This is a genomic window from Nocardia sp. NPDC005998, from assembly GCF_040614395.1.
Taxonomy (GTDB): Bacteria; Actinomycetota; Actinomycetes; order Mycobacteriales; family Mycobacteriaceae; genus Nocardia.
Window position 1 is genome coordinate 127,950 of sequence record NZ_JBEXUI010000011.1, and the last position, 57,671, is coordinate 185,620.

Consider the following 57,671-nt stretch of genomic DNA (forward strand, 5'->3'; position numbering starts at 1 on the left):
GTACACCGGAGGCCGATGACGTCAAGGTCTTCCACGAGCCCGACGAGCGCTACTGGGTGAGCATCGGCGCGACCCGCTCGGAGAAATACCTGATGATCTGGGTCGGCTCCAAGATCACCACCGAGGGTCTGGTACTCGAATCCGATAATCCGGAGGGGGAATTCCGGGTCATTCTGCCGCGACGCGAGGGTGTCGAATACTCCGCCGAACATGCGGTGGTCGGCGGCGAGGACCGCTTCCTGATCCTGCACAACGATGTGGTGGACGGGGTGAAGGCGGAGAACTTCGTGCTTGCCGAGGCCCCGGTAGCGGATCCGTCGAATATGACGCTGCTGATCGGCCACCGCGACGATGTGCGGCTCGAGGATATCGACCCGTTCGCCAGCCATCTGGTGCTGAGCTACCGGCGCGAAGCCCTGCCCCGAGTCGCCATTTGGCCGCTGACCGAATCCGGCTATGGCGAGCGGCGCGAACTCGAATTCGATCTGGAACTGTTCGCGGTCGGTCCTGGCGCCAACCCGGAGTGGGAGCAGCCGACGCTGCGCATCGGCCTCACCTCGTTCATCACGCCCATGCGGGTCTTCGACTATGTGCCAGCGACCGGTGAGCTGCTGCTGCGCAAGGAGCAGCCGGTGCTCGGCGGCTTCGACGCGAACGACTATGAGCAGCACCGGGATTGGGCGGTCGCCGCGGACGGCACCCGGATCCCGATCTCGCTGGTGCGCAGGAAGAACCTCCCCGAGGGGCCGAAACCGCTACTGCTGTACGGATATGGCTCCTACGAAGCCAGTATGGATCCGTCCTTCTCGGTGTCGCGGCTGTCGCTGCTCGATCGCGGCATGGTCTTCGCGGTCGCGCATGTGCGCGGTGGCGGGGAGATGGGACGGCTCTGGTACGAGCACGGCAAGACACTCACCAAAAAGAACACCTTCACCGATTTCGTCTCCTGCGCAAGGCATCTCATCGATACCGGCGCCGCCGCGCCGGACCGGCTGGTCGCCGACGGCGGCAGTGCGGGCGGTCTGCTGATGGGCGCGGTGGCGAATCTGGCGCCCGAACTGTTCAAGGGCATTGTGGCCAATGTGCCCTTCGTCGACCCGCTGACCTCGATCCTGGACCCATCGCTGCCGCTCACCGTCATCGAATGGGACGAGTGGGGTAACCCGTTGGCGGACAAGGATGTCTACGACTACATGAAGTCCTACGCCCCCTACGAGAACATCGAGGCCAAGGACTATCCGGCGATTCTGGCCATTACCAGCATCAACGACACCCGCGTCCTCTATGTCGAACCCGCCAAATGGGTCGCCAAATTGCGCGCGACCAAGACCGGCGACGCACCACTGCTGCTCAAGACCGAAATGAGTGCGGGCCACGGCGGCGTCAGCGGTCGCTATGAGAAGTGGAAGGAAGTCGCGTTCGAATACGCCTGGGTCCTGGACACCCTCGGCCTCGCGGAGGCGTAGCGGCAGGTGCGCGGTCGGTACGCCCGGCCGCGCTACCCTGCGGTTTCGGGTACCAATAGTTCGCCGAGCAGCGCCGTGAGCTGGCGCCGCTCGGCGGCGGTCAGTGCGGTGAAGGTCTCATCGAGGTGGGCCGGAATCGCCGCCTCCGCTTCGCTCAGCCGTTCGCGGCCCGCATCGGTGATGGTCACCGCGTAGGAGCGCCGGTCGCGCGGATTGCGTTCGCGCTGTAGGTAACCCGACTTCTCCCGGTCATCGCAGACGCTGACCATGACACTGCGATCGATCCGCAATTCCGCGCTGAGCGTCTGCTGCGAGCAGGCGCCGACGGCATCGAGCATCTTCAGCACCAATTGCTGACCGACGCCCAGCCTCTGCGCCCCGGCGTGGATTTCGGCGGCTCGGGCCACCGCGGTCGACGCGCGGCACAGTGCGATATCAGGCCGTTCGGTGGCGAGCGCGTGCTCATCGTTGGGATCGCGAGCCCCGAAGGTGCCCTCATCGGGTTCCCAGTTCTGCACCGGGGCATCGTCGAACGCTGCCCCACCTGGTCGACAAGCCGCTGTGCTCGCTGCCCGGCCTGGCCCAGATCCCTCGCCTTGCTGTAAGAGTTCGGCAGTTTCGGTGTACTCGACCTCCTTGGAGAATCCGGTCCGACCCTAGCGGCCGACACAGGCTCTCTACTGCGAGCGACAGCAGGAAATCGCGCTGCCCTTTGCCAGTTCGACGAAATATCGCACCGAACTGTGAAAGTGGGGGCGTCGCCTCACATTCCGAAGGGCTGCGTTGTCGTACTGCCGAGACCAACACCAACGACTGCAAGAGAGACCTCTTCGATGAATGTGTTCTTGTGGATCGCGCAGGCGATCCTGGCCGCCCTGTTTGCCATGTCCGGGCTGGCGAAAGTCCTGCAGCCGAAGGACAAGCTGGCCGAACAGTATCTGTGGATGCAGGACTACTCTCAGGTGACTGTGTGGTTCATCGGTGTGGTGGAGGTGCTCGGCCCAATTGGGCTGATCGCACCTGCCGCGACCGGAATCGCACCGGTCTTGACACCGATCGCAGCGGTCGGGCTGGCGGTCATTGCGGTCCTGGCCGTGGGCGTCCACATCCGCCGCAAGGAGCCGGCCGGACTGCCGATGACCACCTTCCTGTTCGTGCTCGCCGCGCTCGTGGCCTGGGGTCGATTCGGCCCCTATAGTTGGTGACGCCCCAAGGGACGCCTGGTCTCGAGTAGTTCGAGACCGACAAGGGAGAGCACTGGTGTGGCGGGGGTCACGCGACGCTGGTGTGGCGGAGTGTTCGTCGGCGGGTCATCCGCCCTGCACGCCGAGTACACCTGCGGCTGGCACCGTGGGGTCATGAACGCTGAGCTGATCGTGTCGATCTCCGGGATCCGGGACACCACGCGGGACGCGGCAATCGAATTCGCGGCCGAGATGGACCGCCGCGATGTGCGCCTCTCGCTGCTGGTGGCGCCCCGGCTCAAGGGCGGGTACCGGTTGGTCGAGGATGCGGCGACGCAGTCCTGGCTGCGCGGGCGCCGGGCCCGCGGCGATGCGATCGTGCTGCACGGCTATGACCAGGCGGCCACCAAACGCCGCAGAGCCGAATTCGCCGCGCTGCCGCGGCACGAGGCGCGGCTGCGGCTCACCGCCGCGGATCGGGTGCTGGAACAGGTGGAACTGCGCACCCGGCTCTTCGCCGCCCCGCGCTGGGACGCCTCCGCCGGCGCGATCGAGGCGCTGCCGGAGGTCGGCTTCCGGCTCGCGCTCGGTCTGACCTCGATCCTGGATCTCGAACGGAATGTGGCGCAGAAGGCGCGCGTCTACGGCATCGGCGAGGGCTTCCGCGCCGAGCCGTGGTGGTGTCGCGCACTGGTGCTGGGCGCGGCCAGGACCGCGCGCCGCGGTGGTGTGCTGCGGCTGGCCGTTTCCGCCGCGCAACTGAGCCGCTCCGGTCCGCGTCAGGCCGTGCTCGATGCCGTGGATCTCGCGCTGTTCCACGGCGCGACCAGCGAGGTGTACCGCTGGGAGCCGTTCACCGCCGCCAGGGCGGCTTGATCGGCACAAGCCGTGTGGGGGGTGTGGTTGGCACCGCCGCACGAGGGGCGCCGCCGCCCGCAATGGCGTGACCGGGCGGCGGCGCGCGGCCCGATATGGGGCCACGCGTACCGGGTCAGCGGCTTTGCGGTTCGGTCGTGGTGGTCACGACTTCGGTTCTGCCGCAGCGTCTTCGATGGGATGTACGGTCGGTACGGCTGGGGTGGCGTTGTGGGTGAATCCGCCTGCCTCGGCGCGGGTGAGCGAGGTCGTCAGCGGATGCTTCGCCAATTGTTCGAGGCAGCGCACAATGTCCGCGAGCAGCAGATCCGCCATATCGTGGCTGAATCCGTGCCGGATCACCGCACGCATGACGGTTTCGTCCTGGCGGTCGGGGGATAGCGGGTACGCGGCGATCAGCCAGCCGCGGGTGCGGAGCCGATCGGAGAGGTCGTAGAGGTTGCAACCGGGGTCCCCGCGCAGCCGCCACGACACCGCGGTGATGCCATGATGCGGATTGCCGCCGTGGATTATCTCGAACTGCCCCAGCCGCGTCAGGCCGTCGGCGAGGTACTGGGCGACGTGGTAGATCGCCGACTGCAGCCGGGTGTAGCCGGTGCGCCCGAGGCGGATGAAGTGGTAGTACTGCGCGACCACCTGTCCGCCGGGACGGGAGAAGTTGAGATTGAAGGTGGGCATGCTGCCGCCGAGGTAGTCCACATCGAAGATCAGTTCCGCGGGCAGATCGGCGGCCTCGCGCCAGATCGCCCAGCCGGTGCCGAGCGGGGCCAGGCCGGTCTTGTGGCCGGAGGCATTGATCGACTTGACCCGCGGCAGGCGGAAATCCCAGATCAGATCGGGTGCGGTGAACGGTGCGAGGAAGCCGCCGCTGGCGGCGTCGACATGGATCGGAATATCCAGGCCGCTGACCGCCTGTAGCTGGTCGAGGGCCTTGCTGATCCCCGCGACATCTTCGAACAGTCCGGTAAAGGTCTGGCCGAAGGTCGGCACCACCATGATGGTCCGGTCGTCACAGTGCGCGGCCACATCGTCGGGATGCATGGTGAGCCGATCGCCGCGCAGCGGGATCTGGCGGATCTCCACATCGAAGTAGCGCGCGAATTTCTCCCAGCACACCTGCACCGGACCGCAGACGAAATTCGGCGTGCCGGTGCCGCCGCGCTTGTGCCAGCGGAACTTCGCGGCCAGGCCGCCGAGCATCGCGGCCTCACTGGATCCGGTGGTGGAGGTGCCGAGCGTGGTCGACGGATCGGGACAGTGCCACAGATCGGCCACCATCCGCACGCAGCGCCGCTCCAACTCCGCCGTCTGCGGGTACTCGTCCTTGTCGACGATGTTCTTGTCGACGGATTCGGCCATCAGCAGCAGCGCCTTGGGTTCGATCCAGGTAGTGCAGAAGGTCGCCAGGTTCATCCGGGAGACGCCGTCGAGCATGAGTTCGTCGTGCACGATCTCATAGGCGACGTCGGGGAGTAGCTCGGGACCCGGGAATCTGCTTTTGGGTGCGGTCCGGTCCAATGCAGGCATCGCGAATAGGTCGTCGGATTCCGGTTTAGCCGCCATCTTGCCTCCAGCGCACTCGCAGCAATTACCATCAAACGACTGCTACCAGTTCCATGGCGCTCGAAACTGGCTGTGTCACTTACGCATTCATCGAGACCATATTCAAGCTAGTTATTTGAACCTCGGCATTTGAACTATCAGCATGTCACAGAGCAAGTGATGTCCGCTGCGAAATCCAACATCGGCGACGGGGGCGCCGAGACGCCCTTCGTCATCCGGAGAAATTGAACGTTTTTGCTCGTGCTCGGGCGCGGGGACTCCGAGATGTGGAGCCAGCTTCGGGCAATCTGCGCAATCCACCGGAGTTGACGCTGAACCATTACGCGAGGCGGTGCTCGATTGATAGCTCCGGTGAGCAATTGGCGCAGGCGGGTCCGCCCGCCATGCGGCACGTCTGCGCGCACGGTTCTCGATTTGCTGGCAATTCCCGGGCACACCATCGCGTTGACGACCACGTGCGGCACCTATGACGCGGCGCGGGAATGCGCGTATCGGATCGGGTCGGCGTGTAAGAGTGGTGTCGGCGGTGGCATTTCGGCCGTCGTCCCGGATCGGTGCGGGGTTGCCCGGGGCCTGGCTGGCCGCGGCGGGCAATTCGGTTCGGGTGCGGGTTGCATCGAGAACTCCGCAGGCATGAGCGGATTCTCGGTGTTCTGAATGGTTTCGAACGACGATACGACCAAGTGAGGCGCTGGCATGACTTCCGACGATCCCCGTACCGCCGCCCTGCGCGCGCGGGTGGCCGCCCTGATGCCGCAGGCGAAAATCGATCTCACCCAACTGGTTTCGTTCAAATCGGTGGCCGATTCGCGGCAGTTTCCTGCCGAGGAATGCGACCGGACCGCGCAGTGGGTGGCCGATGTGTTCGCCGCGGCCGGACTGACAAAGGTGGGTCTGCACGAAACACCCGACGGCAGTAAGGCGGTTATCGCCTCGCGTCCCGCGCCCGAAGGCGCGCCGACGGTATTGCTGTACTGCCACTATGACGTTCAGCCGCCATTGGATGACGGTGCCTGGCGCACCCCGCCGTGGGAGCTGACCGAGAAGGACGGTCGCTGGTACGGGCGTGGCAGCGCGGACTGCAAGGGCAATATCGTGATGCACCTGACCGCGCTGCGCGCGCTCGGTGCGGATCTGCCGCTGGGCGTGACGCTGGTCGCCGAGGGCTCCGAGGAACAGGGCACCGGCGGACTGGAACGATTCGTCGAGGCCAATCCCGAGCTCCTGCGCGCCGATGCGATCCTGGTCTGCGACAGCGGGAATTTCGCCGTCGGGGTGCCGACCTTCACCGAGACATTGCGCGGCAGCGTCAATGTCATCGTCACCGTCGAAACCCTCGCGGGGGCGATGCATTCGGGCATGTTCGGCGGTCCCGCTCCGGATGCGCTCGCCGCCCTCATCCACCTGCTCGCATCGCTGCACGACGAGCACGGCAACACTACGGTCGCCGGTCTGCCCAATGATCAGCGCTGGCCGGGCGTGCAGTACCCGGAGAACCAATTCCGTACCGACGCTGGCGTACTCGGCGGCGTCGAACTCACCGGTGACGGCACCGTCGCCGATATGCTCTGGGCGCGTCCGGCTTTGACGGTGCTCGGCATCGATGCGCCGAACGTGGTCGGCTCATCGGCGGCCGTCCAGCCCGCCGCCCGCGCCCGCCTCAACCTGCGCATTCCCCCGGGCACCGATCCGAACCAGGCACTGAAACTGCTGACTGCACATCTGCACGCACATACCCCGTGGCGGGCCCAGCTCACCGTGGAGACCGAATCGATCGGCGCACCGTTCCGATCCGCGAGCGGCGGCCCCGCGCGCACCGCGATGGACGCCGCACTGAGCGCGTCCTACGGCAGGGCAACAACCACCCAGGGCCAGGGCGGCTCGATCCCCCTGTGCAACGTCTTCGCCGACACCTACCCCAACGCGGAGATCATGCTCCTCGGCGTCGAAGAACCGAAATGCCTCATCCACGCCCCCAACGAAAGCGTCGACCCCACCGAAATCGAACACATCGCCCTAGCCGAAGCCCTCTTCCTCACAACCTACGCCGAACAACACCCCTAACCCCCCGAGCTGGTCACTCGATCACCATGCACTCATGCGGGCACCTTCTCGACGTTTACCCGCATGAGCGTATGGTCATCAGATCGTCGGCCGCGGCGCGGAGGTCGGTGCCGGAGCCCGCCTCGACGGCGCGGTCCTGTTCGACGGCGCCCGCATCGAAGCCGGTGCCACCGATCCAGCTCTGGGGCTAGAGGTCCTTTTGGGTTTCGGGCGGGATGACAGTGAATTGTGTTTCGGTGGGGCGCATTTCGGATAGGCGGGTGAAGTAGATGGGTTGGGCGTCGGGGTGGATGATGCCGAAGTGGATGGGGAAGGCGGTGCGGGGGCTGACGGCGCGTAGGTAGTCGACGGCTTCGCTGATGCGCATCCATGGGGCGGAGGCGGGGATGGCGAGGACGCCGACCGGGACGGGGGGTACCCACAGGGAGTCGCCGGGGTGGACGAGTTGTGCGGGATCGTCCGGGGTGCCGAGTTGGAAGACGGTGTTATCGATGACCGGGATTTCCGGGTGGATCACGGCATGTCTGCCACCGCCTCCGGTGATCTGGAGGTCGCCGAGGGTGATCACGTTGCCCGCGTGTACCGGTTCCCATGGTTCTTCGCGCAGTTGTGCGGTCTGTGGATCGCTGAACAGGCGCGCGTTCGGATTGTTGTCGAGTAGCGCCTGGATCCGGTTCGGATCGATATGGTCGGGGTGCTGATGGGTCACCGCGATGGCGTCCAGGCCGGTAATGCCCTCGAAGCCGTGCGAGAAGGTACCCGGATCGAACAGCACCTTCTTGCCGTGCAACTCGACGAGGACGCAGGAGTGGCCGAAGTGGGCTATGCGCATGGGGCCATGCTATTTGACGCGACCCCGGCCGTAGCTCGGACAGCCTGGACAACTACGCTGCTCAGATAACCCCAACACCACCTGAGGAGCAACGCGTGGCACGAGTCGTGGTCGAGGTGATGCCGAAGGCCGAGATCCTGGATCCACAGGGGCAGGCCATCGCCGGTGCACTCCCGCGCCTGGGATTCGCCGGAGTGTCGGATGTGCGGCAGGGCAAGCGATTCGAACTCGATGTCGACGACAGTGTCAGCGACGCGGAGCTCGAACAGATCGCTGAGGCGCTGCTCGCCAACACCGTGATCGAGGACTGGAAGGTCGTGCGGGTCTCGGCATGAGCGAGCGTAGCGAGCGAACAATAGGCACAGCCGAGCGAATCAGGAACAAAGCCGCCCTTGCGGGCATGACGGAACCGAGCGTCAGCGAGGCGCAGTCATGACCGCTCGCATCGGAGTCATTACGTTTCCTGGCACGCTCGACGATGTCGACGCCGCCAGGGCAGTCAAACTGGCGGGCGCCGAGGCGGTCAGCCTGTGGCATGCCGATGCCGACCTGAAGCAGGTCGACGCGGTGGTCGTGCCCGGCGGCTTCTCCTATGGCGACTACCTGCGCGCCGGTGCCATCGCCCGGTTCGCGCCGGTGATGGGCGAGGTCGTCAAGGCCGCGGGCAAGGGTCTGCCGGTGCTCGGCATCTGCAATGGATTCCAGGTGCTGTGCGAAGCCGGTCTGCTGCCCGGCGCACTGACTCGCAATGAGGGCCTGCACTTCGTCTGCCGCGATGAATGGCTGCGCGTCGAATCCGCGAATACCGCGTGGACCTCGCGTTTCGAGCCCGGCGCCCAGATCCTCATCCCGATCAAGAACGCCGAGGGGCGCTACCAGGCCTCCGACCAGGTGCTCGACGAACTCGAGGGCGAGGGGCGGGTGGTATTCCGCTACGCCGGTGACAATCCGAACGGCTCGCAGCGCGATATCGCTGGCATCGCCTCGGCCGACGGCCGGATCGTCGGGTTGATGCCGCATCCGGAGCACGCCACCGAAGCGCTGACCGGTCCGAGCGATGACGGCCTCGGTCTGTTCCTTTCGGTGCTCGATACCCTGGTCGCCGCCTCTTAGATCCGACGCGAGCCGTCGGACGGTTCGGCGTGCTCGCCGCCCCGAACGGCGGCATCGCGTACCGATTCGATGTGAGTGACGGTCGGGCGGCTGGTGGCTGCGCGGCCGAGACTCGCACCTGCGCTCCGGCCGGTCGGCCGCGAACGATCGCTCGAAATGCTGCTCCGTGGTGGTTACCGCGTCAGGTGATCCGGGCGATGATGTCGAAATCGACGCCGTCGGCTACTGCGATATAGCCGTGCTGTTGGGCCTGGTTCCCGAGGAATCTCCTGGTGCCACCGGGTGTTTCGAGCAGTACGCCCGCATCGAGCGCCGCGTGCACCGCTGGCACATGTAGTGATCCGACCGTCTCGGCGATGGCGCGCAGCGTGTGGATCGCCTCGTAGCTCATATTGCTGAAGCTGGTCAGTGCGGGCGCGAAGGCGCCGTGTAGTCGGCGGTAGCGGGCCAGCCGGTCGCGTCCGTCGCTGGTGTGTGGGTCGACGAAGAAGCTCGATGCCACATAGAAGTTGTGATTGGCGTCGGGGCCGCCCGCCAGCAGTACGTTCTCGTCGGCGGCCGGGCTGATGCGCAGCAGCGTATCGGCACGCCCGGTCGCGGCGAACTGCCTATTGAAGCGGGAAACGTCCGCGCCGACCATCAGAATGATGACGGCATCGGCTTCGTCCAGCGCGGGATGGCGCAGGAAGTCGCCGAAATCCGGTGCGCCGAGCGGCACGAACCGCTCCAGCACGATGGCACTCGGATCGGGCAGACTGCGGCGCACCGCCTTTGCCGATTCGCGCGGCCAGATGTAGTCGTTGCCGATGATCGCCCAGCGCCGCACGCCGTATTCGCGCGCCAGCCAGTGCACCGCGGGCAGGGTCTGACCTGCCGGATGTTCCCCGAGCATCAGCACCCCGGGGCGCTCATTGGTGAGGCCCTCATGTCCGGTCGCGAACAGATACGGCACCCGGCTGGCATTGGCGCGTGCCACCGCCAGCCGCACCGCGGAGGTATGCCAGCCGGTGATCGCATGCACCATTCCGGTGGCTAGCAGCGCCGAAACCTCGTCGGCGACTTCGCGCGGATTCCGGCCGCCATCGATATTCGTAGTACGAATTTCGCGGCCGAGAAATCCTGCGCCAGTATTGATCTCATCGACGGCCAGGGAAATCGCGGCATCGCATGACGCGGCGACGATACCGCCCGGTCCCTGCATCGGAACTATGTTCAGTATCTCGATCGTGCCGTCTGGGCCCTCGCCGAACGCTGACATTCGGTACTCTTCTTCTGGTTCGAGCGAAATTCATGGCAGGCAGGAAATAATGACGACCATTGTAAGCGGATATTCCACGCTGCATGGTGCGCTGCGTGCCGCGGAACGGCGTTGGCTGGACCACCTCGACGCCGCCCTGTGTGCCAGGCAACTCACGGCCGATCAGTGGTCGATGCTGTCGAATCTGTCCACCGAGTTCGGGGTCACCATGAGTGAGCTCGCGGCCAGGTCACAGCTACCGCCGTCGTCGGCGACCAGACATGCCGACGCCCTCGCCGAACGCGGTCTGATCTTCCGGGTCGCCGCCGAGGACGACCGCCGCCGCATCCTAATCGGCCTGAGTCGGCTCGGTTCGGATCTGGTCGATTCGGTGCGGGCCGAAGAGATGCGCGCCGAGCAGCAGCTGCGCTCGCGTATCGGTGCGCGCCGTTATGCCGAGCTGATGCGTTTACTCGAACTCGTTTCCGCCGAGTAGTTCTCGGAGTAAGGTCAGCCTTAATCGTCGGATGAATAATCCGGTGAAACGTTCCGAGCGCTCGGTTCCGTATGTATGTTCGAGCGGAATGTCGTTCCTTCGGTTGAGTTCTGGAATTAGTCCGATGCGATCCTCGAACTCGGCACCGGATGCGGGCCGCATTGTGCTGCCCTGGATATTCGACCATGGGAGTAGTACTCCACCGCGACAGTGATCCCGTGTGTCACGGCCAGGGTCTTCGCCGGGGCATGCGGCAGCATGAGGTTGGGGCCCTGTTGTCGGGGGACGATTGGAACGAGGAGCATCCACCGCATCACACGCCGTGCCGATCGAAGATCGTGCGGCTCTATCGCGCTCGCGGCTGACACGCGACCGTGCGACCCGGGCAGGGGCGCCTATGTCCGCAACGGCCCCAAGGGAATTCAGCCCTTGCCGATCGTCGGCGAGGACGAAAGGTATGGCGCGATTGCGTGTGAACGGGCGGAGCTCGTTGTGCGGCTGCAGAATCAGCGCGCTCGAGCGGCGGTGCAGCACGGCGACGGCGACCGCGCGGGATTCGCTACGAGGCGTAGGAGCGGATCCGGGACGGGAATCGAGTCGATCGGTTCCGGGGTTCTCCTCGGCGTCTGCTTAGGATCGCAGGCATGCCCGTTTCCGCTACCGCTGCCACGGCCGCCGGTCTGTGTACCTTCATCGATGACTCGCCCTCGCCCTTCCATGTCTGTCGGACGGTCGCGCGGGAGCTGGAGGCGCATGGCTTCACCCCGCTCGCGGAATCGGAGCCGTGGCCAACGGACGGGCCGAGCCGACACTACGTCGTGCGCGGCGGTTCGCTGGTCGCCTGGGCGACGGCCGATGCGTCCGGGGTGACGCCGTTCCGGGTGGTCGGCGCGCATACCGACAGCCCGAATCTGCGGGTGAAGCAGCATCCGGATCTGGCATCGGTCGGCTGGCAGCTGGTCGGGTTGGAACCCTATGGCGGCGCCTGGCTGAACTCATGGCTGGACCGCGAGCTCGGCATCTCGGGGCGGCTCAGCGTGCGCGATGGAAATGCGGTGCGCGACAGCCTGGTTCGCATCGATGAACCGATCCTGCGGGTGCCGCAGCTCGCGATCCACCTCTCCGAGGATCGTCGCGGCGTCACCCTGGATCCGCAGCGCCACGTCAACGCGATCTGGGGTATCGGCGCGCAGCCGCGCTCGTTCCTGGAATTCGTCGCCGAACGCGCGCAGGTCGATCCCGCCGACGTGCTCGGCTGGGAGCTGATGACCCATGACCTGGCGCCGAGCCGTCTGGTCGGACGTGACGGCGATCTGGTGAGCGCACCGCGCCTGGACAATCAGGGCACCTGCTACGCGGGTCTGCACGCCTTCCTCGCGGCGATCGCGGAACCCGGCGCGGCCATTCCGGTGCTGGCGATGTTCGACCACGAGGAGGTCGGCAGCCAATCCGATCGGGGCGCGCAGTCCGATCTGCTGCCGACGGTGCTGGAGCGCATTGTGCTCTCGCGTGGCGGCGGTCGCGCCGAATTTCTGGCCGCCCTGGCCGGATCCGTCTGTGCCTCCGGCGATATGGCGCATGCCACGCACCCCAACTACCCGGACCGGCACGAGCCCGCGCACCGCATCGAGGTCAATGGTGGTCCGGTGCTCAAGGTCAACCAGAACCTGCGCTACGCCACCGACGCGACCGGCGCTGGCGCATTCGCATTGGCCTGCGCACAGGCGAATGTGCCCCTGCAGCGCTACGTGCACCGCGCCGATCTGCCGTGCGGTTCGACGATCGGTCCGATGACCGCGGCCCGCACCGGCATGCCGACCGTCGATGTCGGGGCACCCCAGCTGGCAATGCATTCGGCGCGGGAACTGATGGGCGCAGCGGATGTTGCGGCCTATGCCGCCGCCCTTGCCGCCTTCCTGACCCCCGCGCCGGTCGGCCGGTAGTTCATTCGGCCTACCAGCTGCCGGAAGTCGTTCGATGCAAGCATGCGCGAAGCCGACAATGGCTGCCGCGAAGGTGACAGTGTTCGATGGCCCGCCCCGATTGGTCGTACGGCGCGGGTGCCGCCGCTAGGCGTCGACCGTCTCCCGGCTGTCCGCGGTGCTCGGGTGGTATTTCGCGACCGCGATGATGAACACCATGAGCGTCGCCCAGACGTAACTGCTGCCGATGATCTGCTGCCACCAGGCCCAGCCGAGTTCGAGGTCCTTCGAATGCGGTAGCAGCCATTGCGGGCCGATCAGGAACAGCAGGGTGAAGGCGGCGACGGTGCCGATGAACCACCGGTTGCGGGTGCCGCGGGCGATGGCGTCGGCGGCGACGAGCAGGGCGGGGGCGATCCACACCCAGTGATGCGACCAGGAGACCGGCGAGACCAGCAGCACCGCGGCCGCGTTGACCATCAGTGCGGCCACCTGCTGGTCGGCGCGGATCAGCCGGTGCATCCACACCGCCGCGAGGGCGATCGCGATCAGCGACACCGTGATCCAGATGAGCGTCGCCAGCGAATCGGAGACGCCCAGGCGGAAGGCCATCCCCTTGATGGACTGATTGCCCGCGAAGTAGGGCGGGCCGATGCGGCCGGTATCGAACAGCGTGTGGAACCAGTATTCGGCCGAATCACTGGGGAATAGCAGGAATCCGAGTCCGATCGCCGCGACCGCGGACACGATCAGCGTGCCCGCCGCCTTCCAATCCCGGCGCAGCAGGAAGTACAGCAGATATCCGGCCGGGATCAATTTCACCGACACCGCGATCCCGATCAGCATGCCGCGCGGCCAGATCGGTTTGCGGACAAGGCAATCCATGGTGATCGCGGCCATCAGCACCAGATTGATCTGACCGAAGCCGAAGGTCGCCCGAGTCGGTTCGAACATCTGCGTCACCGCGACCGCGCCGATGACAAGCGCCAGCATGGTCTGCCGCTCGAGGGTCGGGCGCAGGCGCGTGAGCACCAGCCACAGCGTGATGCCGAGGCTGAGCACCGAGGTGGCGGTCACCAGCACCTCGGCCAGCACCAGCGGCATCAGCGCGAGCGGTGCGAAGAACAGGGCGGCCAGCGGGGGATAGGTGAACGGCAGTCCGATCCCCTCGACCGGCGGCATCGGACCGTACAACTCGCCATCGTCGAGCCAGACCCGAGCACCGTTGCGATAGACCTGCAGATCGATGTACCCGCTCCACCAGTGCACCAGTAGCGAGACGGCGGCCGAGATGACGAACAGGCCCACGGCGATCAGCAGCCAGCGCACCTGCGGGTTCGACATCGATAGACGCGGCGAGCGGTCCGAGCCGGATTCGAGTCGGATGTTCGGCGTGGTGACGGGCTGCTCCGCCGGATCCGCAACCCCCGATCGATCGTTCACGGCCAAAGCGTAGCGGTCGCGACGTCGCGCAATGCGTGGCGACCCTAGGCATTCGTGCCGATCTACAGCATGTTCCGCATCACATTCGGTGCCCTCGAATTCGGTTCGGGCGCGCGCAAAACCCGGCGATCCGGGCGACGTGTCGATGCGACCGGCTGCCCACGAAGTGCCACAGCTAAACTTCAAGGCGAATCCCCAGCTTCGCGCTCCGGCCCGAAAGGACCCTGGTACTCCGTGACTCCGCAGGTCGACACCGTCAGCGCAGCCGCAGCGACTCCCGATGCCCCGCAGCCGTACAAGGAGCTCGGTCTCAAGGACGACGAGTACGCGCGGATCAAGGAAATCCTCGGCCGTCGGCCCACCGACGCCGAACTGGCCATGTACTCGGTGATGTGGAGCGAACACTGCTCCTACAAGTCCTCGAAGGTGCATCTGCGCTACTTCGGTGAGACCACCACCGAGGAGATGAAATCCTCGATGCTGGCCGGCATCGGTGAGAACGCGGGTGTCGTCGATGTCGGCGACGGCTGGGCGGTCACCTTCAAGGTGGAAAGCCACAACCACCCCTCCTACGTGGAGCCGTATCAGGGCGCGGCCACCGGTGTCGGCGGCATCGTGCGCGACATCATGGCCATGGGCGCGCGGCCCATCGCGGTCATGGATCAGCTGCGCTTCGGTGCGGCGGAGGCGCCCGATACCCGACGCGTTGTCGACGGCGTGGTGCGCGGTGTCGGCGGCTACGGGAACTCGCTCGGGCTGCCGAATGTGGGCGGCGAGACCGTCTTCGACGCCTCATATCAGGGCAATCCACTGGTTAACGCGCTGTGCGCGGGCGTGATGCGGGTCGAGGATCTGCATCTGGCCTTCGCCTCGGGTACCGGCAACAAGATCATTCTGTTCGGTGCGCGCACCGGTCTCGACGGCATCGGCGGTGTTTCGGTGCTGGCCTCGGACACCTTCTCCGGTGACGAATCCGGTACCGGCCGCAAGAAACTGCCGAGTGTGCAGGTCGGCGACCCGTTCGCCGAGAAGGTGCTCATCGAGTGCTGTCTCGAGCTGTACGCAGCCAAGCTGGTGGTCGGCATCCAGGACCTCGGCGGTGCCGGATTGTCCTGCGCCACTTCCGAACTCGCGGCCGCTGGCGACGGCGGCATGCATATCGATCTGACCAAGGTGCCGGTGCGCGCCAAGGGGATGACCCCGGCCGAGGTGCTCTCCAGCGAATCGCAGGAACGCATGTGCGCGGTCGTCACGCCGGAGAACGTGGACGCATTCATGGCCGTCTGCCACAAGTGGGATGTGCTGGCCACGGTCATCGGTGAGGTCACCGATGGCGACCGGCTGGTGATCAGTTGGCACGGCGAGACCGTCGTCGATGTGCCGCCGCGCACCGTCGCGCACCAGGGCCCGGTGTACGAGCGCCCGGTACAGCGGCCGGACTTCCAGGACGCGCTGATCACCGACACCCCGGACACCCTGCCCCGGCCGAAGACCCCGGAGGAATTGCGCGGCACCGTGCTGCAGATGATCGCCAGCCCGCAGCTGTGCAGCCGCCGCTGGATCACCGAACAGTACGACCGCTACGTCCGCGGCAACACCGTGCTCGCCGAACACGCCGATGCCGGTGTCATCCGCATCGATGAGAAGACCGGCCGCGGTATCGCACTGGCCACCGACGCATCGGGCCGCTACACCAAGCTGGATCCGTACACCGGCGCACAGCTCGCGCTGGCCGAGGCCTACCGCAATGTGGCCACCACCGGTGCCACGCCGAAGGCCGTCACCAACTGCCTCAACTTCGGCTCCCCCGAGGATCCGGGCGTGATGTGGCAGTTCCAGCAGGCCGTGCGCGGCCTCGCGGACGGCTGTGTGGCCCTTGGCATTCCGGTCACCGGCGGCAATGTCAGCTTCTACAACCAGACCGGTCAGGACGCAATCCTGCCGACCCCGGTGGTCGGCGTGCTCGGCGTCATCGACGATGTGCACCGGCGCATTCCGACCGGCCTCGGCCTCGAGCCGGGCGAGACGCTGATCCTGCTCGGCGAGACCGCCGACGAATTCGGCGGCTCGATCTGGTCGCAGGTCGCCCACGACCACCTCGGCGGTGTGCCGCCCAAGGTCGACTTCGCCCGCGAACAGCTGCTCGCCGAGGTGCTGACCGCTGGGTCGCGCGACGGCATGATCAGTGCGGCGCACGACCTTTCGGAGGGCGGCCTGATCCAGACCGTGGTCGAGGCCGCGCTCGCGGGTGAAACCGGTTGCCGCATCCTGCTGCCGGAGGGTTCGGATCCGTTCGTGCAGTTGTTCTCCGAATCGGCGGGCCGGGTGCTCGTCGCCGTGCCGCGCTCGGAGGAGACCCGCTTCACCAAGATGTGCACCGCGCGCGAATTGCCGTGGGTGCGTATCGGTGTGGTCGATCAGGGTTCGGATGCCGTTGAGGTGCAGGGGCAGTTCTCGATCACCCTGGACGAATTGCGCGAGGCGCACGAGGGCACGCTGCCGAAGCTGTTCGGAGCCAGTGCCGTTTGAGCGCGCCGGAGGCTGGTGAGGTCTCGGTAGCCCTACGCGACGGCGTCGGCAGGATTGTCGGCGCCGTCGAGCGCTTTTTCCACCCGAACTACGTCGGGATCATCGTGGCCACGGTGTTCTTCGGCTGGTCGCTGACACCCTCTCTGCTGCCGCGTGATTGGCTGTTCGAGGGGCTGGTCAGCGGTATCAACGCGGCCATCGGCTATGGCGTTGGCTGTTTGTTCGAGTGGGTGTATCGCAAATGGATACGCAAGCCCTTGCGTCGCAAGCTCGCTCAGCTGCCCACATCCGTCACGCGACAGTGGGCGCGGCGGCCGAAGTGGCTCTCGGGTGCGGTCAAGACCACGATCGTGCTGGCCTGCCTCGGCGTCGGGGTGTTTCTGCTGGTCGAGTCGGCCCGGTGGCAGCGCGAAATCACCGCGCTCATGGCCATGGAACCGATCACGACCTCCAGCTTTCTGCGCACCGGTGCGTTGAGTGCAGTGGTCGGTGCGATAGCCATCGGCGTATTTCGCGCCCTGCGCAGGATCGTCCGTGCGATCGCGTTCGAATTGATCCGGCGCGCTCACTTTCCGCGCCAGCTGGCCGTACCGACCGGCGTGCTCATTGTGGTCGTCGCGGCGGTGCTGCTGTTCAACGGCGTACTCACCAAGGTCTTTTTCGATGTGGCGAATTCGGCCTTCAGCGTGCGCAACGGGCACACCTCGCCGAATGCCGTACAGCCGCAACTGCCCGAGCGTTCCGGCAGTCCGAATTCGTTGGCGGCCTGGGACACCCTCGGCTCCGAGGGCCGCTGGTTCGTCTCGTTCGTGCCGACCGCCGCGGAGATCAGCCAGGTCACCGGAAAGCCAGCGCGCGAGCCGATTCGGGTCTACGCCGGTCTGGAGTCGGCCGACGGTCCGCAGGCGCAGGCCGAGTTGGTTGCGGCGGAATTGGAGCGCACCGGCGCGTTCGAGCGCAAGGTGCTGGTGGTGGTGACGACGACGGGCACCGGCTGGGTCGATTCGACCAGTGCCGAATCCATCGAGCTCATGTACGGCGGCGATACCGCGATCGCCGCGACCCAGTATTCGTATCTGCCCAGTGTGCTGTCGTTCCTGTCGGATAAGGACAAGGCCACCCGGATGGGAAAGCTGGTCTTCGACAAGATCTATGAGCACTGGTCGGCGCGGCCGGAAGGGGAACGGCCGAAATTGCTCGTCTATGGCGAAAGCCTGGGCTCACAGGGCTCCGAGGGCGCGTTCGCCGGCCTGGCCGATATTCGCTCGCGCACCGATGGCGTGCTGTGGGTGGGGCCGCCGAATTCCAACCGGCTGTGGAGCGAAGTCACCGCCCGGCGCGATCCCGGCACCCCGGAGATCCTGCCGACCTATGCCGACGGACTGGTGGTGCGCTTCGCCGACGGCCGCGGGGACCTGTGGAAGCCTGGGGATACCTGGCTGCCGCCCCGGATCGCCTATCTGCAGCACGCCTCCGATCCGGTGGTCTGGTGGTCGCCGGATCTGCTTTTCGCCGAACCGGATTGGCTGCGCGAGCCGCGCGGTCCCGATGTGTCGTCGCGGATGGCGTGGTATCCGATCGTCACGTTCTGGCAGGTCGCCGCGGATCTGCCCAATGCGCAGCGGGTCAGCGACGGACATGGACACAACTACGGCAATCTGGTGCTCGACGGGTGGGCCGCGATCGCGCAGCCACCGGATTGGTCGGCCGATGTGGTGGATCGGATCCGGGACTATCTGGCGATCTCCGCGGCCCGCGAGCGCCAACTGAAATAGCTTTCCACCTGGGCCGATGGGTGCTCCGCAGGCTACGCACCCGGTGGGCTCGAACCCCTCGTCGCCGGGCTCGCCCGGGTGCATGTCCTCAGCCGACGGATTTGAACGGATCGTGTTCCGCAATCAGTTTCTCCATCCGCGCCTCGTCCAAGCGGCGGCTGATGGTCGCCGCCTCCTGTTGGTCGCGAACCACCTTCGCCAGCGTGAAGGTGCTCGACACCAGGAACAGCACGGACATGCCGAGGAAGCCGCGCTGCGCGATATCCAATGGGAGATAGCAGATGCCGACACCGGTGCCGAAGAAGCTGACGCCGAACGCGATCACGGCTTGCGCGAGAAAGGTCGAGGTGGTTTTCGGCTGGGCATTGGGAGTGCTCATGGGTACCGAGTCTGCGGATTCGGCGTGCGATGCAACCGCGTACAACTACTCGAGCGGGGTGGGTAGTTGCCGGAGATCGCGGTAAGTGTCACTGCCGCAGGATGATTCGCGGATCGAATCGGTCTGTGGCGCAAGAGCGGGGCGACCGACGGCACTGTGATCTGTGGCCAGTGATACCGGGTTGCGCTCCGGCAACGTTCCCCGCTGACCGAAATGTACCCGCATACTGTTCCTGTGAAGATCGCTACGGACCCGTTGCCGCCCGTGCCCGATCCCGACCGCCACGATCTGGGCATCGCGCCGTCTCGCTGACCGATGCTCGAATCCGACACCACCCTGGCGAAGCTGCGTGCGCGCGGCATCGTGGTGGTGCGGCGGGCCGAGGACATTATCGATCTCAACTATGTCGGACTGGTCTTCGCGACCATCTTCTTCGCGCTGTCGGTGACACCGTCGCTGGTACCGCGCGACTGGCTGTTCCAGGGTCTGATCAGCGGCATCAATGCCGCGCTCGGTTACGGCCTCGGCTGTGTGCTGGAGTGGCTGTTCCGCATCTGGGCCCGGCCGCGGCTGGCCGAGCTGCTGCGCGGTCGGATCGCGCCGCCGCCGACCTGGGTGCGCTATGCGGTGAAATCCGCCATCCTGTTCACCGCCGCCGTCACCGCGGCGTTCATGCTGGTGCAGTCGGCCCGCTGGCAGCGCGAGATCACCGCGCTGATGGGTATGGAGGGCACCACCACCCCGGCCTATCTGCGCACCGGATTGCTCAGCATCGCGGTGGGTGCCGGGGTGGTCGCGGCCTATCGGACGTTGCGCGAGATCATCCGGTTCCTGGCCTGCCAGCTCAATCGCTGGGTGCGGGTGCCGCGCGAGCTGGCGCCATCGGCCGGATTTCTGGTTCTGGTGATCCTGACCGTCACCGTGTTCAACGGTGTGGCCTCGCGTGCCTTCTTCGCGGTGGCGAACTCGGCGTTCAGTGTGCAGAACGATCACACCTCGCCCAATGCGATCCAGCCGGTGCAGCCCGAGCGGTCGGGCAGTCCGGCATCGCTGGCGAAATGGGATTCGCTCGGATTCGAGGGTCGCTGGTTCGTCTCGCACGGTCCCTCCGCCGCCAGGATCACCTCGATCACCGGTAGGCCCGCGCGCGAGCCGATCCGGGCCTACGTGGGGCTGGAGTCGGCGCAGAGCGGTGCGGCGCGGGCCGAACTGGCGGTCTCCGAACTGGAGCGCACGGGTGCCTTCGACCGGAAGGTGCTGGTGGTGGTCACCACCACCGGTACCGGCTGGGTGAATTCCATGGCGGCCGGTGCCATCGAGTACATGTACGGCGGCGATACCGCCATCGTGGCCTCGCAGTATTCGTATCTTCCCAGTGTGCTGTCGTTTCTCGCCGACCGCGGCAAGGCGACGGATGCGGGTAAGCAGCTGTTCGACGCGGTGTACGAGCATTGGTCGGCGCGGCCGGAGAAAGCGCGGCCGAAGTTGCTCGTCTACGGCGAGAGTCTCGGTTCGCAGGGGTCGGAGGCGGCCTTCGACGGACTCGCCGATCTGCGGTCGAAGGTCGACGGTGCGCTGTGGGTCGGGCCGCCGAATTCGAATCGACTGTGGGAGCAGTTCGTTTCACGCCGCGATCCCGGTTCGCGGGAGGTCGAGCCGCTCTACGCCGACGGTCTGGTGGTCCGATTCGCCTCCGACAGGGCCGATCTGGCGCGGCCATCGACCGAATGGCGCGCCCCGCGCATCGCCTATCTGCAACACGCATCCGATCCGATCGTCTGGTGGTCCTCGGATCTGATCTTCTCCCAACCGGATTGGCTCTCCGAATCACGCGGCTCGGATGTCTCCTCCCAGATGCGCTGGTGGCCGTTCGTCACCTTCTGGCAGGTGACCTGCGATCTGTCCAATGCCCAGGGCGTCACGGACGGGCACGGGCATCGGTACGGCAGTCTGGTGCTCGATGGCTGGATCGCCGTTGCCGCACCGCCGGATTGGACCGTGGAACTGTCCGACAAGATCCGGACGCAGCTAGAGGCTGCCGAGGACTACGAGCGCGAGATCAAATGACGCTATTCGGCCGGATCGCGAAAATCGCTGTTGCCGCGGGCATTCCGTTGGCATGGAGCAATTGGGTGCTGCCGCGGCTGAACCTGGAGCTGCGCGGCCGCACCGCCGCCAATGCCGGATTCGCGACCGGCTACGCACTGGTGTTCGGCGGCCGACCGAACTGGTTGTCCGCGCGTGGCCTCGGCTACGGACTCGCCTCGGCGGGTGTGGTCGCCGCCGGTTACGGTGCGGCCGTTGCCATTCCGGCGGTTCGCGAGCGCCTCGGCGGATTCGCCGACCGCGCCCCGGACATCCCGCTCGATGAGTGGGTCGCGGTACACATCCCGATCGGAACCGTCTACAGCGAGGAACTCATCTTTCGCGCGACACTGAATCCGTTGCTGGACAATGTATTCGGGTCGTGTGGTGGTGCATTGGTCGGAGCAGCCACCTTCGGCCTCTGGCACGTCCGGCCCGCCCGCGCCGCGGGCGACAACGTTGCCGCAACGATTGCCGCAACCGCAGCTGGTGGCCTCGTGTTCGACTTGCTGCGCCGCCGAACGGACAGTGCCATCGCCCCCGCGCTGCTGCACTTCGCCCTGAACGTCGGTGGTGCACTCGCGCCGCACCTCGCCGCGGCTCGTTCGCCGAGTAGCTGACAGACGGCAGCCGAGCACGCTGCCGCCGCACCGCTCCGGCGCCAGCCGCTGTCACGTAGGGCTGGTCAGTAAGCGTGCGACGGACAACCCTGCCGCACATCACACCGATTCGCCGCCGACGGAAATGCGCGACAGCCCGCCGCATCGGCGCCGTCGGAGCCCCGCAGTAGTCTCGGCGTCGTGGCAGGACGAGCAAAGGTGGATCCAGCGGAACTGCGAGCGGCGGTCGAGGCGGTCAGCGCCTGGCTGCGCGACGATTCGACGCCAGCACCCGCCAGATCCGAACTGGCCGCCGCGGTCCGCACCACCGCCCGCACCCTTGCCGCCTCCGCACCCGGCCATTCCGTGGAGGTCCGTGTCCCACCTTTTGTGGCGGTCCAATGCATCGAGGGACCGCGGCACACCAGGGGCACTCCGCCGAATGTCGTCGAGACCGACCCGCGCACCTGGCTCCTGCTTGCCACCGGCCTGCTCGACTTCGACGCCGCGGTGGCAGCGGGCACGGTCGACGCCTCCGGCAGCCGAGCCGCCGAAGTCGCCCATTGGCTCCCCATCGCCCGCTTCACCGCCGAATAACGATCGTGATCCGGTAGCCGCGAGAACCGTACCGCCCGTTATGAACTGGTGGTCGGAAGTTCAGGCCCTCGACAACCATGCGGACGAGGATTGGCTCTGGCGGACGCACAGCTAACCGCTCGGCTAAATGGGGGCCACCATGGACAACGCGATCACCGATCACGGCGACCAATCGCACAAGTACACGATGCGCATCAGCCGCTTGACGATCGATAAGCTCGGCATTCGGCTCTACGACCGTGTCTCCGCGGTACTCGCCGAACTCATCGCCAACTCCTACGACGCCGATGCCACCAGGGTCGAAGTTGCGTTGCCGTGGGGTGTCACGCTCGCGGGCACCATCCACTCCGCCGACCATGAGCCGTATCGAATTATGGTGCGCGACAACGGACATGGCATGACATCCGCGGAGATCAACGCCCACTATCTGATGGTCGGCTCGGATCGGCGAGTGCGCGTCGGCAGCGATCTGTCGCGGCGGCTGGAACGACCGGTCATGGGTCGCAAGGGCATCGGAAAACTCGCGCCATTCGGCATCTGCCGAACCATCGAGGTGGTGTCGGTGGGCGGTACGGATGTCGAGCGCACCGAAAAGGGTTGGCCGGTAGCGAATATCGTAATGAACCTCGACGAAATGCTCTCCGATACCGAACGCGACTACCATCCGCGTCCCGGACCGCGGGACGGCGCATTCAGCACCGAGCGGGGCACCACGGTCATCCTGCGCGACTTTCTGCGCAAGCGGGTCGGCTCGGGTCCCGAATTGAGTCGGCAACTGGCCGCACGCTTCGGCTTGGAGCGCGCCGACTGGCAGGTGGAGGTGCACAACAGCATTGCCGAACGCGGCGCGGCGCAGAAGTTCGTGCTGCGTGATCTGCCCGTCGATGTGATGGAGGAGACCAGGATCGATGTCGCGAAAAGGCCGGTGTGGATCGGCGACCGCTTCCTGCCGGTAACCGGTTGGGCGGCCTACTCCAAACACCCGTATCGCGATGAGGCCATGGCCGGTGTGCGGATCTACGCGCGCGGCAAACTGGTCGCACAGACCCGCGACTTCGGCATTCCGGCGGGTTTTACCGGGGAATTCAAATTGCGTTCCTACCTGGTCGGCGCGGTGCATGTGAACTGGCTGGACGATGAGGAGGACCTGGTCCGCTCGGACCGCCAGGACATTATCTGGAATTCCGAACGCGGTGAGGCACTTTCGGTCTGGGGCCGCAATCTCGTGCGCGAACTCGGGCGGCTGGGGGAAAGTTCGGTCAAGCGCCGAGTGTGGGAGGAATTCGTCGAGAAGTCCGGCATTCAGGCAACCCTGCAGTCGATCGCGCCGCAGGACCGGATGTTTCGCGAGTCGGTGATGGATGCCGCCCGGATCCTGGTGAACAACAAGGATCGTGCCGCGCTGGAGGATCCGAGCCATATCGACAGCATTGTCCGGCTCGCCCTCTCGCTCGGCCCGCAGCGCAGCCTGCTGGAAACGCTGAAGGAGGTTGCCGAGGACACCGATAACCGACTCGATGTCGTTGTCGCCCTGTTCGAGACCGCGCGGGTGGCCGAGGTGTATTCCCTGGGCCAGATCGCCTCCGAGCGGGTGGCCGTGGTCGATCGACTGCAGAGCCTCGTCGATGACCGCCGGTCACTGGAGCGACCCTTTCAGGAGTTGATCGAGCGGGCGCCCTGGCTGCTGGCACCCGAGTGGACACCGCTGGGGATGAACGAATCGCTGAAGCGGGTCCGTGCCAGCTTCGAACGGTGGTACAAGCAGAAATTCGGCGCGGTCCTGGTCACCACCGCAATCGGCAGCGAGAAGCGGGAGCCGGATTTCGTACTTCTGCACGATGCGGGCGAGCTGTGGATCGTCGAGATCAAGCGGATGGATTACCACCTCACCGATGAGGAATACAACCGCGCGATCAACTATCTCTACGCGCTCGACACCTTCCTCGATGAAAATCCGCGCATCGGTGAGCAATTCCCGCGCCGTCGACTCACCTTCATTGTCGACCATATCGATAAGCTTCGGCCCGCCTCGCTGTCCTCGCTGCTCAGCGACCACCGCGTCGATCGGCGAACCTGGCGCGAACTACTCGACTCCACGCTGCGCGCGCACCGCGACTTCCTGGATCGCGTCTACGCCATGCGTCTTGGCGAACAATCCGAATCCGAGGATGCGGGTGCAAGTGCTGGCTAGCGCGAACAGGTCAGACAACCAGGTGGCGCGGTCGAGTGAGGCGGTCGAGTAGGGCGGCTTTGATGGCCGGGCGGGAACCGAAGACCAAGGTGAAGGTCGCCTCGCGCAGGGAGCGTTCGGCGCGATTGCCGCCCGTGACCGCCGCGCTGCCGGTGGCGGTGACCAGGGCGGTGGCGGTGCGTACCGCGAGTTCGGAGGCGCGGGCGCGGGCCAGGTAGACATCCGACTGTCCGGTGAGCGCATCGTCGAGTTCGGTTCGGATGCGGGCGGATTCGGCGGCCAGCGCGGTGGTGTCGACGCCGAGGCGGGCGAGTTCGCCGAGGCAGCGCCGCACGACACCGAGGGCGAGTGCGCCATTGCGCCATGCGGCCAGGATGAAGGTGGCGTGGAAGTTGCGCAGCGGAATTCGGTTCTCCACCGCGGAATCGGGAACCAGCACACCGTCGAAGGTCAGCGAAACGGTCTTGCTCGCATCGGCGGCGACGAGCGGGAGCGGGGTGGCGTGCAATGCGGGTCCCGGTTCGGCGGGTACCAGCACGCTGATCAGCGAACCCGCATCGTCCGCATCGCGCGCCATTACGCCGAGGACGTCCACCAGGCCCCACCCGGTGACAAAGGCCGCGGTGCCGTTGAGCAGATAGCCGCCGTCGACGCGCCGGGCGATCAATCCCGGTTCATCGTTGGCGCCAGCGTAACTCACCCCCGAGCGCACCCGCCCGCGCCGCAAATCCTCGGTAAGTCGTTCCCGCAGTTCGAGATTCGGTGAGTTGGCGACCCGGCGCGCGACCCCGAGATGCTGCGCCCAGACGAAGGTGGTCGCCAGGCATCCGGCCACCAGGACCTCGCCGGCCGTGGTGAAGGTGGCGATATCCATATCGTCGGCCATGGTCGCGCCGTAGAACCCGTATTCGGCGAGTAGGTCGAAATGTGTGCGCGGAATCTCTCCGCTGCGGTCGACGGCGTCGGCCTGTGGTGCGAATACCTCATCGGCCAGATACTGCGCGTGTTCGATCCACGAATTCACAACACCATCTTCGTGCATCCCACCGATTGGCGTAATCCGGCCTCAGCGGCGGGCCGGATCGCGCCGATGCAGGCCCTTGTAGTCGTAGTACCGCGTGATGAAGGTGCCGAGCACCAGCCCGATCGTGAGCCCGATCACCGACATCCACACCCCGCGCGACAGCCCCGCCGAGAAGTTCGCGTCGAAGTAGAGAATGGCGCGCACACCCACGAAGACCTGGTGCATCGGCTCGAATTTCGCCAGCCAGCCCAGATATTTGGGTGTCGCTTCGATCGGCACGGTGCCGCCGGAGGAGGGCAGGCCGAGGATGATGAACAGGATCAGATTGACCAGCAGTCCGGCCGAACCGAGCGCTGCCAGCACCGACAGCCCGGTGATCCCGACCGCGATGATGGCCAGCGCGCTGTAGAGGAACAGGGTGAGCGGATGGTCGATCGGCATATCGAGCAGCCGTGCCACACCGAGGAAGACCCCCGCGACGATATTCGCGGTGATCACCATCACACCCCACTTGATCAGCAGCGTATTGAACCGGGAGATCGGGGTGGCCGGAAAATGCACGTACCACGGTCCGTATTCGGTGGGCACGAAACCGAGTGCGGCATCGATCATGGTGTGGATGGTCATCGAACCGACCAGCCCGGCGAGCAGGAGCAGTAGCGCGTAGAAGAACGCGGTGAGCCCCTGTCCGGTGCCCGAGGGCAGCGGACGGAACGGCGCGATGATGATCTGCACCGGATCTGCGAGCGCCACCCGGGTCGCACCGGTCAACTCGGGTGCGGGCGCGCCGCCGGGCGGCGGTGTCAGCTGCGCGCGGACCTGTTCGGTCAGCTGCTTGCCCACCTGTTCGTTCACCTGGGTCAGCGCCTGCGTACCGATGGTGGTGACGATCTGGGTGACGAATGCGCCACTGCGCGGATTGGTCTGCAGGGTGAGCGCCGGACGCTGGATATCACCGGGCACCACGCTGCCGACGCCGAGAATGCCGAGGCGTTTGCTGAAATCGCTTGGGATCAGGATGGTTCCGTACACCGCGCCCGACTGCATCTTCAGCTGAGCCTCGTTGATGCCGAGCACCTGCAGATCGACCTTGTCCGCCGGGATGCCCTGGCGCAGCGCGTCGGTGATCTGGTTGCCGAAGTTGACCTGCTGCTCCCGACCCGGCGCGCCGATGGTGTCGCCGACATCCTGATTCACCAGTGCGATCGGAAAGTCGTGCAGGTTCTTCTCCGGATCGACGACATAGTCCAGATACATCGTGGCGAGCAGCGCCATGAACAGGGTCAGTACCGCGATCGGGGCCAGCCACATGCGCGCGGTGAAGCGCCGGTCCGACGCAGCGGTTCCCCTACCGTCCGTAGTCGTCACGGCTGGCACGGTAACACCGGGTAGGACCGAAAAACGGCAGCGTCGCTCGGCGATTGCTCTGCGGACGTGGTGGCGGTGACCGCCGCGCAGGATGCACCCGTAGAATGGCCAGTGCGCACAGCCCGCCCGAACAGGGAGCAAACGGTGACCAACGCCGAAATGCCGGTCGAAACAACCCCCGATCAGGTCGAGAACGAACCACGCGAAGAGTGTGGAGTGTTCGGAGTCTGGGCGCCGAGCGAGGATGTGGCCAAGCTCACGTACTACGGCTTGTATGCGCTGCAACACCGCGGCCAGGAGGCCGCTGGTATCGCCGTCTCCGATGGTTCGCAAATTCTGGTCTTCAAGGATCTCGGTCTGGTCAGCCAGGTATTCGACGAGCAGACCCTGGCCGCGATGCCGGGTCATATCGCCGTCGGCCACTGCCGCTACTCCACCACCGGATCCACCACCTGGGAGAATGCGCAGCCGATCTTCCGCACCACCGCGGTCGGTTCCGGACTCGCGTTGGGCCACAACGGAAATCTGGTGAACACCGCCGAATTGAGCGCCCGCGCACGGGAACTCGGACTGATCGGCATGCCGCCGGTCTCCGGCGGTCGGCCCGCACCGATCACCGCCACCTCGGACTCCGATGTGATGACCGCGCTGCTGGCCCACGCCGCCGCGGATTCGAGCATCGAACAGGCCGCGATGAAACTGCTGCCGACCCTGAAGGGCGCGTTCTGTCTGACCTTCATGGACGAGCACACCCTCTACGCCGCACGGGATCCACACGGCGTTCGCCCGCTGTGCCTCGGTCGGCTCGAACGTGGCTGGGTCGTTGCCAGTGAGACCGCCGCGCTGGATATCGTCGGTGCGGCCTTCGTTCGGGAGATCGAGCCGGGCGAACTGCTGGCGATCGATGCCGACGGCGTGCGGTCCATGCGCTTCGCCAATCCCGAACCCAAGGGCTGCGTTTTCGAATTCGTCTACCTGGCCCGTCCCGACACCACCATCTCCGGTCGCTCGGTGCACGCCACGCGGGTGGAGATCGGCCGTCGCCTGGCCAAGGAGCATCCGGTCGAGGCGGATCTGGTGATTCCGGTGCCGGAGTCGGGTACCCCCGCCGCGGTCGGGTACGCCCAGGGCTCCGGTGTGCCGTACGGCCAGGGCCTGATGAAGAACGCTTATGTCGGGCGCACGTTCATCCAGCCGAGTCAGACCATCCGTCAGCTCGGCATTCGGCTCAAGTTGAATCCGCTGCGCGAGGTGATCCGCGGTAAGCGGCTCATCGTGGTGGACGATTCGATTGTGCGCGGCAATACCCAGCGCGCGTTGATCCGGATGCTGCGGGAGGCGGGCGCGCTGGAGATCCATGTGCGCATCGCCTCGCCGCCGGTGAAGTGGCCGTGCTTCTACGGCATCGACTTCGCCTCGCGTGCGGAGCTGATCGCCAATGGCGCGGGTGCCGATGACAGTTACGAGGACATGGTGGAGGCGGTGCGCCGCTCCATCGGCGCGGACACCCTCGGCTATATCTCCACCGAGGGCATGATCGCCGCCACCGAGCAGCCGCGCTCCCGGCTGTGCTGCGCCTGTTTCGATGGCGATTACCCGATTCCGCTGCCCACCGAGGCGGCCATCGGCAAGAACCTGCTCGAGGGCATGCTCACCGGACAGTCGGAGGCCATGCTGCTGAGCGAGAACGCGAACGCGAGCGCGCTGAGCCGTCCCTGACGAAGAACGATCCACGAACCCCTCGGCGGCCGCCGAGGGGTTCGATTTCGTCCGGGGTCGCGTGCCATATCTGTCCACCCGCGTGCCATGGCCTCCTCGAGACGCACCAACGCCGGATTCGGCGCAAACCTGGTCATTCGTCCGGTGATCCGGCCTTACCCGTGCGTCCTGTGCGACGGCCAGTAACCCTCCCGTGATTTTTTCTTTGGAAACGCAACATCCCAGAAATGAATCCTGGGTACGGTGCCCGACATATCGGAAGTTAACCGTGCCATCCGCGGTTCTGTGATCCAGGACACGCGGCGCGGCGCGCTGGAGAAGTGGGGCCTGATGTTGGTTTCAAGGAAGCCTGGGCGAAGGGTGCGTGCCCGACGCATCGCGGCGGTCGGGATGGCGGCATTGGCCGTATCCGCGATCGCGGGATGCGGTTCGGGACGCACCGGTGGTGGTGGTGACGGGGCCGGACTGGTGGCAGGCACCACCGACAAGATCTTCTCGCTGGATCCCGCAGCCGCCTACGACAACGGCTCGCTGCTGGTCGAGACCCAGATCTATTCGTATCTGCTGAATTTCGCCCCCGGCGATGCCACCCCGAAGCCCGACGCTGCGGAGAAGTGCGAGTTCAGCTCGCCGATGGTGTACACCTGCAAGCTGAAGTCCGGGCTGAAGTTCGCCAATGGGAACCCGCTGACCGCCAAGAGCGTCAAGTTCTCCTTCGATCGCATGCTCGGCATCAATGACCCCAACGGTCCCGCCTCGCTGCTGGGCAATCTCGAGAAGACCGAGATCGCCGACGACCTGACGGTGAACTTCACGTTGAAGGTTGCCAACGATCAGACCTTCCCCGCGATTCTGCCGACCCAGGCCGGTCCGATCGTGGACGAGAAGGTCTTCCCGGCGAATAAGGTGCTGCCGGACGAGGACGTGGTGAAGGGCAAGGGCTACTCGGGCCCGTACACGATCGCCAGCTACGACAAGAACAAGCTGGTCGAGTACAAGGCGTTCCCGGACTACAAGGGCATCCTCGGCACGCCGAAGACGTCGCAGGTCTCCACCAAGTACTACGCGACCTCCGACAATATGAAGCTCGATCTGCAGAGCGGGGCCCTCGATGTCGCCTACCGCTCCTTCACGCCGACCGATATCGAATCGCTGCGCAAGGACAGCAAGGTCAAGGTGGCGGACGGTCCCGGCGGTGAGCTGCGCTACATCGTCTTCAATCTGAACACCATGCCGGGCGGAACTCCGGAGCAGAAGTTGGCGGTGCGCAAGGCCATCGCCTCGTCGATCGACCGACCCGCCCTGGCCGAGGGTGTTTACAAGAACACCTACCAGCCCGCGTACGGCTTTGTGCCGCAAGGCATGCCGGGTGCGGCCGAGCCGCTGAAGGATCTCTATGGCGCCAAGCCCAATAAGGATGCGGCGGCGAAATTCCTCTCCGGCGCCGGCATCGCGACACCGGTGGAACTGAATCTGCAGTACAACCCCGATCACTACGGTTCGAGCAGCTCCGAGGAGTACGCGGCGATCAAATCGCAGCTGGAGTCGACCGGACTGTTCAAGGTGAATCTGCAATCCACCGAATGGGTCACCTACCAGAAGGAACGGGCCCGCGACGGTTACCCGCTGTATCACTTCGGCTGGTTCCCGGACTACCCGGACGCCGACGACTACCTGACCCCGTTCTTCGCGCCGAACAACTTCCTGCAGTCGCACTTCGAGGAGCCGAAGATCACCTCGCAGCTCACCGCGGAGACGACCGAGCAGGACAAGTCCAAGCGCATCAAGCTGATCGAGGACGTGCAGAAGGATCTCGCACAGAACTATCTGCCGACCCTGCCGCTGCTGTCCGGTAAGCAGATCGCGGTGTCGAACCCGAGCGTCCAGGGGGTGTCGGACACACTCGACGCATCGTTCAAGTTCCGGTACACGGTGCTGAGCAAGTGACATCTGGCGAAGCCGGGCCCGAAACTGTTGCCACCGCGGAAAAGCAGGCATCGGATCGGGTCCGGCGCTTCGGGCTGCCATGGGTCGGGAAGTTCGGCGGGGATTCCCGACAGCTGGCGTTATTGCGGTATTTGGTGATTCGACTGGTCTTGATCCTGCCGACGGCGTGGATCCTGGTCACCGTCGTGTTCTTCCTGATGCGGGTGATCGGCGATCCGATCAGCGCCGCGATGGGCGGACGGATGACCCAGGAACAGATCGAAGTGCGCAAGGAAGCGGCCGGTTTGAACCGGCCCATCCTGACCCAGTACTGGGAGTACATCTCCGGGCTGATGCACGGGGATTTCGGACACTCCCAGGACAATCGACAGATCAGCGAGGTGGTGACCACCTACGGCGCGGCGACCCTGGAGCTGGTGTTCTGGGCGCTGCTGGTTGCCTTCGCGGTCGGCGTTCCGCTCGGCAGATACGCTGCGACACACCGTGATTCGACGGCCGATGCCGGACTGCGACTCTTCGCCATCCTGGCCTACGCGGCGCCGGTCTTCTTCGTCGGCCTGCTGCTGAAGCTGATCTTCGCGGTGAAGTTGGAGTGGCTGCCGGTCGCGGGCCGGGCCAGCACTTCGGTGGAATTGCAGCTGCAGCATGTCTCGCCGAAGACCAACATCATGGTGGTCGACGCAATCCTCTACGGGGACAGCAGTTATCTGCTCGATGTGCTGAAGCATGCGATATTGCCAGCGGTCGCGCTCGGTCTGTTGACCGCGGGCATCTTCCTGCGGCTGGTACGCGTCAATCTGATCCAGACGCTGCGCAGCGAATTCGTGGATGCCGCACGGGCGCGCGGACTTTCCTCGCGGGTGGTGACGGGCCGACATGCCGTGCGCAACGCAATGATTCCGATCATCACGGTGATGGGCATGTATATCGCGACGCTGCTCGGCGGTGCGGTACTCACCGAGACCACCTTCGAATGGAAGGGGCTCGGCTATCAGCTCGCGGAATATCTGCATCAGCGTGATTTCATCGCAGTGCAGGGAATTGTCGCGTTCTTGGCGCTGGCCGTCGCGGTCATCAGCTTCGTGGTGGATGTCATTGTCGCGCTGATCGACCCGAGAGTGAGGTTCTGATGACCGCTCCGGAATTGGCGAACGAACCAGTGGTGATGGCGCCGGTACCGCCGACCAAACGCCGGCGGATCCCCGGACTGCAGCTGCTCACCATGACCGCCGGATTGCAGCGGGTGACGCTGATCGTTGGACTCGGTCTGGTCGCGCTGTTCGTATTCGTGGCGATCTTCGCGCCGCTGATCGCACCGTACGGCCTCGCCCAGAACTCCTCGGACGGTGTCGCTTTCGTCGCGCAGCAGCCGCCGTCGGGTCAGCACTGGTTCGGCACATCGGTGCGCAGCGAGGATGTGTTGTCCCGGGTGATCTTCGGTGCCCGCACCGCGCTCTTGGTGATCACGATATCGCTGGTGATGTCCTTGGTCGTCGGGGTGCCGCTCGGATTGGTGTCCGGGTATATCGGACGAGCCCTCGACCGGGTGCTCGTACTGTTCATGGACGCCATCTACGCGTTCCCGACCCTGCTGCTGGCGATCGTGGTGTCCATTGTGGTCGCGGGCGGACAGTCGAGCAGCTTCGGCGGCGTGCTGTCGGCATCGGTCGCCATTACGGCGATCTATGTACCGCAGTACTTTCGGGTGGTTCGCAATGCGACCGTTGCGGTGAAGACCGAACCGTATGTGGACGCGGCCAGGGTCACCGGTGCGTCCACCACTCGGATCATGTTCCGGCACATTCTCGCCAATGTCACCCAGTCGCTGCCGGTCATCGTCACGCTCAATGCGGGCGATGCCATCCTCACCTTGGCCGCGCTCGGCTTCCTCGGCTTCGGCATCGAGCCGACCCAGGCCGCCGAATGGGGCTACGACCTCAATAAGGCGCTCTCCGATGTCTCCAACGGCATCTGGTGGACCGGCATCTTCCCTGGTACCGCCATCGTTCTGGTCGTACTCGGCCTGACGCTGGTCGGCGAGAGCCTCAACGAGGTGCTCAATCCGTTGCTGCGTACCCGGCGGGCGTTCAGCCCGGCCACCGTCGCCAGCGACAGCCTCGGCGTCGATGCCAGCGATTCCGGCACCGTCGTCGAAAAAGACGTTCCCGCAGCGGAACTCACCGCCGCCGAACTCGATCTCGTGAACGAGGCCGAGTCGGGTGGCACAACCGATGCAGACCGGGAAGGACCAGCACGATGACGGAAGTGGTAGCCGAGAAGCATCCGGCGCTGTCCATCGAATCGCTATCGGTCACCTTCGCCACCGACGCCGGACCCGTCCACGCGGTCAGCAATGTCTCCTACGAGGTCTTCCCCGGCGAGGTGCTGGCCATCGTCGGCGAGTCCGGCTCGGGCAAATCGGTGAGTTCGCGCACGGCGATCGGACTGCTGCCGAATACCGCGCGGGTCGAGGGCCTGGTCACCCTCGGCGCGGACAAGGTCACCTCGATGAGCGAGCGCCAGCTCACCGCCCTGCGCGGCGGCGCGATCTCGATGATCTTCCAGGAGCCGGGTCGAGCACTCGATCCGCTGTTCACGGTCGGTTTTCAGATCGCCGAGGCGCTGCGGGCGCACAGCGATATGGGCCGCAAGGCCGCCAAGGCCCGTGCGATCGAACTGCTGCGCATGGTCGGACTGCCCGATCCGGAACATCGGGTGGACTATTACCCGCATCAGCTCTCCGGCGGCCAGAAACAGCGCGTGATGATCGCGATCGCCATCTCGTGCGAGCCGAAGGTGATCATCGCCGATGAACCGACCACTGCACTCGATGTCACCGTGCAGGCCGAAATCCTGGAACTGCTGCGCGATCTGCGCGATCGCATCGGCAGCGCGATCGTCTTGATCACGCACAACATGGGTGTGGTCGCCGATATCGCCGACCGAGTCGTGGTGATGCATGACGGCAAGGTGGTCGAGCAGGCGCCGGTGGATGAGCTGTTCGCGGCGCCGAAAGAGGAGTACACCCGCAAACTGCTCGCGGCCGTCCCGCATCTGGGCACCGCGCAGTTGGAGCACGGCACCAAGGAGGTCGCCACCGTCGAGCCGGTGCTCGAGGTGTGCGATCTGGTTGTGCAGTTTCCCGGCCCGTTCGGCCGCCCGCCGTTCCGCGCGGTGGACAATGTGAGCCTGTCCATTCGGCCCGGCGAAACCCTCGGTCTGGTCGGCGAATCCGGTTCGGGCAAGTCGACCATCGGCCGCTGCGTCGCCGCACTGCAGCGCCCGACCTCCGGGGTCGTCAAGGTGCGCGGCCAGAACATCGCGGAGCTGTCGCAACGGCAGCTGCGGCCGATCCGCCGCCGCTTCGGCTTCGTCTTCCAGGATCCGGCCAGTTCGCTGAATCCGCGGCTCACCGTGGGCGACTGCGTCGCGGAACCGCTCATCGTGCACAAGGCGGGCAGTGCCGAGGAGATCCGGGCCCGGGTGCGTCACATGCTCGATGACGTGCAGCTGCCAGCGGGCACCGAGCGCCGCTATCCGCACGAACTCTCCGGCGGCCAGCGCCAGCGCGCCAGCCTGGCCAGGGCGCTGGTGCTCGATCCGGACCTGCTGGTCGCCGACGAACCGACCAGCGCGCTGGATGTCTCGGTGCAGGCGGCGGTGCTGGAGCTATTCGGCACATTGCAGCAGCAGTGCGGCTGGGCCTGCCTGTTCATCAGCCACGATCTGGCCGTCGTCGACCAACTGGCCGACCGGATCGTGGTGCTGCGCGACGGCGCGGTGGTCGAGCAGGGTGATCGTGATCGCATTCTGCGCCGTCCGGAGCAGGAGTACACCCAACGCCTGGTCGCCGCGGTGCCGGTGCCCGATCCGGTGGAGCAGCGGCGGCGTCGCGCCGAGAGTGCGGCACTGTTCGCCACCGAGCCGGTGGAATGATCGCCATCTACCAGGCGGGCGGTGGACAATATGAAGGTGCCTACGGCCGAGTCCGTTATCGGACTCCGGTAGCGTGAGCTGGCATCTATCCGCCGATTCGGTTTGGAGCTTTCCCCGAAAATGACTGAACAGACCCCCAGTGGTGCCGGTGCCTCGTACGCCGCGTCCGGCGTGGACATCCAGGCAGGTGACCGCGCAGTCGAGTTGTTCGGACCATTGGCGAAGAAGGCCAGCCGACCCGAGGTCCAGGGTGGGCTCGGCGGATTCGCCGGACTGTTCGCACTGAAGAGTGGCTACCGTGAGCCGTTGCTCGCGGCCTCCACCGACGGGGTCGGCACCAAGATCGCGGTCGCGCAGGCGATGGACAAGCACGATACGGTCGGCCTCGACCTCGTCGCGATGGTCGTGGACGATCTGGTGGTCTGCGGTGCCGAACCGCTGTTCCTGCAGGACTACATCGCCATCGGCAAGGTCGTCCCGGAGAAGGTGGCCGAGCTGGTCTCCGGCATCGCGGAGGGCTGTGTCCGTGCGGGCTGCGCGCTGCTCGGCGGCGAGACCGCCGAACACCCCGGCCTGATGGATCCCGATGACTATGACCTGTCGGCGACCGGTGTCGGCGTTGTCGAAGCCGATTCGGTGCTCGGTCCGGACCGGGTGCGCCCCGGCGATGTGGTGATCGCCATGGGCTCCTCGGGTCTGCACTCCAACGGCTACAGCCTGGCCCGCAAGGTGCTGCTCGATATCGACCGTATGTCGCTGACGGGTCACGTCGAGGAATTCGGCCGCACCCTCGGCGAGGAACTGCTCGAGCCGACCATGATCTACGCCAAGGACTGCCTTGCGCTGATCGCCGAAACCGATGTGCGCACCTTCGCCCACGTCACCGGTGGCGGCCTGGCCGCGAACCTGGCCAGGGTGCTGCCCGCGGGTATGGTCGCCGAACTGGACCGCGGCACTTGGAATCCGGCGCCGGTGTTCAAGATGATCGCCCAGCGCGGTCGGGTCGACCGGGCCGAGATGGAGAAGACCTTCAATATGGGCGTCGGCATGGTCGCCGTGGTGGCGCCCGAGGATGTCGACCGGGCCCTTGCCGTGCTGACCGCGCGGCATATCGCCTGCTGGACTCTTGGCACCGTCAAGAAGGCCAAGGACGCCGATGCGGTGCGCGCCGTGCTGGTGGGTGAGCACCCGCGCTTCTGATAGTCCTTGTCCGACAACAGAACACACATCAGCGTCCCGCATCGTTCGATGCGGGACGCTGATGTTGTTGCAAGCCCCGAGTGGCTAGTCCGGTAACGCGATGTCAAAGCCTGAAGGGGGAGGCCCGTCGGCCTCCCCCTTCAGACGTTTGAATTCGAGTCAGCGGCGCCAGTCGTTGTAGTCGTCGTCCTCATCCCAACGGTTTGAGGACTCGTCCGCGTCGTGCTCATCGGACAGCACACCACCACTCCGCTGGGAGGTGGGGCTACCCGAAAGCTCGCGCTGAAGGCTCGCGAAGTCAGTCGGCGCTGAGCTGTACTTCAGCTCGCGTGCGACTTTGGTCTGCTTTGCCTTAGCCCGGCCACGGCCCATGGCTGACCCCCTCGCGTCACTGCGGGGCGGCCTGGGGTTTGTTGGCGGCCCCGTTCGAATTAATACTCTTCCTGACAGACACTTTAGCGTGTGTCCGGCGGTCGCGCTTCCAGGAGTGGGGGAAGAACTCCCGAAGTGGTGCCGTTTGCCCGGTTGTCGCCGCCGGGCCGACCCCTCAGAGCACCCCGGGGATCGCTCGGATGACCCCGACTCTGGCACCGCCGCCGAGCACCGGCGGGGCCGCGAGTTCGGCGTGCGCATCGGACCACTCGACTCCCATGCGATGCAAAATGGCCAGCGTCAGGGGGATTCGCGCGCGGTCGTGACCGTCGGCGATCTTGTACGCGAACGCCGTTCCATCCGGTAGCGCGCCCGCGTGCACACCATCCGCACCGATCTTGCAGACCAGGCCGGGGGTCGCCCGCATGGTCAGCAGATCGGGTGCGTTGGTGCCGGAAATCACTCGTGGATATGCGCGGATCGCATCGGCGACCCGGCGCTGCGGCGAACCGGGGTCCGCGGTCGCCATATTCGCGTAGGCACGGGCCAGATTCACCAGCGAGACCGGGATGATCGGCAGTCCGCAGCCGTCGATGCCGAGGTCGGTTTCGGGTTCACCGGTGAGGTCGGTAATGGTGGCGACCACCGACTGCTGCAGCGGATGCGTTTGGTCCAGATAGTCCTCGGTGGGCCAGCCATTGATGGCGCAGGTGGCGAGCATGGCCGCGTGCTTGCCGGAGCAGTTCATGTACACCCGGCGCGGTTCGGCGAATTCGCGCAGCGCCGTGGCCCGCGCGCCTTCGTCCTGCGGCAGATCGGGCGGGCATTGCAGGGCCGTCTCGTCGAAGCCGAACCGGTCGAGCAGGCGCTGGACCAGCGCGATGTGATCCGGTTCGCCGTAGTGCGAGGCGGTCGCGATGGCCAGTTCCGCTTCGTCGACCGGTTCGAAACCGTTGCGCAGCAAGGTGATCGCCTGCATGGGCTTATTGGTGGAGCGCGGGAAAATGGGGACGTGCACCTCGCCGAGGGCGAGGGTCGGTTCGCCGTCCGCGCCGAGGATCACCACCGACCCGCTGTGCACGCATTCGCGGAAGCCCGAGCGGACGACCTCGACGAGTTCGACGGTCATAGCTCGGCTCCTGTCGTCGCGGCGGCCGCGCGCTGCTCGCGGTTGCTGGCGTCGTCGATCCGCTGCGCGCGGTTTTTGGCGTCGTCGATCCGTTGCGCGCGGGCGCTCGCCTCATCGACCCGCTGCTCGCGGGCGCGGCGGGCGTTCGCGTGGCGGCGGCCGTGCCGTTCGATCTGCATGCGCACATCGTCGGAGATGGTCGGCTCATCGGCGAGCAGGATCGCGAGCAGATCCGGATTGTCGCCGGTGAACAGGTCGCGGACGGTGATGCCGTGTTCGGGCGTGTGCACGATGCGCACCTCGTCACCGGCGCCGATCGTGCCCTCGGTGAGTACGCGCAGGTAGGCGCCGGTATCGCTCTGCAGCGTGAAGCGCTTGACCCAGTGGGCCGCACCGGACCAGTGCTGGAAGGTGGCGCAGGGCACACGCGGTGCGCTCACCTCGAGCAGCGCATCGCCGATCGCCCAGTGCGCGCCGATCACCGCATCGCTGACGGCGAGGCCGGATATGCGCAGGTTCTCGCCGAACCAGCCCGCGGGCAAGTCGCGGCCCAACTCCGCGCCCCAGCGTTGGGCGTCCTCCTCGGCATAGGCGTAGACGGCTTGGTGCACACCGCCGTGATGCTTGGTGTCGCACACATGGTCGCCGTCGAGGCCGAGTGCGCGCACGGCCACGCGGCCGGGGACCGGCCTCTTATCGATCGCGGTGCGACCCACCTTGCCCGGCACATCCAGTTCCGCGTGTACGACGCAGACCGCCAGCACTCGGGCGCAGTCGTCGGGCTGCATCAGCGGCCACGCAACCGGTCGACCGCGAGGCGACCCGCCTGGGGTTCGTCGTCGGCGGGTACCGAATCCGGATCGATGGCGGCGGCGGTCGGACCCGCGGTCAGCTGGGTGTCCGCGGGGATGGTGCGTTTGACCAAAGCGAGTGCGATAGGCCCGAATTCGTAGTGGTCGACGACGGTGCCGAGTCGGCCGACGGCGCGACCGCCCGCGGTGACATCGGTGCCAGTGGTCGGGCGTTCGTCGGCGGAACCGTCCAGGTGCAGCAGCACCAGGTGGCGCGGTGGCTTGCCGAGATTGTGCACCCGGGCCACCGTTTCCTGGCCGCGGTAGCAACCCTTGTCCAGGTGCACCGCGCCGTGCTCGTCGATGCCGCCGATCCAGCGGGCCTCGTGCGGGATGGTTCGTTCGTCGGTGTCCGAGCCGATCCTGGGGCGCAGCGCCGCGACGCGCAGCGCCTCGAAGGCCCACATGCCAGCGGGTTCGGCGCCGGCGGCGGTGAGGCGGGCCCAGCGGTCGGCGAGTTGGTCGCGGGGGATCACCAGATCGAAGGAATCCGCGCTCGGCCACGGCATCCGGCGCAGGAAGCCGCCGTCCGGCAGCGGCACCGCTTCGTAGATGTCGGGCAGGGCGGCGATGCCGAGGGTTTCGGTCAGCTCATCCGCGCGCGGGCCGAGCAGGGTCAGCACCGCGTGGTCGGCGGCCTCGACCGGTTTCGCATCGGCCCAGAAGACCATCTTCGCCAGGAATTCCAGCAGTGCCGGTCCGCGCTCGGCCTCGGTATCGATCCACACCGTGCCGTCGAGGTCGGTGAGCACGAAGTGGTGCAGTATCCGTCCGTTGAGATCGAGGTCGAGACTTTCGGCCGAGCGGCCGTCGCCGAGGTTGGCGATGTGCTGGCTGGTAATCGTGTGCAGCCAGGTCAGCCGTTCGGCGCCGGTGATCTTCAGTACGAAGCGATGCGACCGGTCGACAATGGCAACCCGTTGTGCGGCGGCACGCTGCTCGGTGAAGGGATCCCCGTAATGCCATGCGACGGCGGCATCCGGTGAACCGGCCGCTCCCGCAACGGCGCCCGGGACAGCGAGGATAGGACTGGGTGCGACGACCACGGACACGTGAACCACTCTAGGCGCGAACCGAAGGTGGTGGCGTGGGCGGGTGTTGCGCGAGGGTCGCAAACCGCTTCGGTACCCAACCGTGTCATGGGGGCTTACAGAACTCGTTCATGACCTAGGCGCGGTCATCGAACACCGCCTACGCTCGACCCATGGTGGATCGAGTTCTTGTAACACTCGACGGCGCCGTCCAAGATCCGGACGCGCCGTTGTTGTTTGCCGACGACATCGGCGTGCTCCGCGGTGACGGCGTCTTCGAGTCGATTTTGGTTCGTGGCGGGACCGCGTGTGCGATCGAATTTCATCTAGGCCGGTTGCGGCGTTCGGCGCAGGCGCTCGATCTGCCCGAGCCCGAACTGGGGAAATGGCGAGACGCGGTCGAGACGGCGACGAAGGAATGGGGGACCGAGCGTGAGGGCCTACTGCGTTTGGTGCTAACCAGGGGCCGCGACACCGAGCAGGCGGCCCCGTCCAGCGTCACCTCGGGTGATCTCGCGGCCGCGGTGGCGGTGCCGACTTCCTATGTGCTCGTGCTCCCGGTACCGGGCCGCGTGCAGAAGGCGCGTACCGAGGGGGTCGCGGTGGTTTCGCTATCGCGCGGCATCTCGGTGGACCTGGCGCAAGCCGCGCCATGGCAGCTACTCGGTGCGAAGACGCTGTCCTATGCCACCAATATGGCGGCGCTGCGGTTCGCCCAGCGCATGGGCGCCGATGACGTGATCTTCACCAGCACGGAGAACCGGGTGCTGGAGGGACCGCGCTCGACGGTCGTCATCGCCAGGGACAACCACCTGATCACACCGCCCGCGAAGAATGGTGTGCTGCCCGGGGTCACCCAGCGCGCGCTGTTCGCCGAGGCCGAGAAGGCAGGGTGGAAGTGCACCTATGAATCGTTGTTCACCGCCGATCTGCTGACCTGCGACAGCATTTGGCTGATGTCGAGCATTACCCTCGCGGCGCGGGTGAATTCGCTGGACGGACTGCGCATGATGGCGCCGGACAATGCGGCCGAGATCATCGAGTTGGTGGACCGAGGCGTGGAGCGGGCCGGGGCCATCGGCGATTGGTGAGTTCGACGGGCGGTGATCTTCGTCCTACTACGGCGTGTAGGAGTATGTGACGAGCTGGGAAAACGGGCCGTTGAGGGCGGTTGGCCCCGGTGTGTCGGGCCATAAGACCGCTTGATCGGCCCTTTTCCGGGCGTAGTCTTTACTACGTCATGTCGTAGATCGGCAGGAGGTCGGTTTTGAGCGTCCTGGACTTATCCCGTTGGCAGTTCGGCATCACGACCGTCTATCACTTCATCTTCGTGCCGTTGACGATCGGTCTGGCTCCGCTCGTGGCGGGCATGCAGACCGCTTGGGTGATCACCGGTAAGGACTACTGGTACCGGCTGACCAAATTCTTCGGGAAGCTGTTCCTGATCAACTTCGCGCTCGGTGTCGCAACCGGCATCGTGCAGGAGTTCCAGTTCGGCATGAACTGGAGCGAATACTCCCGTTTCGTCGGTGACGTCTTCGGCGCACCGCTCGCACTCGAGGCGCTCGTCGCGTTCTTCCTGGAGTCGACCTTCCTCGGTCTGTGGATCTTCGGTTGGACCCGGTTGCCCAAATTGCTGCACCTGGGCACGATTTGGCTCGTCGCGATCGGCGTGAACGCCTCCGCGTACTTCATCGTCGCGGCCAATTCGTTCATGCAGCATCCGGTCGGCGCCAAATACAACCCGGAGCGCGGCCGGGCCGAACTCACCAGCATCTGGGAAGTACTGACGAATAACACGACGCTGGCGGCATTTCCGCATGTGATCGCCGGAGCCTTTCTCACCTCGGGCACCTTCGTTGTCGGCATCTGCGGCTGGTGGATGGTGCGCAATGCGCGCAGCGGTGACGAGACGAAAATCGCCGAGGCGCGCACGATGTGGCGTTCCGGCGGGCGCGCCGGCCTGTGGGTGATCGTGGTCGCCGGTGTCGCCCTGTTCTTCACCGGCGATGTGCAGGGCAAATTGATGTTCGAACAGCAGCCGATGAAGATGGCCTCGGCGGAATCGCTGTGCAAAACCGCGACCGATCCGGATTTCTCGGTACTGACCATCGGCACCCACAACAACTGCGACAGCGTGACGCACGTGCTCGAGGTGCCGTATGTGTTGCCGTACCTGGCCAAGGGCAAGTTCAGCGGGGTCACCCTGGACGGTGTCACCGATCTGCAGCAGGCGTACAACGCGAAATTCGGCCCGGGCGACTATCGGCCCAATCTGTTCGTCACCTACTGGTCCTTCCGCGCCATGATCGGCCTGTCGGCGGGGGCGATCCTGCTCTGGCTGGTCGGCCTGTGGCTGACCCGCGGCGGCCGGATCACCGATAAGCGCTGGTACTCGTGGCTGTGCCTGCTCGCCATCCCGACCCCGTTCCTGGCCAATAGCGCGGGCTGGGTCTTCACCGAAATGGGTAGGCAGCCTTGGGTTGTCGCGCCGAACCCGACCGGTGACCAACGGCTACGGCTGATGGTGCAACAGGGCGTCTCCGACCACGTCTCGGGCACGGTGATCACCTCGCTGGTGGTCTTCACCCTGCTGTACGGCGCGCTCGCGGTGGTGTGGTTCTACCTGATGCGGCGCTACACCATCGCCGGACCCGAAGCGCCAGCGGCGATTCCGCCCGGCGGGCCGGACGATACCGGTGGTCCGGCGGGCCGTCATCGTGCCGAAGAACCTGCCGTCGAACAGCTTTCGTTCGCATACTAGGAGCCGACGATGAATCTGCAACAGTTCTGGTTTCTGCTGATCGGCGTCCTGTTCACCGGCTACTTCGTGCTGGAGGGCTTCGACTTCGGGGTCGGCATGCTGATGCCGATTCTCGGCAAGGGCAGCGATACCCGGCGGCGGGTGGTGCTCAATACGATCGGGCCGGTGTGGGACGGCAATGAGGTGTGGTTGCTGACCGCGGGCGGTGCGATGTTCGCTGCCTTTCCGGAGTGGTACGCGAGCCTGTTCTCCGGCTTCTATATCGCGCTGCTGCTGGTGCTCGTCGCGCTGATCGTGCGGGTCTGCGCCATCGAATACCGAAGCAAGATCGATGACCCGCGCTGGCGGGCCTGGTGTGATGCCGCGATCGGAATCGGCTCCTGGATACCGGCTTTGGCATGGGGCTGGGTGTTCGCCAATGTGGTGCACGGGGTGCCGCTGAACGAGAAGAAGCAGATCGCCGGATCGGTATGGGATCTGCTCGGGCCGTACGCACTGCTCGGCGGGCTGACGACCGGATTGCTGTTCGCGCTGCACGGTGCGGTCTTCCTGGTGCTGAAGACCGGCGGCGAGGTGCGCGACGATGCCGCGAAGACGGTGCGGTTGCTGCTGGTGCCGACGGCTGTCGTGGTCGGTGTATTCGGTGTGTGGACGCAGCTGGCCTACGGCTCCGGGTGGACCTGGATTCCTCTGGCGCTGGCCGTATTCGGACTGGTGCTCGCGGGTGCGGCGAGCTTCGCCGAGCGCGATGGGTGGGCCTTCGTCGGCACCGCGGTCACCACCGCGGCGGCCACCGTGCTGCTGTTCGGGTCGCTGTATCCGAATGTGTTGCCCTCCACCATCAGCGACCTGTTCAACCTGACCATCGATAACGCCTCCTCGACGCCGTACACGCTGAAGGTGATGAGCTGGGCGGCCGTAATCGTCACGCCGGTGGTGCTCGGCTACCAGGGTTGGACATATTGGGTATTCCGCAAACGGCTTACCGTCGAGCAGATTCCGGCGCCGATCGGTCTGCCGTTGGAAACCGGCAAGGACTGACCATGGCCCGCCCGCCCGTCGATCCCCGGCTGTGGAGGTACGCGCGCTCCGCCCGGCGCTACCTGGTGCTGAGTGTGGCGCTGTCGCTGGTCATCACGGGCTCGATCGTGGCTACCGCGGTCGCGGTGGCGCGGGTGCTGGCCGGGGTGATCACCGACCCCGGTCGGCGCTCTTTGGGCACGTGGACATTCGAGTTGATCGTGCTCACGGTCGCCATCGGCTGTCGGGTGCTCGCCACCTGGGTGCAGTCCCGGCTCGCGCACCGTGCGGGGGCGACCGTGGTGGCGGAACTGGAGACGGCCGTGCTGGCCGCCGGTGCCCGCCTGGCACCGCGCGAACTCGAAACTCGTCGAACCGAACTCGCGGTGGTGGTGAGCACCGGACTTACCGGGCTGCGGGCGTATCTCACCGGATATCTGCCCGCCCTGCTGCTCGCCTGTTCGGTACCTCCGATCGTGCTGGTGGTCATCGCATTCCACGATCCGATCTCCGGTGTCATCGCGGTGGTCACCCTGCCGCTGATCCCGATCTTCATGGTTCTCATCGGCCTGCTCACCCAGGGACGCGCCGAAGCCACCCTCGCCGCGACCACCCGACTATCGGATCAACTGCTCGACCTCTTCGCCGGTATGCCGACGCTGCGTGCGCTCGGCCGGGAAGGGGGCGTCGATGCCGCCGCGCCGAACGGTTCGCGGACGCGTTCGATGGAACACCGGGTGCGCGAGCTCGGCGATGCGTTGCGGCACCGCACCATGCGCGCACTGCGGATCGCATTCCTTTCATCGATGGTGCTCGAGTTGCTCGCCACACTGAGCGTCGCGCTGATCGCGGTCTCCATCGGCCTGCGGCTGGTCTACGGCGAGATGAGCCTTTACGCCGGGCTGGTGGCGCTCATCCTGGCGCCGGAGGTGTATCTGCCGCTGCGGATGGTCGGTGAGCGTTTTCATGCGGCACAGGACGGCATGGCTGCCGCGGATAAAGCTTTCGCGGTCTTGGAGCCGGAATCCGCTGCTGTCGAGCGTGACTCGTCCCGAGCTGACGAGCTGGCCGAATCCATCGGTGGTGGTGCCGCATCTGCCGCGCAGGCAGGCCGGTCCGCCCGCGACGGTGAATCCGTCGAAAGCTCGCGGCATGCAGGAATTCACGGCGAGGGTGCCGCCCCGGGACTCGCCGGTGCCCGCGGTCGCGCTACATCCACTGACGATGATGCCGCCGACGAATTTGCGGGGATGGTCGAGGTACGCGATCTTGCGGTGCGTGCCAGAGACGGTTTCGCGCCCGCTGGGCTCACTGCGATGCTTCGTCCCACGGCAATGACCGTGCTGACCGGACCGAACGGAAGCGGTAAATCGACTGCACTGCAAGCGATCCTGGGGTTGATCACCCCGGACCAGGGATCAGTGCTGCTGGACGGCACCGATGTGCGTGAACTGGATCAGGAACTCTGGTGGTCCAGGGTGGCCTGGCTGCCCCAGCGTCCGGTCCTGGTGCCGGGCACACTGCGCGAAAACCTCGAACTGCTCGGCATGCGCACGCCCGCGCACGCCGTCAAGGGCGCGTCCCGAGTCATCGATGAACTCGAAGCCGCCTGTATTGCAACCGGATTCGACGCGGTCCTGGACGAGCTGCCACAGGGCTGGGACACGGTGGTCGGCGCGGGCGGCGTCGGCCTATCGCTGGGTCAGCGCCAACGCCTCGCCCTCACCAGGGTGCTCGCCGCCGACCGCCCCGTCCTGCTCCTGGACGAACCGACCGCGCATCTCGACACCGCCAGTGAGGCCGCGGTCCTCACTGCCCTCCAGCAACGGGCCCGCGCGGGTGCCACCGTAATCGTCATCGGCCACCGCCCATCCGTCCTCGCCGCCGCCGACCACATCGTTCGCGTCCAGGCCCGAACCACCGAACCGCAGGCGGTACCGCGATGAGCCGACGAACACCGAACGGGTTGTGCTGGCGAACGTCGAGAGACCTCCGCCATGAGGTGGCGCAGCGGGCGGGCCGGGGACACCGCGGCTGGTCTGTCGAGGTGGTCGGCCGATGAGCATCGGAATGGGTGGCCAGGGAGGTGCGTCGGTGCCGAGCGAATCTGTGCACCGCACGGTCGTCGCGGATCTGCGCCGCATGTGGGCTCTGCTCGATTTGTCCCCGTGGCGGATCGCGGTGGCCATCGGCTGGGGTGTGCTCGCGCTCGGCAGCGGACTCGGACTGGCGGCACTGGCCGCGTGGTTGATCGCGCGCGCTTGGCAGATGCCTCCGGTCCTCGATCTGAGCGTCGCCGTCGTTGCCGTCCGCGCACTCGGCATCTCCCGCGGCCTCTGCCGCTACCTGGAACGCCTCGCCACCCATGACGTCGCCCTACGCGCGATGACAATGGCACGGACCACCGTCTATCGCACCCTCGCGCACTCCGACGTCTGGATGCGGCGCGCCATGCTCGGTGCGCGTTCGGACGGGCGGCGGGATCCGGGGACGGGCTCGGCGGGCGCCACCTCGTTGCGGCGCGGGGACCTCCTGGTTCGAATCGGCAGTGATATCGACGATCTCGGTGCGGTGGTGGTGCGGGTGTTCGTGCCGATCGCGGTCGCGATCGTGCTGTCGTCGGCGGCAATCGGGCTATTGGCCACCATTTCCATTGGTGCGGCGGCGATTCTGGCGGTATCGCTGGCCATTGCCGGGATCATCGCGCCGTGGTTGTCAGGGTGGGCCGCGCGCGCGGCCGAGCGTGCGGTGCGCGCCGACCGTGCCGAATTCACCGCCCAGGCCCTCACCGTCCTCGACCACGCGGCCGAACTCCGCGTGGCGGGCAAATTGGACGCCGCGCTGGCGGCCGCGGAACGGGCCGGGCGGCGTGCGGTCGCCGCGGAGGATTCCGCGGCCGCACGCAGCGCCTGGGCCGCCGCTGCGACGCCACTGTCGATCGGAGCGAGCGTCCTCGGTGCCCTGCTGGTCGGCATTGCCATTTACGGCCCGCACGGTGGCGATCCGGGCGCAATGACACCGATGGGCCTTACCGTCCTCGTCCTGCTCCCGCTTTCGGCCTTCGAAGCCGTCGCCTCCCTGCCCGCCGCGGCCCAATCCCTCACCACTGCCCGCGCCGCGCTGCACCGCCTGTCCGCCCTCATCCCCACTGCCCCGCGTCAGTCCGGCGACGCCGACCTCCATGACGGAGATACGCGAGATCCCCTGCCGACCGAGCGGACCGGTGGTGTCTCCGGCGGCGTGAGCGGAGACGGCCTGCCGGACCCATCCGATAGCCACGGTGCTCGCGCGGACATCGGCAGTGCGCGAGATGTGTTGCCGGAGAATCTGCCCGGTCGCCCGGATGGGCGGCGGATTGCTGTTGTCGGGCCCAGCGGTGCGGGGAAGACGACATTGCTGATGGCATGGGCCGGGTTGTTCGGTGTGCCCGAACCCGGGGTGACGTTCTTTGCCGAGGACGCACATATTTTCGGCACTACGGTGCTCGAGAACTTGCGAGTTGCGCGTGGGGATCTGACTGCGGCGGAGGCCGAAAAGGCTTTGCACGCGGTTGGTCTCGGGGAGTGGGTGGCGTCGCTGCCGGACGGTGTAGACACCGATCTCGTGGGCGGTGCGGCGGCGGTGTCGGGCGGGCAGCGTCGTCGAATCCTGCTCGCGCGTGCGCTCATTTCGCCCGCGCGGGTGCTACTGCTCGACGAGCCGACCGAACATCTCGAGGCGGCGGCCGGTGCTCGGCTGCTGTGCGATCTGCTCGATATCGATAGCGGGCTGGTCGAACCCGACCGAATCGTGGTTGTCGTCACCCATCAGCTGCCACCGGACCACCGCGCCGACGCGGTGCTGCACATCGACGCATCGGGCCAGGTCACGATCGATTTTCCGGGCTCGGGACCGCGGCAGGCGGCCCGCGATTCCGCCACCCGAGAAATTCCGTTGCCGAGCCACTGACTCGTGGCTAGATTCATTCGTACACAAGGAAGGAGGTGGTTCGAAGAATGTATGTTCATAGGACTCGTGAGGTGGCTGTCCGCTAGCGCCACCGCTGCAACGGATCTCCGTTCGCGCGAGCGCTGAGCGAATCCCAGGCAGCCACCCGGCCCCCGAGCTACCGGTCTTGTCCGACCGGGACCATGCAGGCTTCACCGCCAGCAGGGTATGGCTCGGGGGCCGTTCCTTTTTCGGGACGATCGCGCCAGGCGGTAGAGTCCGGCGACTGGTTCGATACGAGGGGTAGCTGATGCCATCGGAGGGACTCGCAGCAGTGGTCGGTCGCCGTATCAGTGCGATCCGCCGCATGTTCTACGTACACGGCACTGACGTCGACCGCACCGAAGGCCCCATCGAATTGACCTTCGATGACGGTTCGGTGCTGCTACTGGACGCCGGAACCGATGGCGAAGAACTCCGCGTCGCCACAACCCCCTGGCGCGACCCCTTCGCGGGCCTCACCGAACCCGAATACATCGACTACGTCGCGGAATCCGGAAAGTACACCGCCTTCGACGTCGGCGCGGAACCCCCTTACTCGGACCTGCTCGGCTGCCGAATCGCCGCCGTCGCCGAATCCCGCCTGCACGACGACCGCCTGCGCGCCGCCATCCTCGACGTGAACGGCTCCAAACTCGCCGTCGAAACCCTCGCCGACGAACTCCTGGTCACCTGGAACCCGATCTGATCGCCCGCACACCCCTTGCCGTAGCCATCGCTTTCCGGTGAGGTTCCACTTCGGCGGGCGCTACGCTGGGGCAATGACCGTCGAGCCGTTGCCCGACTGGGTGATCCCACCTGCTGGCGGATTCACAGTCGAGGATTTCTTGGCGCTGCGCAGCTTGCCCAAGCACACCGAGTTGATCGATGGGGGTCTGGTCTTCGTGCGTCCGCAGGAAAAGTGGCGCCGTCAGGTCCTCTCACTTTTCCGCCAGGAACTGGACCGACAGGCACCGTCGCACCTGCGGGCTGATCGGGAGATGGCGGTGCGGCTCGGTAAGCGTCAGATGCCGGAGCCGGACGTCCTCGTCGTGACCGAGGAGGCGTTCCTGCGTGGGGACCCGTCGACGTACTACTTCGCCGAGGATCTTGTCCTTGCGGTGGAGGCCGTGTCTCCGGACTCCGAAGAGCGCGACCGCGAGACCAAGCCGGGTAAATATGCCAAAGCCGGGATTCCGCATTACTGGCGGATCGAACGGCGAGACGCAGAGGCCGTCGTCTACGTTTATGAACTCGATCCCGCGGTGCATTGTTATGTCCCCGTGGGCATTTTTCATGACCGCCTGAAGATCAGCGTCCCGTTCCCGATCGATATCGACCTGACATCGATCGGGCGTCGCGGCTAGCCGATGTAGCGCCCTAAACGGGCCGACAGTCGGGGCTCCAACGGGCCGTCGGCAACTACCCGCTCCTCGACGTAAGCCAGGTCACCACCTTCGACGATGCCGTACAGGCGCTTGGCGCCGCCGACGACAATGCCGGACTGGCTGCGGATGACGACATCGGTGGCCAATTCCCAGGAGGACTGGGTCAGAGCGGTGCCGTAGAAGAGTTCGACAATGCCGGTGCTGTGGGTCAGCAGCAGTTCGATGACTTCGTCATCGCCGTCGATGCCGACGCGCCAGAAGCCGCTCTCGCGCAGATCCGGACCGCCATAGGAACCATCGGATTCGATGACCCAGGAACGCGAGTCCCAGGACAGATAGTCGCCACCGTCGTGGGAGACGATGATCTGCTGGCCGAAGCGGTAGTCGCCACGTTCGGGATCGTTGCCCTCGCCCTCACCGCGCCACACGCCGACCATGGGCAGCAGCGCGAGCATCGATGAACTCAGATCCGGGCCGAGTCGCAGATTCGCGGTGTCCTCGGGTAGCGGCAGATCCGGAAGCACCGGAATATTGCGCACCCCGGTCGATTTGGCCCGTTCGGCCGCCTCGGCCACGGCCTCGTCGCCACTGCGGCGAGCCGACGGCTCGGCAGGACCGTTGCCGTTCATTTGTTCACTCGCTCGCTCGGCCGGGTTGGAACCTTCGCTCGCGAGTTCACTCATGATTCGGTGAACAGCCGGTAGAAGACGTACAGGCCGAACCAGCCGATCAGAACGGCCACGGCCACCAGCAGAATTTCGAAGAAGAGGACCACATTTGGAGTCTAACGAGTTGCGTCCCGACCAGCACAACGGCCCCGTTACTTCCTGGTGATCCAGGAAACAACGGGGCCGTTTGCGGTATTCGCTACTTGGCGACGGCCACGTCGACGGCGTGGATGCCCGCGCCCTCCGGACGGACCTCGGCCGAGCCATTGCCCGACGAGGACAGCGCCCGCACGGTCCACGCGCCCGGCGCCGCGAAGAAGCGGAAATCGCCGGTGCCCGAGGCGACGACCTCGGCGGTGAAGTCACCGTTGCCATCGAGCAGGCGCACGAACGCGCCGCCGACGGGCTGACCGTCCGAACTCAGCACACGGCCGGTAATGACCGTTTCCTTCTCGACATCGACTCCGGCCGGAATGGCCTGGCCCTGGGTGGGTGCTGCGCACATGTGATTACTCTCCCAACTCGATCGGTGCACCGACGAGCGAGCCGTATTCGGTCCAGCTGCCGTCGTAGTTCTTGACATTCTGGTGGCCCAGCAGCTCCTGCAGCACGAACCAGGTGTGCGAGGAACGCTCGCCGATGCGGCAGTAGGCGATGGTGTCCTTGGCCCCGTCCAGCCCGGCCGCGCCGTAGATCTCGGCCAGCTCGGCGTCGGACTTGAAGGTGCCGTCCTCGTTCGCGGCCTTGCTCCACGGCACGTTGATGGCGCCGGGGATGTGGCCGGGACGCTGGCTCTGCTCCTGCGGCAGGTGCGCGGGCGCCAGGATCTTGCCGGAGAACTCGTCAGGGGAGCGCACGTCGACCAGGTTCTTGGCGCCGATGGCGGCGATGACCTCGTCACGGAAGGCACGGATGGTCAGGTCGGGGGCGGCGGCCTTGTACTGGGTGGCCGGGCGAACCACAGCCTCGCGGGACAGCGGACGACCGTCGAGCTCCCACTTCTTGCGGCCGCCGTCGAGCAGCTTGACGTTGTTGTGGCCGTACAGCTTGAAGTACCAGTAGGCGTACGCGGCGAACCAGTTGTTGTTGCCGCCGTAGAGCACGACCTCGTCGTCGTTCGCGATGCCGCGCGTCGAGAGCAGATCGGAGAACTGCTCCTGGTTCACGAAGTCGCGACGAACCTGATCCTGCAGGTCCTTCTTCCAGTCGAGCCGGACGGCACCCTCGATGTGACCGCCGTCATAGGCGGAGGTGTCCTCATCGACCTCGACGAAGACGATGCCGGGGGCGTTGAGGTTCTCTTCGGCCCAGTCAACAGAGACCAGGACATCGGAGCGGGCCATGTTGTTCCTTTCGGGATGGTGACTTGCAGGGTCAGTTCGCCGGGGACCCGGCGGTGTTCGCGTCAGGCCCGGAGGCGGTAGCTTGCGTGACCACGGAGGGCCCGCGAACACCGCCCATCGGCCCTGCCCGGCGGAGGCGGGCGACCAGCGGATAGATCCGGCAGCCCAGGCAGATCCCGAACGCCGCATTCAAGAACGCCGCGAACAGGGCGAAGCCGACGAAAACCGCGCCGACGACGGTGGAACCCGCCAGGAAACCCAGCAGGCCGACGGCACTGAAGACCAGGCCGAGTAATTGGGCGAACCGCAGCGGGGCCACGGGTTCGGTTTCGACGGTCGGACCGATGCGCGGTGCAATGAACGACGCGAAGATCCGGCCGTAGGGGTGCCGCCGCGGTCCATTGGCCGCGCCGATCGCGAAGACCACCGCCTGTAGACCGATGAGCACCGCGGCGACCGGCGTTGAAACGGCAGCGGCGAGCAGGACCAGGACCAGCACGCCGGTGGTAACCCAGGCGGCGAACCGCGGCCCGCGAACATCTACAACGGGAATTCCGGTTTCAACGATTGTGTTTCGAGAAATCGTGGACATTGTGCGTACTCCTGCGCTGAATGGTGCTGTTGGCGGGAAAAATGCCAGTTCGTCGGGGGATCGAGAGATCACTCGCACGACGGACGCAGGTCGGCATCAGAAATTCTGACGGAGCCGACCGCTCAGCCACACAGGCAGCAACAACCACCGAGGCGACACAGATCAACTGTGCGGCGTCGGGTGAGCATCAGCTCGTGGTTGGCTTGCACGCAGAGGAGTTTACCTGGTTCTGGCGGAGAATTGGACCCGGGGTCGGTCACAGTTGCTATGAACCCTTGTCACGCCCGGTTTTTCCGCCGTCAATAGCTATCCGCCGATGTTTATCCGACGGTCAGCGGTGCCAGCGCGGTCCGCAGATCGGCGGACTTGGGGACGCCGGAGATCCGGAATCGTTCCCGCCCTTCGATATCGAAGACGAAGGTGGTCGGCAGCGAGAGCACGTTGAGTTCCTTGGCCAGCGCGGGCTCGGCATCGATATCGATCTCGATATCCAGCGGCGGGCGTGGCGATCCGGCCAGATCCTCGGTCACCCCCGCGACCACCTTGCGCACGGCGGCGCACGGTCCACACCAGTCGGCGGAGAAGTGCAGCACCGCAGGACCGGAACTGTCGACCCCGACCGAGGCCAGCAGTTCGGTGCGTGCCGATTCGGCGCTCGTCTCGGTCTCGCTCGCGCGCATTTTGCCGTCGCGTCGTCGCAATGCAAAGCCGACCGCGATCGCGGCCGAAATCATCACTAGCAGAATTGTGATTTGAATCATGGTCGACGCAATCTGTCCAGATCGATGGTCACGTTCTCGGCCTTACCCTCGATGACGATCTGCCCGCCCGTTGCATAAACCTTGGTCGGCCGCAGCCCGAACGGCAGTTCGTTGGTATCGATGGTGCGGGTGAACTGCTCGAGTATCTTCGGGCGCTCGGCATCGGTGACGACCGCGGTCGTCGTGACGTCACCCGTGCCGCGGTAGATACTGGTCGCGATGATCTTGATCTGATCGCCGTCGACCCGCAGATCGGCCGTCACGCTCACATTGTCACCGCCGAGCGGTGCACCGGGCTTGCTCGGCGTCTTGCCCGGCATGGTGCCGGCGAGCAGGAGCTGACCCCCGGTGGTCATTCCGGATCCGCCCGACCCGCCCGTTCCGTCGGATTTGTCCCCCGGTGCCGAATGCACTTGCAGGTCGGGGATTTTGAACAGGCGACCGAGTTCGGTGGGCTCGAGCCGCATCGATCCCTCGACCCGATCCACCGGTACCGCACGCACATTCCCGTCGGTGAGATCGCCGACCGAAAGGTGTGCGCCGGTCAGCATCGCTCCGACCGAAATCTCACCCGGGATATCGGGACGCATGACGTGCGCGCGGACTTCGACACTCTGGTACCGGCCGTCGAACGCCTGGGTAAGAAATGGAAACCCATAAATGATCACGTCGGGATCCGCACTGAGATCGGCACCGACGCGCAGCGCGCGTGACACGCGGTACTCCGAGTAGGCGGCGACGCCGAAATCGATGACTACCGCCAGTCCTGCGAGGCACAGCAGCCCGATAATCAGCTTCCGCATGCAGGCCACAGTAATAGCAGGGCCGATCGCGGGCCGTCGCCAGCCCGGGCCAGATGGGGCAGTGGTCTACTCGGCGGTACGTTTCGGGTATCGAATGTCGTCCTCGAGGTGCCACACTGACCCCGGATGGCGAGGTCATCGGTGTTTACGCGCTAATCTTGCATCCGAATTACCTGTGATCAGCGACGTGGCCCCGGCAGTGTGGCTGTTGTCCGGAGCTATGAGATGGGAGGAGGGCTTGTGGAGCTGCTCCTGCTGACCTCCGACCCCAACCCCGAGTCGGTACTGCCTGCTCTGTCGCTGCTGGCGCACAATGTGCGCCCGGCGCCGACCGAGGTGGCGTCCCTGCTGGAGGCGGGGTCCGCGGATGTCGCGCTTGTCGACGCGCGTACCGATCTGGCCGCGGCCCGCGGCCTGTGCCGACTGCTCGGCAGCACCGGTTCCTCGGTGCCGGTGGTCGCCGTGCTCACCGAGGGCGGGCTGGTCGCCGTCAATGCCGACTGGGGCCTGGACGACATCCTGCTGCCCGGTACCGGACCGGCCGAATTGGACGCCCGACTGCGGCTGCTGGTCGGCCGCAACGGCGGTGTGGCGAGCCCGGAGAACACCGGCAAGATCACCCTCGGTGAACTGGTGATCGATGAGGGTACCTACACGGCGCGGCTGCGCGGTCGCCCGCTCGACCTCACCTATAAGGAATTCGAACTCCTCAAATACCTCGCGCAGCACGCGGGCCGGGTCTTCACCCGCGCCCAGCTGCTGCAGGAGGTCTGGGGCTATGACTTCTTCGGTGGCACCCGCACGGTCGATGTGCACGTGCGACGCCTGCGCGCCAAACTCGGCAGCGAATACGAATCGCTGATCGGCACCGTTCGCAATGTCGGCTACAAGGCCGTCCGCCCCGCCCGCGCCGCCAGCAAGGGCGAGCCCGTCACCTTCCCCGACGACGAAGCCGCCGAGGGCACCGATGGCTCCCAGTCGGTCACGGTCAACGGCTCCGTTCAATAGCGGACGATCGGAATTACCCACCGGGCTCGCGCGTTCGCTGCGGTGACGGGGCGGTACGACGAGGGAGACGTGACTCATGGGTGAGACGACACTGCAATGGAGCCAGCGGCTCGACGCCGAGGCGGCGCGCGCGGTGCGCGAACTGCTCGCGCGGGCGGCCGCGGCCGATGGTGTCGCGCCGGTCTCCGAACAGGCGGTGCTGTCGCTGACCGCGGCCGATGCCGAGGCCGAGCACTTGGTCGCGGTGCGTGACGATGTCATCGCCGGTTACGCGAATCTCGTTGCGGCACATAGCGAACACCCCGCAATGGCCGAGGTCGCCGTCGATCCCGCCGCCCGCGGCAATGGCATCGGGGCGGAATTGGTCAGCGCCGCATTGGCAAGGGGAGGACCGGGAGCTCGGGTGTGGGCGCACGGTGATCGGCCCGCGGCCAAGGCACTCGCGACCCGGCTCGGACTGCGCACCGCACGCGAGTTGTGGCAGATGCGGCGCCCATTGGCAACGCCAGAGCTACCCGAGTTGGCGGTACCGGATGGCATTGCGCTGCGGACCTACGAAGGCCCGGCCGACGATGCCGAACTGCTGCGCGTCAACAGCGCGGCCTTCGCCTGGCATCCGGAACAGGGTGGCTGGACCGAACGCGATATCGAGCTGCGGCGCGCGGAGTCCTGGTTCGACCCGAAAGGGCTGTTCATCGCGGTGGATCCGGCCGATCCGGACCGCATCCTCGGATTCCATTGGACCAAGGTGCATTACGAACAGAGCCCGCCGATCGGCGAGGTCTATGTGGTCGGTATCGATCCGGTCGCGCAGGGTCGGGGGCTGGGCCGTCTGCTCACCCTCGCTGGCCTGCACTACCTGCGGGAACGGGATCTCGCGGAGGTGCTGCTCTACACCGAGGCGGATAACGCCGCGGCGGTGCACACCTACACTCGACTCGGTTTCGCTCCGGCACACATCGACGTCGCGTATTCGGCCCGTGACTGAATAACAAGCGGCTCGCCGGGGTCACTCGAGTAACACTGGGGCAAATGTCACACAAAACGCGCCCGATCGCGCCGGGGTGTTCACCCTGTGTTCACTCAGCTTGGTCCAACTGTCAACCGAGCGACCTTACGTTACATACGGGCGGCGCAGTTGCCGCCTGGTGCGCTAGTTCCCCGCGAACGGCACCACGAAACCCGCCCGGGCCGGTGAGGGACCGGGCGTGTCGAACGCGATTCCCGGAGGAATAGTGAACCTCAAGCGCAGCAGCGCCATGATCGGTGTGCTGGCGGCCGTCGCCATGCCCCTGGCCGCCTGTGGCAGTGATGACAACTCGACCAGCGGCGACACCAGCAACGTCGCCAAGGTCGACGTTGCCTGCGGTGGCAAGAAGGCCCTCAAGGCCAGCGGCTCCTCGGCGCAGAAGAACGCCATGGAGCGCTTCATCGCCGCCTACGAGGGCAACTGCAGCGGCCAGACCCTCAACTACACCTCCAGCGGTTCGGGCGCCGGTGTCAACGAATTCCTCGGTGGCCAGACCGACTTCGCCGGTTCCGACTCGCCGCTGAGCGACAAGAAGGGTGAGCCCGCCAAGGCGCAGGAGCGCTGCGGTGCCCCGGCTTGGAACCTGCCGACCGTCTTCGGCCCCATCGCGGTCACCTACAACATCGACGGCGTGAGCGACCTCGTGCTCGACGGCCCGACCCTGGCCAAGGTCTTCACCGGCGCCATCACCTCCTGGGATGCCCCCGAGGTCAAGGCACTGAACCCGAAGGCCACCCTGCCGTCCGGCCCCATCGCGGTGATCTTCCGTTCCGACGAGTCGGGCACCACCGACAACTTCCAGCTCTACCTCGACGCCGCCTCCGATGGCGCGTGGGGCAAGGGCGCCGGCAAGACCTTCAACGGCGGTGTCGGTGAGGGCGCCAAGGGCAACGAGGGCACCTCGGCCGCCATCAAGAGCACCAAGAACTCGATCACCTACAACGAGTGGTCCTTCGCCAAGGCGCAGAACCTGGCGATCGCGCAGATCGTCACCTCGGCCTCCAAGGACCCGGTCAAGCTGACCCCGGAGTCCGCGGCCAAGGCCGTCGACAGCGTGAAGATCAAGGGTGAGGGCAACGACCTGGTGCTCGACACCTCATCGTTCTACAAGCCGACCGCGGCCGGTGCCTACCCGATCATCCTGCCGACGTACGAGATCGTCTGCTCGAAGTACGCCGACGCCGACACCTCCAAGGCGGTCAAGGCATTCCTGACCTCGGCCGTCAACAACGGCCAGAAGGGTCTGGACACCGCGGGCTACGTCTCGATCCCGGACAAGTTCAAGACCAAGCTGACCACCGCCATCGCCGCCATCAACTGATAGCCGCCACGCCATGACCGTGCACCCTGAGGTGACCGCCGCGGGCCAGTCGGACTCGACTGGCCCGCGGGCGGCTGGAGATACTGCCCCTATGTCGAGTGAACCGAGCACCGAACCGGCCTCACCGAAGGATCCGGCTGCCGCGAAGGCAAGGAAAGGCCACAGCCAAGGGGCCGAGGTCGTCTTCCGGTCGCTAGCGACCGCGGCGGGTGCGACGGTCGTGGCGGCCATCGCGCTGATCGCCCTGTTCCTCCTGATCCGGGCCTGGCCCTCGATCATGGCGAACGAGGCGAACTTCTTCACCAGCACCGAGTTCAGCACCACCAATGCCGACCATCTGCGGTTCGGCATTCGGGACCTGCTCATGGTCACGGTGCTGAGCTCGGTACTGGCACTGGTGATCGCGGTGCCGATCGGTGTCGGCATCGCGCTGTTCCTGACCCACTATTCGCCGAAGCCGATGGCGCGTCCGTTCGCAATGCTCGTCGATCTGCTGGCGGCGGTGCCGTCGATCGTGTTCGGTCTGTGGGGCTTCCTGGTGCTCGCGCCACGATTGGAACCCGTCGAGACCTTCCTCAACGACAAGCTCGGCTGGTTCTTCCTGTTCTCCGACGGCAATGTGTCGATCTCCGGCGGCGGCACCATCTTCACCGCGGGCGTGGTGCTCGCGGTAATGATCCTGCCGATCATCACCTCGGTCTCCCGTGAGGTCTTCAACCTGACGCCCATCTCGCACATCGAGGCAGCGCAGGCGCTCGGCGCGACCAAATGGGAGATGGTCCGGATGACGGTGCTGCCCTATGGCCGCAGCGGTGTGATCGCCGGATCCATGCTCGGCCTCGGCCGTGCGCTCGGTGAGACGATCGCGGTGCTGGTCATTCTGCGCACCTCGGCGCAGGCCGGACACTGGTCGCTGTTCGACGGCGGCTACACCTTCGCCTCCAAAATCGCTGCCGCCGCTTCGGAATTCAGTCAGCCACTGCCGACCGGTGCCTATATCGCGGCTGGCTTCGTGCTCTTTGCACTGACCTTCATCGTCAATGCGCTCGCGCGGCTCGTATCCGGTGGAAGGGTGAACGGGTAATGACCACCACGACTCTCGACAAGCCGGTCAAGGCACCCACCTTCCGGCATGTCAGCACGGCCCGCCGGATCAAGAACAATATCGCCACCGGAGTGGTCTGGCTCTGCTTCGCCATCGCACTCGTGCCGCTGGTCTGGGTGCTGTTCATGGTGGTGTCGAAGGGCCTCGAATCTGTCGTCTCGCCGGACTGGTGGCAGAAATCGCAGAAGGGCATCCTGCCGGATCAGACCGGTGGCGGTGTGTATCACGCGATCTACGGCACCATCGTGCAGACCCTCGTCGCCGCGATCATCGCGGTGCCGCTGGGCATCATGGCCGCGGTGTACCTGGTCGAATACGGACGTGGCGTGCTTGCCAAGGTGACCACCTTCATGGTGGACATCCTCGCGGGTGTGCCGTCCATCGTCGCGGCCCTGTTCATCTTCGCGCTGTGGATCGCGACATTCGGCTTCCCGCAGAGCTCGTTCGCGGTATCGCTGGCCCTGGTGCTGCTGATGCTGCCGGTGGTGATCCGCAGCACCGAGGAAATGCTGAAGCTGGTGCCCGACGAATTGCGCGAGGCGTCCTACGCACTCGGAATTCCGAAGTGGAAGACCATTGTTCGGATCGTCGTACCGACCGCGGCGCCCGGCATGATCAGCGGCATCCTGCTCTCACTGGCCCGCGTGATGGGTGAGACCGCTCCGGTGCTGGTGCTCGTCGGCTACAGCAAGTCGATCAACACCAACCTCTTCGACGGCAATATGGCCTCGCTGCCGCTGTTGATCTACCAAGAGTTGGCGAATCCGGAGCCTGCGGGCCGGGCGCGGGTGTGGGGTGCGGCGCTGACGCTCATCCTGCTGATCGCCCTGCTGTACGCGGCGGCCGCGGTCGTCAACAAGCTGCTCACGCGGAACCGATGACCGCATGAGCGGGTCAGGCCCGGAGGAGGCGGCTTGCGTAATCACGTAGGGCCCCCGGCTCATGCAAATTCATTACAGCGAAACGGATATTCA

The 57,671-nt window shown here is 66.0% G+C and carries 50 protein-coding genes and 1 pseudogene (1 of these 51 only partly in view); 33 read left to right on the forward strand and 18 right to left on the reverse strand.

The window, feature by feature from the left end; translation table 11 throughout:
* On the forward strand, window positions 1-1,466 hold the 3' portion of the coding sequence (locus ABZ293_RS17750) for a S9 family peptidase (RefSeq protein WP_355181928.1). The gene continues 784 nt to the left of window position 1, outside the view; only the last 1,466 of its 2,250 coding nucleotides appear in the window; its start codon lies beyond the left edge, outside the window; the stop codon is at window positions 1,464-1,466.
* Window positions 1,467-1,498: 32 nt separating this feature from the next.
* Here ABZ293_RS17750 and ABZ293_RS17755 read toward each other — a convergent pair whose 3' ends face one another.
* Window positions 1,499-1,984, reverse strand: a complete 486-nt coding sequence (locus ABZ293_RS17755; protein WP_355181770.1) for a MarR family winged helix-turn-helix transcriptional regulator — start codon at window positions 1,982-1,984, stop codon at window positions 1,499-1,501.
* 315 nt (window positions 1,985-2,299) lie between these two features.
* Here ABZ293_RS17755 and ABZ293_RS17760 point away from each other — a divergent pair, with 315 nt between their 5' ends.
* Together ABZ293_RS17760 and ABZ293_RS17765 are read left to right on the forward strand one after the other, a co-directional pair.
* Window positions 2,300-2,671 (forward strand): DoxX family protein, encoded by a 372-nt coding sequence (locus tag ABZ293_RS17760; RefSeq protein ID WP_354960097.1) that lies wholly within the window; start codon window positions 2,300-2,302, stop codon window positions 2,669-2,671.
* A 153-nt stretch (window positions 2,672-2,824) separates the two neighbouring features.
* On the forward strand, window positions 2,825-3,526 hold the full coding sequence (locus ABZ293_RS17765) for a DUF2334 domain-containing protein (protein ID WP_355181772.1): 702 nt from the start codon (window positions 2,825-2,827) through the stop codon (window positions 3,524-3,526).
* Window positions 3,527-3,670: 144 nt separating this feature from the next.
* Here ABZ293_RS17765 and ABZ293_RS17770 read toward each other — a convergent pair whose 3' ends face one another.
* Complete coding sequence (locus ABZ293_RS17770; protein ID WP_355181774.1) at window positions 3,671-5,089, reverse strand: glutamate decarboxylase; 1,419 nt, start codon at window positions 5,087-5,089, stop codon at window positions 3,671-3,673.
* A gap of 414 nt (window positions 5,090-5,503) precedes the next feature.
* Here ABZ293_RS17770 and ABZ293_RS17775 point away from each other — a divergent pair, with 414 nt between their 5' ends.
* Window positions 5,504-5,746 carry a glutaminase gene (locus ABZ293_RS17775; RefSeq protein ID WP_355181776.1) on the forward strand — a complete coding sequence of 81 codons (243 nt, stop codon included), beginning with the start codon at window positions 5,504-5,506 and terminating at the stop codon, window positions 5,744-5,746.
* Window positions 5,747-5,785: 39 nt separating this feature from the next.
* The gene (locus tag ABZ293_RS17780; RefSeq protein WP_355181778.1) at window positions 5,786-7,153 is read left to right on the forward strand and encodes a dipeptidase; all 1,368 of its coding nucleotides are present in this window, start codon (window positions 5,786-5,788) and stop codon (window positions 7,151-7,153) included.
* Between the two features lie 187 nt (window positions 7,154-7,340).
* On the opposite strand, the gene ABZ293_RS17785 is transcribed toward ABZ293_RS17780, so the two are convergent.
* Window positions 7,341-7,985, reverse strand: coding sequence for an MBL fold metallo-hydrolase (locus tag ABZ293_RS17785; RefSeq protein ID WP_355181780.1), 645 nt, complete (start codon window positions 7,983-7,985; stop codon window positions 7,341-7,343).
* Between the two features lie 95 nt (window positions 7,986-8,080).
* Here ABZ293_RS17785 and purS point away from each other — a divergent pair, with 95 nt between their 5' ends.
* Entirely contained in the window at window positions 8,081-8,320 is a 240-nt protein-coding gene (purS, locus tag ABZ293_RS17790; protein WP_040686358.1) for a phosphoribosylformylglycinamidine synthase subunit PurS, read from the forward strand.
* Between the two features lie 97 nt (window positions 8,321-8,417).
* The gene (purQ, locus tag ABZ293_RS17795) at window positions 8,418-9,098 is read left to right on the forward strand and encodes a phosphoribosylformylglycinamidine synthase subunit PurQ (protein ID WP_354960092.1); all 681 of its coding nucleotides are present in this window, start codon (window positions 8,418-8,420) and stop codon (window positions 9,096-9,098) included.
* Window positions 9,099-9,279: 181 nt separating this feature from the next.
* On the opposite strand, the gene ABZ293_RS17800 is transcribed toward purQ, so the two are convergent.
* Entirely contained in the window at window positions 9,280-10,356 is a 1,077-nt protein-coding gene (locus ABZ293_RS17800) for a substrate-binding domain-containing protein (protein ID WP_355181782.1), read from the reverse strand.
* A 49-nt stretch (window positions 10,357-10,405) separates the two neighbouring features.
* Between ABZ293_RS17800 and ABZ293_RS17805 the strand changes: the two genes are divergently transcribed.
* Together ABZ293_RS17805 and ABZ293_RS17810 are read left to right on the forward strand one after the other, a co-directional pair.
* The gene (locus ABZ293_RS17805; protein WP_354960090.1) at window positions 10,406-10,831 is read left to right on the forward strand and encodes a MarR family transcriptional regulator; all 426 of its coding nucleotides are present in this window, start codon (window positions 10,406-10,408) and stop codon (window positions 10,829-10,831) included.
* Between the two features lie 644 nt (window positions 10,832-11,475).
* The gene (locus ABZ293_RS17810; protein ID WP_355181784.1) at window positions 11,476-12,774 is read left to right on the forward strand and encodes a M18 family aminopeptidase; all 1,299 of its coding nucleotides are present in this window, start codon (window positions 11,476-11,478) and stop codon (window positions 12,772-12,774) included.
* Between the two features lie 126 nt (window positions 12,775-12,900).
* Here ABZ293_RS17810 and ABZ293_RS17815 read toward each other — a convergent pair whose 3' ends face one another.
* Window positions 12,901-14,196: a glycosyltransferase 87 family protein gene (locus ABZ293_RS17815; protein ID WP_355181786.1), complete on the reverse strand. Its 1,296-nt coding sequence runs from the start codon at window positions 14,194-14,196 to the stop codon at window positions 12,901-12,903.
* Between the two features lie 234 nt (window positions 14,197-14,430).
* On the opposite strand from ABZ293_RS17815, the gene purL reads away from it, so the two are divergent.
* Window positions 14,431-16,725 (forward strand): phosphoribosylformylglycinamidine synthase subunit PurL, encoded by a 2,295-nt coding sequence (purL, locus tag ABZ293_RS17820; protein WP_355181788.1) that lies wholly within the window; start codon window positions 14,431-14,433, stop codon window positions 16,723-16,725.
* The gene (locus ABZ293_RS17825; RefSeq protein ID WP_355181790.1) at window positions 16,722-18,500 is read left to right on the forward strand and encodes an alpha/beta hydrolase; all 1,779 of its coding nucleotides are present in this window, start codon (window positions 16,722-16,724) and stop codon (window positions 18,498-18,500) included. Before purL ends, ABZ293_RS17825 begins: the two co-directional genes overlap by 4 nt.
* 88 nt (window positions 18,501-18,588) lie before the next feature.
* Here ABZ293_RS17825 and ABZ293_RS17830 read toward each other — a convergent pair whose 3' ends face one another.
* Window positions 18,589-18,879, reverse strand: coding sequence for a YiaA/YiaB family inner membrane protein (locus ABZ293_RS17830; RefSeq protein ID WP_355181792.1), 291 nt, complete (start codon window positions 18,877-18,879; stop codon window positions 18,589-18,591).
* Window positions 18,880-19,194: 315 nt separating this feature from the next.
* Between ABZ293_RS17830 and ABZ293_RS17835 the strand changes: the two genes are divergently transcribed.
* The 4 genes from ABZ293_RS17835 to ABZ293_RS17850 all read left to right on the forward strand — a co-directional run bounded on the left by ABZ293_RS17835 (window position 19,195) and on the right by ABZ293_RS17850 (window position 24,351).
* A complete protein-coding gene (locus ABZ293_RS17835; protein ID WP_355181794.1) occupies window positions 19,195-20,946 on the forward strand; it encodes an alpha/beta-hydrolase family protein in 1,752 nt (583 codons plus the stop codon).
* Window positions 20,943-21,584, forward strand: coding sequence for a CPBP family intramembrane glutamic endopeptidase (locus tag ABZ293_RS17840; RefSeq protein WP_355181796.1), 642 nt, complete (start codon window positions 20,943-20,945; stop codon window positions 21,582-21,584). The genes ABZ293_RS17835 and ABZ293_RS17840 overlap by 4 nt, the downstream gene beginning before the upstream one ends.
* A 180-nt stretch (window positions 21,585-21,764) precedes the next feature.
* A complete protein-coding gene (locus tag ABZ293_RS17845) occupies window positions 21,765-22,160 on the forward strand; it encodes a sterol carrier family protein (RefSeq protein ID WP_355181798.1) in 396 nt (131 codons plus the stop codon).
* 139 nt (window positions 22,161-22,299) lie between these two features.
* A complete protein-coding gene (locus ABZ293_RS17850; protein WP_355181800.1) occupies window positions 22,300-24,351 on the forward strand; it encodes an ATP-binding protein in 2,052 nt (683 codons plus the stop codon).
* A 10-nt stretch (window positions 24,352-24,361) separates the two neighbouring features.
* On the opposite strand, the gene ABZ293_RS17855 is transcribed toward ABZ293_RS17850, so the two are convergent.
* Both ABZ293_RS17855 and ABZ293_RS17860 read right to left on the reverse strand, forming a co-directional pair.
* Window positions 24,362-25,375 (reverse strand): acyl-CoA dehydrogenase family protein, encoded by a 1,014-nt coding sequence (locus ABZ293_RS17855; protein ID WP_355181802.1) that lies wholly within the window; start codon window positions 25,373-25,375, stop codon window positions 24,362-24,364.
* A gap of 42 nt (window positions 25,376-25,417) precedes the next feature.
* Window positions 25,418-26,686: an ABC transporter permease gene (locus tag ABZ293_RS17860; RefSeq protein ID WP_355181930.1), complete on the reverse strand. Its 1,269-nt coding sequence runs from the start codon at window positions 26,684-26,686 to the stop codon at window positions 25,418-25,420.
* Window positions 26,687-26,902: 216 nt separating this feature from the next.
* Between ABZ293_RS17860 and purF the strand changes: the two genes are divergently transcribed.
* From purF to purM, 6 genes and pseudogenes are all read left to right on the forward strand, one after another.
* Window positions 26,903-28,462 carry an amidophosphoribosyltransferase gene (gene purF, locus ABZ293_RS17865; RefSeq protein ID WP_355181932.1) on the forward strand — a complete coding sequence of 520 codons (1,560 nt, stop codon included), beginning with the start codon at window positions 26,903-26,905 and terminating at the stop codon, window positions 28,460-28,462.
* A 330-nt stretch (window positions 28,463-28,792) separates the two neighbouring features.
* On the forward strand, window positions 28,793-30,409 hold the full coding sequence (locus ABZ293_RS17870; RefSeq protein WP_355181934.1) for an ABC transporter substrate-binding protein: 1,617 nt from the start codon (window positions 28,793-28,795) through the stop codon (window positions 30,407-30,409).
* 113 nt (window positions 30,410-30,522) lie between these two features.
* A complete protein-coding gene (locus ABZ293_RS17875; RefSeq protein ID WP_355181936.1) occupies window positions 30,523-31,539 on the forward strand; it encodes an ABC transporter permease in 1,017 nt (338 codons plus the stop codon).
* 35 nt (window positions 31,540-31,574) lie between these two features.
* A pseudogene (locus ABZ293_RS17880) lies at window positions 31,575-32,492 on the forward strand (ABC transporter permease); the annotation flags it as partial.
* Between the two features lie 173 nt (window positions 32,493-32,665).
* The gene (locus ABZ293_RS17885; protein ID WP_355181804.1) at window positions 32,666-34,345 is read left to right on the forward strand and encodes an ABC transporter ATP-binding protein; all 1,680 of its coding nucleotides are present in this window, start codon (window positions 32,666-32,668) and stop codon (window positions 34,343-34,345) included.
* A gap of 120 nt (window positions 34,346-34,465) precedes the next feature.
* Window positions 34,466-35,545, forward strand: a complete 1,080-nt coding sequence (gene purM, locus ABZ293_RS17890) for a phosphoribosylformylglycinamidine cyclo-ligase (RefSeq protein WP_355181806.1) — start codon at window positions 34,466-34,468, stop codon at window positions 35,543-35,545.
* Between the two features lie 159 nt (window positions 35,546-35,704).
* Here purM and ABZ293_RS17895 read toward each other — a convergent pair whose 3' ends face one another.
* From ABZ293_RS17895 to ABZ293_RS17910, 4 genes are all read right to left on the reverse strand, one after another.
* Complete coding sequence (locus ABZ293_RS17895) at window positions 35,705-35,917, reverse strand: DUF3073 domain-containing protein (protein ID WP_355181808.1); 213 nt, start codon at window positions 35,915-35,917, stop codon at window positions 35,705-35,707.
* A 175-nt stretch (window positions 35,918-36,092) separates the two neighbouring features.
* A complete protein-coding gene (locus ABZ293_RS17900) occupies window positions 36,093-37,046 on the reverse strand; it encodes an asparaginase (RefSeq protein WP_355181810.1) in 954 nt (317 codons plus the stop codon).
* Window positions 37,043-37,834, reverse strand: coding sequence for an MOSC domain-containing protein (locus ABZ293_RS17905; RefSeq protein ID WP_355181812.1), 792 nt, complete (start codon window positions 37,832-37,834; stop codon window positions 37,043-37,045). The genes ABZ293_RS17900 and ABZ293_RS17905 overlap by 4 nt, the downstream gene beginning before the upstream one ends.
* The gene (locus tag ABZ293_RS17910) at window positions 37,834-38,949 is read right to left on the reverse strand and encodes a folate-binding protein (protein WP_355181814.1); all 1,116 of its coding nucleotides are present in this window, start codon (window positions 38,947-38,949) and stop codon (window positions 37,834-37,836) included. Before ABZ293_RS17910 ends, ABZ293_RS17905 begins: the two co-directional genes overlap by 1 nt.
* A 152-nt stretch (window positions 38,950-39,101) precedes the next feature.
* Here ABZ293_RS17910 and ABZ293_RS17915 point away from each other — a divergent pair, with 152 nt between their 5' ends.
* From ABZ293_RS17915 to ABZ293_RS17945, 7 genes are all read left to right on the forward strand, one after another.
* Complete coding sequence (locus tag ABZ293_RS17915; protein ID WP_355181816.1) at window positions 39,102-40,019, forward strand: aminodeoxychorismate lyase; 918 nt, start codon at window positions 39,102-39,104, stop codon at window positions 40,017-40,019.
* 176 nt (window positions 40,020-40,195) lie between these two features.
* Window positions 40,196-41,692, forward strand: coding sequence for a cytochrome ubiquinol oxidase subunit I (locus ABZ293_RS17920; protein WP_355181818.1), 1,497 nt, complete (start codon window positions 40,196-40,198; stop codon window positions 41,690-41,692).
* Between the two features lie 9 nt (window positions 41,693-41,701).
* Window positions 41,702-42,733: a cytochrome d ubiquinol oxidase subunit II gene (gene cydB, locus ABZ293_RS17925; RefSeq protein WP_355181820.1), complete on the forward strand. Its 1,032-nt coding sequence runs from the start codon at window positions 41,702-41,704 to the stop codon at window positions 42,731-42,733.
* 2 nt (window positions 42,734-42,735) lie between these two features.
* Window positions 42,736-44,658 (forward strand): thiol reductant ABC exporter subunit CydD, encoded by a 1,923-nt coding sequence (gene cydD / locus ABZ293_RS17930; RefSeq protein WP_355181822.1) that lies wholly within the window; start codon window positions 42,736-42,738, stop codon window positions 44,656-44,658.
* A gap of 196 nt (window positions 44,659-44,854) precedes the next feature.
* Window positions 44,855-46,660: a thiol reductant ABC exporter subunit CydC gene (gene cydC, locus ABZ293_RS17935; RefSeq protein ID WP_355181938.1), complete on the forward strand. Its 1,806-nt coding sequence runs from the start codon at window positions 44,855-44,857 to the stop codon at window positions 46,658-46,660.
* 289 nt (window positions 46,661-46,949) lie between these two features.
* Entirely contained in the window at window positions 46,950-47,387 is a 438-nt protein-coding gene (locus tag ABZ293_RS17940; RefSeq protein ID WP_354959400.1) for a hypothetical protein, read from the forward strand.
* Between the two features lie 73 nt (window positions 47,388-47,460).
* Window positions 47,461-48,045: a Uma2 family endonuclease gene (locus tag ABZ293_RS17945; RefSeq protein WP_355181824.1), complete on the forward strand. Its 585-nt coding sequence runs from the start codon at window positions 47,461-47,463 to the stop codon at window positions 48,043-48,045.
* Here ABZ293_RS17945 and ABZ293_RS17950 read toward each other — a convergent pair.
* The 6 genes from ABZ293_RS17950 to ABZ293_RS17975 all read right to left on the reverse strand — a co-directional run bounded on the left by ABZ293_RS17950 (window position 48,042) and on the right by ABZ293_RS17975 (window position 52,233).
* A complete protein-coding gene (locus ABZ293_RS17950) occupies window positions 48,042-48,749 on the reverse strand; it encodes an FABP family protein (protein WP_354959399.1) in 708 nt (235 codons plus the stop codon). The genes ABZ293_RS17945 and ABZ293_RS17950 overlap by 4 nt on opposite strands.
* A gap of 184 nt (window positions 48,750-48,933) precedes the next feature.
* Window positions 48,934-49,239, reverse strand: coding sequence for a DUF1416 domain-containing protein (locus tag ABZ293_RS17955; protein ID WP_354959398.1), 306 nt, complete (start codon window positions 49,237-49,239; stop codon window positions 48,934-48,936).
* A gap of 4 nt (window positions 49,240-49,243) precedes the next feature.
* Window positions 49,244-50,077 carry a sulfurtransferase gene (locus tag ABZ293_RS17960; protein WP_355181826.1) on the reverse strand — a complete coding sequence of 278 codons (834 nt, stop codon included), beginning with the start codon at window positions 50,075-50,077 and terminating at the stop codon, window positions 49,244-49,246.
* Window positions 50,078-50,108: 31 nt separating this feature from the next.
* Window positions 50,109-50,669, reverse strand: a complete 561-nt coding sequence (locus tag ABZ293_RS17965; RefSeq protein ID WP_355181828.1) for a DUF4395 domain-containing protein — start codon at window positions 50,667-50,669, stop codon at window positions 50,109-50,111.
* Between the two features lie 320 nt (window positions 50,670-50,989).
* Entirely contained in the window at window positions 50,990-51,430 is a 441-nt protein-coding gene (locus tag ABZ293_RS17970; protein WP_355181830.1) for a thioredoxin family protein, read from the reverse strand.
* Window positions 51,427-52,233: an LmeA family phospholipid-binding protein gene (locus ABZ293_RS17975; protein WP_355181832.1), complete on the reverse strand. Its 807-nt coding sequence runs from the start codon at window positions 52,231-52,233 to the stop codon at window positions 51,427-51,429. Before ABZ293_RS17975 ends, ABZ293_RS17970 begins: the two co-directional genes overlap by 4 nt.
* Before the next feature lie 240 nt (window positions 52,234-52,473).
* Here ABZ293_RS17975 and ABZ293_RS17980 point away from each other — a divergent pair, with 240 nt between their 5' ends.
* From ABZ293_RS17980 to pstA, 5 genes are all read left to right on the forward strand, one after another.
* A complete protein-coding gene (locus ABZ293_RS17980) occupies window positions 52,474-53,241 on the forward strand; it encodes a response regulator transcription factor (protein WP_355181834.1) in 768 nt (255 codons plus the stop codon).
* Between the two features lie 76 nt (window positions 53,242-53,317).
* Entirely contained in the window at window positions 53,318-54,229 is a 912-nt protein-coding gene (gene mshD / locus ABZ293_RS17985) for a mycothiol synthase (RefSeq protein WP_355181836.1), read from the forward strand.
* Window positions 54,230-54,476: 247 nt separating this feature from the next.
* Window positions 54,477-55,592, forward strand: coding sequence for a phosphate ABC transporter substrate-binding protein PstS (gene pstS / locus ABZ293_RS17990; RefSeq protein ID WP_355181838.1), 1,116 nt, complete (start codon window positions 54,477-54,479; stop codon window positions 55,590-55,592).
* 91 nt (window positions 55,593-55,683) lie between these two features.
* Window positions 55,684-56,676 carry a phosphate ABC transporter permease subunit PstC gene (gene pstC / locus ABZ293_RS17995; RefSeq protein WP_355181840.1) on the forward strand — a complete coding sequence of 331 codons (993 nt, stop codon included), beginning with the start codon at window positions 55,684-55,686 and terminating at the stop codon, window positions 56,674-56,676.
* Entirely contained in the window at window positions 56,676-57,578 is a 903-nt protein-coding gene (gene pstA / locus ABZ293_RS18000) for a phosphate ABC transporter permease PstA (RefSeq protein ID WP_355181842.1), read from the forward strand. Before pstC ends, pstA begins: the two co-directional genes overlap by 1 nt.
* Window positions 57,579-57,671 lie beyond the last annotated feature (93 nt).

Coding starts and splice junctions, on each gene's coding strand:
- ABZ293_RS17760 (WP_354960097.1), top strand. CDS start 2,300: ATGAATGTGTTCTTGTGGATCGCGCAGGCGATCCTGGCCGCCCTGTTT.
- ABZ293_RS17765 (WP_355181772.1), top strand. CDS start 2,825: ATGAACGCTGAGCTGATCGTGTCGATCTCCGGGATCCGGGACACCACG.
- ABZ293_RS17770 (WP_355181774.1), bottom strand. CDS start 5,089: ATGGCGGCTAAACCGGAATCCGACGACCTATTCGCGATGCCTGCATTG.
- ABZ293_RS17780 (WP_355181778.1), top strand. CDS start 5,786: ATGACTTCCGACGATCCCCGTACCGCCGCCCTGCGCGCGCGGGTGGCC.
- ABZ293_RS17785 (WP_355181780.1), bottom strand. CDS start 7,985: ATGCGCATAGCCCACTTCGGCCACTCCTGCGTCCTCGTCGAGTTGCAC.
- purQ (WP_354960092.1), top strand. CDS start 8,418: ATGACCGCTCGCATCGGAGTCATTACGTTTCCTGGCACGCTCGACGAT.
- ABZ293_RS17800 (WP_355181782.1), bottom strand. CDS start 10,356: ATGTCAGCGTTCGGCGAGGGCCCAGACGGCACGATCGAGATACTGAAC.
- ABZ293_RS17805 (WP_354960090.1), top strand. CDS start 10,406: ATGACGACCATTGTAAGCGGATATTCCACGCTGCATGGTGCGCTGCGT.
- ABZ293_RS17810 (WP_355181784.1), top strand. CDS start 11,476: ATGCCCGTTTCCGCTACCGCTGCCACGGCCGCCGGTCTGTGTACCTTC.
- ABZ293_RS17830 (WP_355181792.1), bottom strand. CDS start 18,879: ATGAGCACTCCCAATGCCCAGCCGAAAACCACCTCGACCTTTCTCGCG.
- ABZ293_RS17835 (WP_355181794.1), top strand. CDS start 19,195: ATGCTCGAATCCGACACCACCCTGGCGAAGCTGCGTGCGCGCGGCATC.
- ABZ293_RS17840 (WP_355181796.1), top strand. CDS start 20,943: ATGACGCTATTCGGCCGGATCGCGAAAATCGCTGTTGCCGCGGGCATT.
- ABZ293_RS17850 (WP_355181800.1), top strand. CDS start 22,300: ATGGACAACGCGATCACCGATCACGGCGACCAATCGCACAAGTACACG.
- ABZ293_RS17860 (WP_355181930.1), bottom strand. CDS start 26,686: ATGTGGCTGGCCCCGATCGCGGTACTGACCCTGTTCATGGCGCTGCTC.
- purF (WP_355181932.1), top strand. CDS start 26,903: ATGCCGGTCGAAACAACCCCCGATCAGGTCGAGAACGAACCACGCGAA.
- ABZ293_RS17870 (WP_355181934.1), top strand. CDS start 28,793: ATGTTGGTTTCAAGGAAGCCTGGGCGAAGGGTGCGTGCCCGACGCATC.
- ABZ293_RS17885 (WP_355181804.1), top strand. CDS start 32,666: ATGACGGAAGTGGTAGCCGAGAAGCATCCGGCGCTGTCCATCGAATCG.
- purM (WP_355181806.1), top strand. CDS start 34,466: ATGACTGAACAGACCCCCAGTGGTGCCGGTGCCTCGTACGCCGCGTCC.
- ABZ293_RS17895 (WP_355181808.1), bottom strand. CDS start 35,917: ATGGGCCGTGGCCGGGCTAAGGCAAAGCAGACCAAAGTCGCACGCGAG.
- ABZ293_RS17900 (WP_355181810.1), bottom strand. CDS start 37,046: ATGACCGTCGAACTCGTCGAGGTCGTCCGCTCGGGCTTCCGCGAATGC.
- ABZ293_RS17905 (WP_355181812.1), bottom strand. CDS start 37,834: ATGCAGCCCGACGACTGCGCCCGAGTGCTGGCGGTCTGCGTCGTACAC.
- ABZ293_RS17915 (WP_355181816.1), top strand. CDS start 39,102: ATGGTGGATCGAGTTCTTGTAACACTCGACGGCGCCGTCCAAGATCCG.
- cydB (WP_355181820.1), top strand. CDS start 41,702: ATGAATCTGCAACAGTTCTGGTTTCTGCTGATCGGCGTCCTGTTCACC.
- cydD (WP_355181822.1), top strand. CDS start 42,736: ATGGCCCGCCCGCCCGTCGATCCCCGGCTGTGGAGGTACGCGCGCTCC.
- cydC (WP_355181938.1), top strand. CDS start 44,855: ATGTGGGCTCTGCTCGATTTGTCCCCGTGGCGGATCGCGGTGGCCATC.
- ABZ293_RS17940 (WP_354959400.1), top strand. CDS start 46,950: ATGCCATCGGAGGGACTCGCAGCAGTGGTCGGTCGCCGTATCAGTGCG.
- ABZ293_RS17945 (WP_355181824.1), top strand. CDS start 47,461: ATGACCGTCGAGCCGTTGCCCGACTGGGTGATCCCACCTGCTGGCGGA.
- ABZ293_RS17950 (WP_354959399.1), bottom strand. CDS start 48,749: ATGAGTGAACTCGCGAGCGAAGGTTCCAACCCGGCCGAGCGAGCGAGT.
- ABZ293_RS17955 (WP_354959398.1), bottom strand. CDS start 49,239: ATGTGCGCAGCACCCACCCAGGGCCAGGCCATTCCGGCCGGAGTCGAT.
- ABZ293_RS17960 (WP_355181826.1), bottom strand. CDS start 50,077: ATGGCCCGCTCCGATGTCCTGGTCTCTGTTGACTGGGCCGAAGAGAAC.
- ABZ293_RS17965 (WP_355181828.1), bottom strand. CDS start 50,669: ATGTCCACGATTTCTCGAAACACAATCGTTGAAACCGGAATTCCCGTT.
- ABZ293_RS17970 (WP_355181830.1), bottom strand. CDS start 51,430: ATGATTCAAATCACAATTCTGCTAGTGATGATTTCGGCCGCGATCGCG.
- ABZ293_RS17975 (WP_355181832.1), bottom strand. CDS start 52,233: ATGCGGAAGCTGATTATCGGGCTGCTGTGCCTCGCAGGACTGGCGGTA.
- mshD (WP_355181836.1), top strand. CDS start 53,318: ATGGGTGAGACGACACTGCAATGGAGCCAGCGGCTCGACGCCGAGGCG.
- pstC (WP_355181840.1), top strand. CDS start 55,684: ATGTCGAGTGAACCGAGCACCGAACCGGCCTCACCGAAGGATCCGGCT.
- pstA (WP_355181842.1), top strand. CDS start 56,676: ATGACCACCACGACTCTCGACAAGCCGGTCAAGGCACCCACCTTCCGG.